Annotated in this window: 44 protein-coding genes and 1 tRNA gene (1 of these 45 cut by a window edge); 14 read left to right on the top strand and 31 right to left on the bottom strand. The window is 61.6% G+C overall.

The window, feature by feature from the left end; translation table 11 throughout:
- The 6 genes from AC2CHD_RS10295 to AC2CHD_RS10270 form a co-directional block, all read left to right on the top strand.
- A protein-coding gene (locus tag AC2CHD_RS10295; protein WP_484553595.1) for an indolepyruvate ferredoxin oxidoreductase family protein crosses the window boundary here: on the top strand, positions 1-2,856 show its 3' portion. It extends 564 nt beyond the left edge of the window; 2,856 of the gene's 3,420 nt are visible here — the last part of the coding sequence; its start codon lies off the left edge, out of view; the stop codon is at positions 2,854-2,856.
- A 384-nt stretch (positions 2,857-3,240) separates the two neighbouring features.
- Positions 3,241-4,260, top strand: a complete 1,020-nt coding sequence (locus AC2CHD_RS10290; RefSeq protein WP_484553594.1) for an ABC transporter substrate-binding protein — start codon at positions 3,241-3,243, stop codon at positions 4,258-4,260.
- 45 nt (positions 4,261-4,305) lie between these two features.
- Entirely contained in the window at positions 4,306-5,076 is a 771-nt protein-coding gene (locus AC2CHD_RS10285) for an ABC transporter ATP-binding protein (protein ID WP_484553593.1), read from the top strand.
- Positions 5,066-5,905 carry an ABC transporter permease gene (locus AC2CHD_RS10280; protein ID WP_484553592.1) on the top strand — a complete coding sequence of 280 codons (840 nt, stop codon included), beginning with the start codon at positions 5,066-5,068 and terminating at the stop codon, positions 5,903-5,905. The genes AC2CHD_RS10285 and AC2CHD_RS10280 overlap by 11 nt, the downstream gene beginning before the upstream one ends.
- Positions 5,906-6,059: 154 nt before the next feature.
- A tRNA-Phe gene (locus AC2CHD_RS10275) sits at positions 6,060-6,135 on the top strand.
- Between the two features lie 201 nt (positions 6,136-6,336).
- Positions 6,337-6,678, top strand: coding sequence for a YbaN family protein (locus tag AC2CHD_RS10270; protein ID WP_484553591.1), 342 nt, complete (start codon positions 6,337-6,339; stop codon positions 6,676-6,678).
- A 22-nt stretch (positions 6,679-6,700) separates the two neighbouring features.
- Here the strand turns inward: AC2CHD_RS10270 and AC2CHD_RS10265 are convergent, their stop codons facing one another.
- Positions 6,701-8,530, bottom strand: coding sequence for a cation:proton antiporter (locus AC2CHD_RS10265; protein ID WP_484553590.1), 1,830 nt, complete (start codon positions 8,528-8,530; stop codon positions 6,701-6,703).
- A 300-nt stretch (positions 8,531-8,830) separates the two neighbouring features.
- Here AC2CHD_RS10265 and AC2CHD_RS10260 point away from each other — a divergent pair, with 300 nt between their 5' ends.
- Entirely contained in the window at positions 8,831-9,796 is a 966-nt protein-coding gene (locus tag AC2CHD_RS10260) for a helix-turn-helix domain-containing protein (protein ID WP_484553589.1), read from the top strand.
- Positions 9,797-10,212: 416 nt separating this feature from the next.
- On the opposite strand, the gene metH is transcribed toward AC2CHD_RS10260, so the two are convergent.
- The 8 genes from metH to AC2CHD_RS10220 form a co-directional block, all read right to left on the bottom strand.
- On the bottom strand, positions 10,213-13,995 hold the full coding sequence (metH, locus tag AC2CHD_RS10255) for a methionine synthase (RefSeq protein WP_484553588.1): 3,783 nt from the start codon (positions 13,993-13,995) through the stop codon (positions 10,213-10,215).
- A gap of 134 nt (positions 13,996-14,129) precedes the next feature.
- Positions 14,130-17,174, bottom strand: a complete 3,045-nt coding sequence (locus tag AC2CHD_RS10250; protein WP_484553587.1) for an aminotransferase class III-fold pyridoxal phosphate-dependent enzyme — start codon at positions 17,172-17,174, stop codon at positions 14,130-14,132.
- Positions 17,175-17,210: 36 nt separating this feature from the next.
- Entirely contained in the window at positions 17,211-17,858 is a 648-nt protein-coding gene (locus tag AC2CHD_RS10245) for a cysteine hydrolase family protein (protein ID WP_484553586.1), read from the bottom strand.
- Positions 17,859-17,860: 2 nt separating this feature from the next.
- A complete protein-coding gene (locus AC2CHD_RS10240) occupies positions 17,861-18,643 on the bottom strand; it encodes an N-formylglutamate amidohydrolase (protein WP_484553585.1) in 783 nt (260 codons plus the stop codon).
- On the bottom strand, positions 18,640-19,533 hold the full coding sequence (locus tag AC2CHD_RS10235) for a branched-chain amino acid ABC transporter permease (protein ID WP_484553584.1): 894 nt from the start codon (positions 19,531-19,533) through the stop codon (positions 18,640-18,642). Before AC2CHD_RS10235 ends, AC2CHD_RS10240 begins: the two co-directional genes overlap by 4 nt.
- Positions 19,533-20,249, bottom strand: coding sequence for an ABC transporter ATP-binding protein (locus AC2CHD_RS10230; RefSeq protein WP_484553583.1), 717 nt, complete (start codon positions 20,247-20,249; stop codon positions 19,533-19,535). The genes AC2CHD_RS10235 and AC2CHD_RS10230 overlap by 1 nt, the downstream gene beginning before the upstream one ends.
- 9 nt (positions 20,250-20,258) lie before the next feature.
- On the bottom strand, positions 20,259-21,413 hold the full coding sequence (locus AC2CHD_RS10225) for an ABC transporter substrate-binding protein (RefSeq protein WP_484553582.1): 1,155 nt from the start codon (positions 21,411-21,413) through the stop codon (positions 20,259-20,261).
- 31 nt (positions 21,414-21,444) lie between these two features.
- Positions 21,445-23,226 carry a branched-chain amino acid ABC transporter ATP-binding protein/permease gene (locus tag AC2CHD_RS10220; RefSeq protein ID WP_484553581.1) on the bottom strand — a complete coding sequence of 594 codons (1,782 nt, stop codon included), beginning with the start codon at positions 23,224-23,226 and terminating at the stop codon, positions 21,445-21,447.
- Positions 23,227-23,343: 117 nt separating this feature from the next.
- On the opposite strand from AC2CHD_RS10220, the gene AC2CHD_RS10215 reads away from it, so the two are divergent.
- Genes AC2CHD_RS10215 through AC2CHD_RS10205 form a run of 3 tightly spaced genes read left to right on the top strand, consistent with a single transcriptional unit; the run spans position 23,344 to position 26,844 of the window.
- Positions 23,344-24,198: a MurR/RpiR family transcriptional regulator gene (locus AC2CHD_RS10215; RefSeq protein ID WP_484553580.1), complete on the top strand. Its 855-nt coding sequence runs from the start codon at positions 23,344-23,346 to the stop codon at positions 24,196-24,198.
- Positions 24,188-25,501 carry a glutamine synthetase family protein gene (locus tag AC2CHD_RS10210; RefSeq protein ID WP_484553579.1) on the top strand — a complete coding sequence of 438 codons (1,314 nt, stop codon included), beginning with the start codon at positions 24,188-24,190 and terminating at the stop codon, positions 25,499-25,501. Before AC2CHD_RS10215 ends, AC2CHD_RS10210 begins: the two co-directional genes overlap by 11 nt.
- Positions 25,502-25,527: 26 nt before the next feature.
- A complete protein-coding gene (locus tag AC2CHD_RS10205) occupies positions 25,528-26,844 on the top strand; it encodes an aspartate aminotransferase family protein (RefSeq protein WP_484553578.1) in 1,317 nt (438 codons plus the stop codon).
- A 5-nt stretch (positions 26,845-26,849) separates the two neighbouring features.
- On the opposite strand, the gene AC2CHD_RS10200 is transcribed toward AC2CHD_RS10205, so the two are convergent.
- From AC2CHD_RS10200 to AC2CHD_RS10185, 4 genes are all read right to left on the bottom strand, one after another.
- Complete coding sequence (locus AC2CHD_RS10200) at positions 26,850-27,677, bottom strand: inositol monophosphatase family protein (protein WP_484553577.1); 828 nt, start codon at positions 27,675-27,677, stop codon at positions 26,850-26,852.
- The gene (locus AC2CHD_RS10195; protein ID WP_484553576.1) at positions 27,674-28,738 is read right to left on the bottom strand and encodes an ABC transporter ATP-binding protein; all 1,065 of its coding nucleotides are present in this window, start codon (positions 28,736-28,738) and stop codon (positions 27,674-27,676) included. The genes AC2CHD_RS10200 and AC2CHD_RS10195 overlap by 4 nt, the downstream gene beginning before the upstream one ends.
- Entirely contained in the window at positions 28,735-30,966 is a 2,232-nt protein-coding gene (locus AC2CHD_RS10190) for an ABC transporter permease (protein WP_484554228.1), read from the bottom strand. Before AC2CHD_RS10190 ends, AC2CHD_RS10195 begins: the two co-directional genes overlap by 4 nt.
- A gap of 73 nt (positions 30,967-31,039) precedes the next feature.
- Entirely contained in the window at positions 31,040-32,038 is a 999-nt protein-coding gene (locus AC2CHD_RS10185; protein WP_484554227.1) for an ABC transporter substrate-binding protein, read from the bottom strand.
- Between the two features lie 183 nt (positions 32,039-32,221).
- On the opposite strand from AC2CHD_RS10185, the gene AC2CHD_RS10180 reads away from it, so the two are divergent.
- Positions 32,222-33,274 (top strand): LacI family DNA-binding transcriptional regulator, encoded by a 1,053-nt coding sequence (locus tag AC2CHD_RS10180; protein WP_484553575.1) that lies wholly within the window; start codon positions 32,222-32,224, stop codon positions 33,272-33,274.
- A gap of 9 nt (positions 33,275-33,283) precedes the next feature.
- On the opposite strand, the gene AC2CHD_RS10175 is transcribed toward AC2CHD_RS10180, so the two are convergent.
- The 4 genes from AC2CHD_RS10175 to AC2CHD_RS10160 all read right to left on the bottom strand — a co-directional run bounded on the left by AC2CHD_RS10175 (position 33,284) and on the right by AC2CHD_RS10160 (position 36,941).
- A complete protein-coding gene (locus tag AC2CHD_RS10175; RefSeq protein WP_484553574.1) occupies positions 33,284-34,042 on the bottom strand; it encodes an iron ABC transporter ATP-binding protein in 759 nt (252 codons plus the stop codon).
- Positions 34,039-34,932 carry an iron chelate uptake ABC transporter family permease subunit gene (locus tag AC2CHD_RS10170; protein WP_484554226.1) on the bottom strand — a complete coding sequence of 298 codons (894 nt, stop codon included), beginning with the start codon at positions 34,930-34,932 and terminating at the stop codon, positions 34,039-34,041. Before AC2CHD_RS10170 ends, AC2CHD_RS10175 begins: the two co-directional genes overlap by 4 nt.
- Before the next feature lie 67 nt (positions 34,933-34,999).
- Positions 35,000-36,001 carry an ABC transporter permease gene (locus AC2CHD_RS10165; protein ID WP_484553573.1) on the bottom strand — a complete coding sequence of 334 codons (1,002 nt, stop codon included), beginning with the start codon at positions 35,999-36,001 and terminating at the stop codon, positions 35,000-35,002.
- Between the two features lie 7 nt (positions 36,002-36,008).
- Positions 36,009-36,941: a siderophore ABC transporter substrate-binding protein gene (locus AC2CHD_RS10160; protein ID WP_229447970.1), complete on the bottom strand. Its 933-nt coding sequence runs from the start codon at positions 36,939-36,941 to the stop codon at positions 36,009-36,011.
- A gap of 174 nt (positions 36,942-37,115) precedes the next feature.
- On the opposite strand from AC2CHD_RS10160, the gene AC2CHD_RS10155 reads away from it, so the two are divergent.
- Positions 37,116-37,397, top strand: coding sequence for a DUF2218 domain-containing protein (locus AC2CHD_RS10155; RefSeq protein ID WP_229447972.1), 282 nt, complete (start codon positions 37,116-37,118; stop codon positions 37,395-37,397).
- Positions 37,398-37,469: 72 nt separating this feature from the next.
- On the opposite strand, the gene AC2CHD_RS10150 is transcribed toward AC2CHD_RS10155, so the two are convergent.
- The 9 genes from AC2CHD_RS10150 to AC2CHD_RS10110 all read right to left on the bottom strand — a co-directional run bounded on the left by AC2CHD_RS10150 (position 37,470) and on the right by AC2CHD_RS10110 (position 48,700).
- Positions 37,470-40,613 carry an efflux RND transporter permease subunit gene (locus AC2CHD_RS10150; RefSeq protein ID WP_484553572.1) on the bottom strand — a complete coding sequence of 1,048 codons (3,144 nt, stop codon included), beginning with the start codon at positions 40,611-40,613 and terminating at the stop codon, positions 37,470-37,472.
- 12 nt (positions 40,614-40,625) lie between these two features.
- Positions 40,626-41,717, bottom strand: coding sequence for an efflux RND transporter periplasmic adaptor subunit (locus tag AC2CHD_RS10145; RefSeq protein ID WP_484553571.1), 1,092 nt, complete (start codon positions 41,715-41,717; stop codon positions 40,626-40,628).
- A 92-nt stretch (positions 41,718-41,809) separates the two neighbouring features.
- Entirely contained in the window at positions 41,810-42,424 is a 615-nt protein-coding gene (locus AC2CHD_RS10140) for a TetR/AcrR family transcriptional regulator (RefSeq protein WP_484554225.1), read from the bottom strand.
- An 83-nt stretch (positions 42,425-42,507) separates the two neighbouring features.
- The gene (locus AC2CHD_RS10135) at positions 42,508-44,106 is read right to left on the bottom strand and encodes a GMC family oxidoreductase (RefSeq protein WP_484553570.1); all 1,599 of its coding nucleotides are present in this window, start codon (positions 44,104-44,106) and stop codon (positions 42,508-42,510) included.
- 5 nt (positions 44,107-44,111) lie between these two features.
- Positions 44,112-45,086 (bottom strand): branched-chain amino acid ABC transporter permease, encoded by a 975-nt coding sequence (locus AC2CHD_RS10130; RefSeq protein ID WP_370633319.1) that lies wholly within the window; start codon positions 45,084-45,086, stop codon positions 44,112-44,114.
- Between the two features lies 1 nt (position 45,087).
- On the bottom strand, positions 45,088-45,975 hold the full coding sequence (locus tag AC2CHD_RS10125) for a branched-chain amino acid ABC transporter permease (RefSeq protein WP_229447981.1): 888 nt from the start codon (positions 45,973-45,975) through the stop codon (positions 45,088-45,090).
- A gap of 4 nt (positions 45,976-45,979) precedes the next feature.
- A complete protein-coding gene (locus AC2CHD_RS10120; protein ID WP_484553569.1) occupies positions 45,980-46,699 on the bottom strand; it encodes an ABC transporter ATP-binding protein in 720 nt (239 codons plus the stop codon).
- Positions 46,689-47,483, bottom strand: a complete 795-nt coding sequence (locus AC2CHD_RS10115; RefSeq protein ID WP_229447983.1) for an ABC transporter ATP-binding protein — start codon at positions 47,481-47,483, stop codon at positions 46,689-46,691. Before AC2CHD_RS10115 ends, AC2CHD_RS10120 begins: the two co-directional genes overlap by 11 nt.
- A gap of 11 nt (positions 47,484-47,494) precedes the next feature.
- Complete coding sequence (locus AC2CHD_RS10110) at positions 47,495-48,700, bottom strand: ABC transporter substrate-binding protein (protein ID WP_229447984.1); 1,206 nt, start codon at positions 48,698-48,700, stop codon at positions 47,495-47,497.
- Positions 48,701-48,959: 259 nt separating this feature from the next.
- Here AC2CHD_RS10110 and AC2CHD_RS10105 point away from each other — a divergent pair, with 259 nt between their 5' ends.
- Together AC2CHD_RS10105 and AC2CHD_RS10100 are read left to right on the top strand one after the other, a co-directional pair.
- Complete coding sequence (locus AC2CHD_RS10105; RefSeq protein ID WP_229447985.1) at positions 48,960-49,871, top strand: LysR family transcriptional regulator; 912 nt, start codon at positions 48,960-48,962, stop codon at positions 49,869-49,871.
- A 147-nt stretch (positions 49,872-50,018) separates the two neighbouring features.
- Positions 50,019-50,438 carry a DUF983 domain-containing protein gene (locus tag AC2CHD_RS10100; RefSeq protein WP_484553568.1) on the top strand — a complete coding sequence of 140 codons (420 nt, stop codon included), beginning with the start codon at positions 50,019-50,021 and terminating at the stop codon, positions 50,436-50,438.
- Between the two features lie 103 nt (positions 50,439-50,541).
- Here the strand turns inward: AC2CHD_RS10100 and AC2CHD_RS10095 are convergent, their stop codons facing one another.
- The 5 genes from AC2CHD_RS10095 to AC2CHD_RS10075 form a co-directional block, all read right to left on the bottom strand.
- A complete protein-coding gene (locus AC2CHD_RS10095; RefSeq protein ID WP_484553567.1) occupies positions 50,542-52,287 on the bottom strand; it encodes a M14 family metallopeptidase in 1,746 nt (581 codons plus the stop codon).
- Positions 52,284-53,132: an ABC transporter permease gene (locus AC2CHD_RS10090; protein ID WP_065816482.1), complete on the bottom strand. Its 849-nt coding sequence runs from the start codon at positions 53,130-53,132 to the stop codon at positions 52,284-52,286. The genes AC2CHD_RS10095 and AC2CHD_RS10090 overlap by 4 nt, the downstream gene beginning before the upstream one ends.
- Before the next feature lie 14 nt (positions 53,133-53,146).
- Complete coding sequence (locus AC2CHD_RS10085) at positions 53,147-54,070, bottom strand: ABC transporter permease (protein ID WP_484553566.1); 924 nt, start codon at positions 54,068-54,070, stop codon at positions 53,147-53,149.
- A 92-nt stretch (positions 54,071-54,162) separates the two neighbouring features.
- Complete coding sequence (locus AC2CHD_RS10080) at positions 54,163-55,692, bottom strand: ABC transporter substrate-binding protein (RefSeq protein ID WP_484553565.1); 1,530 nt, start codon at positions 55,690-55,692, stop codon at positions 54,163-54,165.
- A 39-nt stretch (positions 55,693-55,731) separates the two neighbouring features.
- Positions 55,732-57,570 carry an ABC transporter ATP-binding protein gene (locus AC2CHD_RS10075; protein ID WP_484553564.1) on the bottom strand — a complete coding sequence of 613 codons (1,839 nt, stop codon included), beginning with the start codon at positions 57,568-57,570 and terminating at the stop codon, positions 55,732-55,734.
- Between the last annotated feature and the right edge of the window lie 101 nt (positions 57,571-57,671).

Genomic DNA, 57,671 nt, shown 5'->3' with positions numbered 1-57,671 from the left:
TTCGCAGAATATGGCTACGCGCTTTCGCGTTTCTCGGGCATGTGGGTCGGATTCAAGGCCATCTCGGAAACGGTGGAATCGGCGGCCTCCATCGAAATCCCCGCCCCCCGCGTGTTTGCCACACCCGATTTCACCCCGCCTCCCGGCGGGCTCCACTATCGCTGGCCGGACCTTCCCGGCCCGCAGATCGAGGAGCGCATGGAGGCGAAGAAGCACGCCGTGCTGGCGTTTGCCGAAGCCAATCCCATCGACCGCCACATCTATGACGTGAAGGATGCCCGTTTCGGCATCGTCACCACCGGCAAGGCCCATCTCGACCTCATGGAGACGCTGCGCCTTCTGGGCATCGGCGAGGCCGAGTGCCGAAAGCTTGGCATCGACATCTACAAGGTCGGCATGGTGTGGCCGCTCGCCCGCCGCGCAGCACTCGACTTCGTGAAAGACAAGCAGGAAGTCCTCGTCATCGAGGAGAAGCGCGGCATCGTCGAAAGCCAGTTCAAGGAGTATTTCTACGATTGGCCCGGCCACAAGCCGCACGCCATGGTGGGCAAGCGCGACGAGGATGGCGAACGCCTCGTGCCGTGGACCGGCGAGCTTTCGCCGCGCCTGCTTCTGCCCATCGTCGCCCGGCGGCTCGAAGGCATTTTCCCCGGCAGCGGCTTCATCGCCCGCGCTGAAAAGATCCTCGCCACACCGGCCATATCGCTCCAGGTGGAAGGCGCGACCCGCACCCCCTATTTCTGCTCCGGCTGCCCGCACAACACCTCGACCAAGGTGCCCGAGGGGTCCGAGGCGCTGGCCGGCATCGGCTGTCATTTCATGGCAAACTGGATGGACCGCAACACCACCTCGCTGATCCAGATGGGCGGCGAGGGCGTGAACTGGGCAGCCTCCTCGCTCTTTACCGGCAAGAACCACGTCTTCCAGAATCTCGGCGAAGGCACCTGGTATCACTCCGGCTCCATGGCCGTGCGGCAGGCGATTGCCGCAAAGGCCAACATCACCTTCAAGATCCTCTACAACGACGCCGTCGCCATGACCGGCGGCCAGCCGGTGGACGGCCCCGTCAGCGTTCAGGCCATCGCGCATTCCTCACGCGCCGAGGGCGTTGAACGCATCGCGCTCGTCTCCGACACGCCGGAAAAATTCCAGCCCGGCGCGCTGCCCGCCGGCACAACCATCCATCACCGCCGCGAGCTCGACGCCGTCCAGCGCGAGCTGCGCGAGGTGAAGGGTGTTTCGGTCCTCATCTACGAGCAGACCTGTGCAACCGAGAAGCGCCGCCGCCGCAAGCGCGGCCAGATGGAAGACCCGAAGAAATTCGTCGTCATCAACGACCTCGTCTGCGAGGGCTGCGGCGACTGTTCGGTGGAGTCCAACTGCCTCTCCGTCGAGCCGCTCGAAACCGAGTTCGGCACCAAGCGCAAGATCAACCAGTCGTCCTGCAACAAGGATTTTTCCTGCGTGAACGGCTTCTGCCCGAGCTTCGTCACCATCGAGGGCGCAACCCGAAAGAAGCGCTCAGGCATGGAGATCGACCTGACGCGGTTTGCCGCCGACCTCCCCGATCCCGAGCTTCCGGCGCTCGACACACCCTTCGACCTGATGATCACCGGCGTGGGCGGCACCGGCGTCGTCACCGTCGGCGCGCTCGTCACCATGGCCGCACATCTGGAGGGACGCGGTTCGAGCGTCCTTGATTTCACCGGCTTTGCGCAGAAATTCGGGCCGGTGCTCTCCTATGTCCGGCTGGCATCCTCTCCCGAAGATATCCATCAGGTCCGCATCGACCGTGGTGCAGCGGATGCGCTGATCGGCTGCGACATTGTCGTGTCGTCCTCGCCCAAGGCCTCGGCCAGCTACCGTCCCGGCATGCGCGCTGTGGTGAATCTCGCCGAGATGCCCACTGGCGACATCGTGCGCAAGCGCGATGCAAGCCTTCGCGTCGACCAGCGGCTTGCCTCCATCGAAGGCGTGACGGGCAAGGATGCGCTCGCCGCCATGGACGCCAACCGCCTGTCAGAAAAGCTCATGGGCGACACGGTGTTCGCCAATGTGATGATGCTTGGCTTCGCCTGGCAGAAGGGCCTCGTGCCCGTCTCGCTCAACGCGCTCACCCAGGCCATCGTGCTCAATGGCGTTGCCATCGAGAAGAACCACCGCGCCTTCCTCATCGGCCGTCTGGCGGCGGAAAAGCCCGATGCGCTGAAGGGCCTGCTCGATCCGAAGCCGCAGACCGACGGAACGCTCGATGAGATCGTCACCCGCCGCGAGGCGTTCCTGACCGACTATCAGAACGCGACCTATGCCGCGCGTTACCGCCGCCTCGTGGATCGCGTGCGCGATGCCGAAGCCCTGCTGGGCAATGATGCCGTCAGCCGGGCCGTTGCCCGCTCGCTCTTCAAACTGATGGCCTACAAGGATGAATACGAGGTCGCCCGCCTTCACACTGAAACAGGTTTTTCTGCCCGCATCGCAGACGAGTTCGAAGGCGACTATCGCATCGTCCATCATCTCGCCCCGCCATTCCTTGCTTCCGGAAAAGATGCGCGCGGCCGTCCGCTCAAGCGTGAGTTCGGTCCGTGGGTGCGCCTGCCGTTCCGCATGCTCGCCCGCATGAAGCGCCTGCGCGGCACCATCTTCGATCCTTTCGGCTACACCGCCGAACGACGCATGGAGCGCGAGTTGATCGATTGGTACGAAGCGCATGTGGAAAAGGCGCTTGCAAAACTCGATGCCGGCAACGCGGCAGAACTGGCCGAGATCCTTGCATTGCCGATGCAGATCCGGGGCTACGGCCCGGTCAAGGAAGAGGCGGCAGAACGCATCCGTGCCGAGATGGATGCGCGTCTTTAGGCACGCCTGAAGATCGCTCCTTCGTCATCCTTGGGCCCGACCCGAGGATCCATGCCAGAACGCCGAAGACAAAGCCCAGCCTCTCAAAGAATGCACGTCGTTTTCCACGCCTGTACCAATGTCCACCGCAACAGCATGGATCCTATCGTCTAGCCATGAGAAGCCGAGGGAGACGACGGATGCTTTCCATGGCAACCGGGGTGTCCTGCAAATACTCATGAAATGCGCTTTGCACCGGGTTTCGCCTCTCCGCGCAAACTTCCCATAAGGCTCTGATATAAAACAATTTCACAAAATCTTTTGACCTTCTTGTCGTCCCATTTGCTTGCTCCGGTCCGCCGCCTGTGCAAATAGCATTGGTCGAAGATATTTCGAGAGGTCCCCATGACTGCCATCACCCGCCGTGCGCTTGGCGCACTCGCCCTTTCCGCCGCCGTGGTCGGATTGGCACTACCGTCGCAAGCCGCCGACAAGATCAATGTCGGCATTCTGTCGCTGACATCCCATTCGCCCAGCATCATTGCCGAGGCGAAAGGCTATTTCGAAGCGCAGGATCTCGAGGTCGAGTTCGTGTCGTTCCAAGCCGCGCAGCCCATGGCGGTTGCCATCGCATCGGGTGATGTCGATTTCGGCATGACGGCCATTTCCGGTGGCCTCATCAGCCTCGCCGACAAGGGCGTGGTCAAGGTCATCGGCGGCGCCCTGCAGGAAACGCCGGATGTCGAGGGCCAGAAGATCCTCGCCTCCAAGGCCGCATTCGATGCCGGCGTGAAGACGCCCGCCGACCTGAAAGGCCGCACCTACGGCATTACCACCACCGGTTCCTCCTTCCATTACATGGCGCACAAGATCGCCGACAAGGAAGGTTTCGACCGTGCAGAAATCCAGGTGAAGCCGTTGCAGAAGGTGCCGGCTGTCATCGCGTCACTCAAAAGCGGTCAGATCGATGCATGGTCGATCGTTCCGAACATTGCCGGCGCGCTTACCAAGGGTCCGGAAGTGGTGGAGATCGGCAAAGTGTCCGATTACATCGACAATTATCAGGTCACCACGGTGTTCACCTCTACGAAGAACGCGACCGAAAAGAAGGATTTGGTCGAGCGCTTTCTCGCCGGCCTGTCCGAGGGCATCAGCGATTACAATGCGGCGCTCGTCGACAAGACCATGAGCGAGGAAGACACGACCGCAATCGTCGAGATGATCCACAAATATGTCTATTCCGACCAGCCGCTCGAAAAGGCCGATCCGCGCATTCGCGCCGGCGCGATGCGCATCAACGAAGGTGCGGCGCTGAGCATCGCCAGCGTGGAGGACCAGCTTGAGTGGTTCAAATCCGAAGGCCTCGTGCCCGAAGGCGTGACGATGGAAAAGCTGGTCGACACCAGCTTCGTGGAAACCCGCTAACAGCGAAACCGCCCCGGCCCGCCCGGGGCGGCATTCTTTGAGCCGATGCAGCTTCTTCTCGAAAACATTACCCACCATTATGGCGGCAGGACCGTCCTCGACGACATCTCGCTCACGGTGGATGATGGAGAGATCGTCTGCATCGTCGGCCCCTCGGGCTGCGGCAAGTCCACGCTTCTGCGCATTGCCGGCGGGCTGGAAAAATCCGATGAGGGTCAGGCGCTCCTTACCGGGCCCGAGCCGGAAGGCTCGCTCAATCCGCTGACCTATATCTTTCAGGATTTTGCCCTTCTTCCCTGGCGCAGTGTTGAAGGCAATGTCAGCCTTGTGCTGGAAGATCACGGCATCTCCGCAGCCGAGCGGCAGGCCATCATCGCCGATGTGCTCGCCCGCACCAATCTCTCCGACTTCGCAAAGGCGCTCCCGCGCCAACTCTCCGGCGGCATGAAACAGCGCGTGGCCATTGCCCGCGCGCTTGCCGTCAAGCCGGCCATCATGCTGATGGACGAACCGCTTTCCGCGCTCGACAGCCAGACCCGCGAACTCCTGATGGACGATCTCGTGGCGTTGTGGACCCGCGAGCGGTTTTCCGCTTGCTACGTGACGCACAATCTCAACGAGGCCGTGCGGCTTGGCCGCCGCATCATCGTTCTGTCCCGCCGTCCAGGCCGCATCCGCGACGTGGTGGAGATCGACATGCCGCTTGCCGAGCGTGCCGACCGGCTGGCGGAGCTCGAAACCCTGCAACGCCGCGTCTGGGACATCATGCGCGAGGAAGCGCGCGAAGCCGACCGGGAGATTTCCGATGTCGCATGATACCACGCGCGACGTCACTGCCGCGGGTGTTTCCGAAACAGGCAACCAGCGTCCCGTTCCATTCCGGGGCGGCGGTTTCGTTCATCGCTCGCTCGGTCCTGTCGCGCCGATTGTCTTTCTCGTCATTCTGGCGATCTGGGAGCTGGGCTCGCGTTCGGGCTTTATCAGCGCGATTGCCCTGCCAGCCCCTTCCGAGGCGTTCGGTGCGCTGGTCGATCTCTTCCAGACGGGCATGCTGTGGAAACATCTGGGCGCCAGTCTCTACCGGCTCATTGTCGGCTGGACGCTGGGCAGCCTTCTGGGCATAGCGGTCGGCCTGTTCATCGGCCTCTTCTCCCTTGCCCGCGCCGGGCTTCTGCCGCTCGTCTCCGCCCTTTTTCCGGTGCCGAAGATCGCGCTTTTACCGCTCTTCATCATCTGGTTCGGCATTGGCGAAGGCTCGAAGGTGGCGACCATCCTCTTCGGCACGTTCTTCCCCACCGTGATCGCCACCTATGGCGGGGTGGACAATGTCGACCGCAATCTCATCCGCATGGGCCAGTCCTTCGGCCTTTCGTGGCTGTCCATCGTGCGCAAGATCATCGTGCCGGGCGCGATGCCGGCCATCCTGTCGGGCTTTCGCATCTCGGCTTCGATCGCCATCGTCCTGCTTGTGGCGGCAGAGATGATCGGCGCTGAATTCGGTGTCGGGGCCTATATCCTGATGGCCGGAGCGCTTTTTGCGCTCGATCAGCTTATTGCCGGTGTGGCGCTTCTCTCGGTCATCGGCCTCATCATTGCCTGGCTGATCGGCAAGCTTGAAAAGCGACTTCTTTCATGGCGAACCTGACGCTTCGCGCGGGTTTTGAAAAAAGTCCCTGCAAATCGACCGAAGGGCGCTTGTCAGCGCAAAATCTCGTGCTATAACCCACGCGCTTCCGGCGGAGAACCAACCCCGCCACCGCCCGCAGAAATCTCTGCCCCGGCGATGCGAAGCAGGGTTTGCCCAGGTAGCTCAGTTGGTAGAGCAGCGGACTGAAAATCCGCGTGTCGGTGGTTCGATTCCGCCCCTGGGCACCACTTTTCCACTGAACAATCCGTCGATAGCGGCTTCTGGTTCGTGCAGCCACGCGATTTTCGCGCATCTTGTTCTTGCAGTGCGCTTGTTTCCATGAATACGGTCCGCGCAGGCACGAACATCCTTGCCGCAGCATCATATTGGATGGAGCTCACTCCTTGAAGATCGCGCCAGCATTCCGGAATGCAAAGCGCACCATATTGATGGCGTTGGGGCTGATAATGCTCGGACTTGCGTTTATCGGCGCTTTCGTGCCGATCATGCCGAGCACGATCTTTCTCATCCTCGCCGCATGGTTTTTCGCGCGTTCTTCACCGAAACTCGAACGCAAATTGCTTGAACACCCACGGTTCGGACCCGTTCTGCACGACTGGCGCGACCGTGGCGTTGTCCCGCGACGCGCGAAATTGTTCGCTGGAGCGGGCATGGCCGCCGGCTTCTGCCTGTTCGTCGTTCTTTACAGGCCCGGCCCGCTGCTCGCGCTGACGATTGCAACGACTATGGGTGCGGTGCTTGTTTGGATTGCGACCAGGCCTGAAGTCTGATGCGTAGCAGACCCGCCCTCGCTCATTCCTTCTCCTCCGCCGCTGCGTCGCCATTGCCCCCTGCCCGGCGTTCTTTTGCCGGTGTGAAGCTGATGATCCGATCGTCGGTCGACGGCGTCCCTGTGGCCCCGGCCGCGAAAACGAGTTTCCCCGATGGCTTCACCCACAAAAGCACGATCGCCTCTTCCGCACGGCTATTCAGATAGGCATCGTAATCGAACTCTTCGGTGAGCTTCGTGGCCTGGAAGGTCCAGCCCTGCCAATGCCGCTCACGCAGGGTGCGGAAATCCACGCCCTCCTCGGTGAGGGGGCGACCGCCAAGGGTGAAGTTGAGGGACATGCGTTTGGACTGATCCGCCCCGCGTCCGAGCTGATAGACGTGCGAACGGCCAAGTTCCGGCGCGAAATCCGTACAGACGAGTGAATTGTAGGCATCATTGTCGGTCACGGCGATCAGTGTGGAAAAGCGCTTGGGATCAATGCTGTGGTGCGCCTCTTCCGACAGGATATCGCCGTAGAAGACGGGGACCTCGGAAAGACGCGCCTCCGCGATGTGGTTCCAGTTCGGGTCCGCAATCATGACCGGGACATCCATATCGCGGAGTTTGCGAGCCAGATCGATGGCCCATCGTGGCCCTCCAGCGATCAGCAGACCAGGTTTCTCGGCGCTTTTCAGTTTCAACAGCGAGGCCAGGGGACCGAGTGTAAAGCCATGCAGCACAATTGTGGTGACGACCACGGCGAAGGTGAAAGCCACCATGCGGTTGGCATCGGCGATGCCGGCATCTGCCAGCGCCCCGCCAAAAAGGCCGGATACGGCAACAGCCACCACGCCGCGCGGCGCAATCCAGCTTGAAAGCGTACGCTCGGCAAATGTCGCACCGGATCCGGCCGTGGCAGTCATGATTGCCAGAGGGCGCACCACAAGGAGGAGCGACGCAACGAACAACGCTGCGCGCCAGTCGAGACTCTTGAAGTCTTCGACCGTGAGCGATGCCGTCAAAAGGATAAATATGCCCGAGACAAGGAAGACAGTGATGGTCTCCTTGAAACGCCGCATTTCGGCAAGGCTCGCAATACGCGTGTTTGCGAGCACGATGCCCATGACCGTGACCGTCAGAAGGCCGGCCTCCTCGAGAACGAGATTGGTCAGCGCGTAGGCCAACAGCACTGTGGCAAGCAGGATCGGCGCTTTCAGGAACTCCGGCACGACGCCGCGCACGAACGCCCAGTGAATGGCCCGCGCCGCCACATAGCCGCCAGCAACCGCGACAGCGAAGGCCGCCACCACCACATAGGCAAGGCTGCCCCCCTGGTGCTGCCCGATCAGAACCAGAATGACCTCAAAAGCGACCACTGCAAACAGTGCGCCGATCGGATCATTGACGATCGCCTCCCATTTGAGCAGCGAGGCCGGCCTTGCAGCAAGCTGCGCCTGACGCAGAAGCGGTGTGATAACAGTTGGCCCCGTCACCACCAGGATGGCACCGAGCACCACAGCCGTCGGCCATGAGAGGCCACCAATATAGTGAGCGGAAAGCGCGGTCATCACCCAGACGAGCGGACCGCCGAAAATGATGATGCGCCGCACCGCCGTGGAGGTTTCGCTGATCTCCTTGAAATTCAGCGTGAGCCCGCCCTCGAATAGAATGATTGCGACGGCGAGCGAGACGAGCGGGCGGTAAATCGTGCCGAAATCCTCCGCCGGATTCACAAATCCGGTGGCTGGACCAGCGAGAACACCGGCAAGCAGCAAAAGCACGATAGCGGGCAAACGTAGTCGCCAGGCGAGCCACTGCGCGCCCATGCCCATCACGCCGATAAGCGCGATTTTCAGTCCGATATCATGCATGAGACGTCCGTTTGTTTGAGAGGGGCGGGGAACGCAATTCCTCAGGCAGAATAGTCGCTCCCGGGCAAGCATCCAACACACCAAATGCACAGAGGAGAAAACACTCGGACACGCGGGCGGCAGCATCGTCGGGCGGCCTGCACCGCACCAGATCCGCTGCCTCCACAAAGTCGCTTACGCATTCTCTCTAAAGGTCGTATTGACAGATCGGTTCCAGCAACGAAACTTCAACCATGATCAGCAACGGGCCCGCAACTGCAATTGTGTGGAGGGCACCGACGGGTCATGGGGAGGAAAACCATGAATGGACGGGGTCTGATTTTTCATGCAGACCGGGTGCTGGCAGCGGTGGATTCGGACCATGCGGCGAAGTCTGCGCTGGTCGCCTCGTGGCAGCGCTCGTTTCGCCTGCATCGGCTTGACCCGGCTCAAACACGCGGGCCAGAGCGGATTTCAGACTTCGAACTTGCTGAGGCCCGCGCTCGGTGCGAACCGTTGATCCGCTCTGCGCAGGCTTCGCTGGACCAACTTTTCCTCGCCGTGGGTAGTTCCGGCTATTGCGTGCTCCTGGCCAATCAGAAAGGCATACCTGTCGAGCGTCGCAGCGCGGCAGGCGATGATGACACGTTTCGGCGATGGGGGCTGTGGACAGGCAATGTCTGGAGCGAGCAGGCCGAAGGGACCAACGGCATCGGGACATGTCTGGCGGAACGCCGTGCGCTGACAATACACCTCGACCAGCACTTCCATTCGCGCAACACACTCCTCTCCTGCACCACCGCACCCGTCTACGATCACGAAGGACAACTCGCGGGGGCGCTCGATGTCTCTTCATGCCGATCTGACTTGACGGAAGGGGTCATTCATCTCATTGCGACGGCTGTCGGAGACGCGGCACGGCGCATCGAGGCGGAAGCCTTTCGCCTGGCCTATCCGCAGGCGCGGATCATGCTTTTGCCCGCAGCAGACACGACAGCCCTTATTGCGGTTGATCGCCATGATCTCGTGGTCGGTGCGACACGGACCGCCCGGGCCATGCTGGATCTACCGCCCGGTCCCATTTCGAGACCAATTTTTGCACGCGACCTCTACGATGCCTCGGAACGGTCTGTTGTTCCTGCTCTGGCAGACGCAGAGCGGAGTGCATTACAGCGAACGCTTCTGAGCACCGGCGGCAATGTTTCAGAAGCAGCGCGCCAGCTTGGAATATCCCGCGCAACCATGCATCGCAAAATGGCGCGGCTGGGAATAGGTCGTGACAGCTGACAGTTTCAGAACAGACCTGTTTCAGATTTGCGACAGGTCGTGACCACAGAACGCCCAGTCCTACTGCCCCGCAGCACGGCACCAGTCTACCATCCCTGCAAAATGCACAAGAATGCGGTCTGAGATCCTGATGGCTTCCAGAGTGGGCCATGCTGAACTCAGATCACTTTGATCGCGTCTGATCGATCGTCTCGAGCCAGACGCTACAACTTGCCTCTTCTCATATTTTTGGAAGGGGCTGCCCCGGCAGGCGGGAGGCTCAGCCGCCAGCTAAAAGCCCCCGCCTGCTCCTTTTGTTTCAGAAGCGGAGCAGATCGCAGCAAGGTATGCGCGGCAGGGAAAGCACCGTCTTGCTCGCCCGCATATATGAATTGCGGCCATACGCGCGCACCAAGCTCCCCTGCCAGTAGCCGACGTTATTCAGCAGCTTCCGAATAGGACGACGGGAGGTAGTTCAGCACCGGTCCGAGCCAGCGCTCCACCTCCGCCACATCCATGCCCTTGCGTGCCGCATAATCTTCCACCTGGTCCCGCTCGACCTTGGCGACGCCGAAATAGTAGCTTTCCGGATGCGAATAATAGAGCCCTGAAACCGATGAACCCGGCCACATGGCCATGCTTTCGGTGAGCTTCACGCCCGCGGTCTTCTCCGCATCCAGAAGCTTGAAGAGCGTCATCTTCTCCGTGTGATCCGGTTGGGCAGGATAACCCGGCGCCGGGCGGATGCCTGAATAGGGCTCGGCGATCAGCTCTTCGGGTGTGAAGTTCTCGTCCCCCGCATAACCCCAGAATTCCTTGCGCACCTTCTCGTGCATACGCTCGGCAAAGGCTTCCGCGAACCGGTCGGCCAGCGCCTTCACGAGGATCGAGTTATAGTCGTCATTCGCGCGCTCGAAACGCTCGGCAATCGCCACTTCCTCGATGCCTGCCGTCACCACGAAACCACCAATCCAGTCCGGCTTGCCGCTGTCCACCGGCGCAACAAAATCCGAGAGGGCGACATTCGGCTTGTCACCGCGCTTGGTGAGCTGCTGGCGCAGCGTGAAGAAGGAGCCAAGCTCCTCTTTCCGCGTTTCGTCGGTGAAGAGGCGCACATCATCGCCCACGGCATTGGCCGGCCAGAACCCGATCACGGCGCGCGGCACGAACCATTTCTCGTCGATGATCTTTTTCAGCATGGCCTGCGCGTCGGCAAAGAGCTGCCGCGCGGCCTCGCCCTGTTTCTCGTCCTCGAGAATTTTCGGATATCGCCCCTTCATCTCCCAGGTCTGGAAGAAGGGTGTCCAGTCGATATAGCGCGCAAGCTCTTCCAGATCCCAGTTTTCGAAAACCTTCGTGCCGGTGAAGCTCGGTTTCGGCGGCGTGTACGCCGCCCAGTCAATCCTGTGCGGATTGGCGCGGGCCTTGGCGATCGGCAGGCGCTGCTTGTCACGCTCGGAGCGTTCATGCGCTTCCGTCACCTTGCGATATTCCTCGCGCAGATTTGCAACAAAACCGTCGCGCGCTTCCGGCGAAAGCAGGTTCGAGACCACGCCTACGGCACGGCTCGCATCGTTCACGTGAACCGCCTGCCCGCGCTGATAGCTCGGATGAATCTTCACTGCCGTGTGCACGCGGCTGGTCGTCGCGCCGCCGATCAAAAGCGGAATGTCGAACCCTTCACGCTCCATCTCGGCCGCCACATGCACCATCTCGTCGAGCGATGGCGTGATGAGACCGGACAGACCGATGATGTCGACCTTCTCTTCGCGGGCGGTCTCAAGGATCTTCGCCGCCGGCACCATCACGCCAAGATCGATGATCTCGTAATTGTTGCAGGCCAGAACGACGCCGACGATGTTCTTGCCGATGTCGTGCACATCGCCTTTCACCGTGGCCATCAGGATCTTGCCGGCGCTCTCGCGCTCGCCGCCGCCATTGGCACGTTTTTCTTCCTCCATATAGGGAAGAAGAACCGCCACGGCCTGCTTCATCACACGCGCCGATTTCACCACCTGCGGCAGGAACATCTTGCCCGAGCCGAACAGGTCGCCGACGACATTCATGCCAGCCATCAGCGGGCCCTCGATCACGTGGAGCGGACGCTCTGCCTTCTGCCGCGCTTCCTCGGTATCCGCTTCGATATATTCGGTGATGCCATTCACCAGCGCATGTTCCAGCCGCTTTTCGACCGGCAGCTCCCGCCAGGAGAGATCCTTTTCCTTGGCCTCGCGCCCGCCCGTGCCGCGATAGCGTTCGGCGATCTCCAGCATGCGCTCCGTCGCCGTGCCGCCGGCCTTGGGCGCGCGATTGAGCACCACATCCTCGCAAGCCTCGCGCAGCTCCGGATCAATGGCGTCATAGACGGCCAGCTGTCCGGCATTGACGATGCCCATATCCATGCCCGCCTGAATGGCGTGGTAGAGGAAAACGGCATGCATCGCCTCGCGCACGGGCTCATTGCCGCGGAACGAGAAGGAGAGGTTCGACACGCCACCCGAGATATGGACATGCGGCAGGGTCTCAACGATCTCGCGCGTCGCCTCGATGAAGTCGACGCCGTAATTGTCGTGCTCCTCGATGCCGGTCGCGACCGCGAACACATTGGGATCGAAGATAATGTCCTCCGGCGCGACGCCGGCCTTTTCCGTCAGAAGCTTGTAGGCGCGGGTGCAGATTTCGACCTTGCGGGCCTTCGTGTCGGCCTGACCGGTTTCGTCAAAGGCCATCACGACCATTGCCGCGCCATACATCCGGCACAGCCTGGCCTGTTCCAGAAACGCCTCCTCGCCTTCCTTGAGCGAGATGGAGTTGACCACGGCCTTGCCCTGAACGCATTTCAGGCCCGCTTCGATCACCTCCCATTTGGAGGAATCAATCATCACCGGCACACGCGCGATGTCCGGCTCCGCTGCCACCAGATTTAGGAACTCGATCATCGCCTTCTTCGAGTCGATCAGGCCCTCATCCATGTTGACGTCGATGATCTGCGCGCCGCCCTCCACCTGGTTGCGCGCGACATCCAGCGCAGTGGCAAAGTCGCCGGCAGTGATGAGCTTGCGGAACTTCGCCGAGCCCGTGACATTGGTGCGCTCGCCCACATTGACGAAGGGAATGTCGTCGGTGAGCGTGAAGGGCTCCAGCCCCGAAAGCCGCATCAAGGGTGGGCGCTCGGGGATTTCGCGCGGCGGATGGTTCGCCACCGCATCGCGGATCGCGGCAATATGTTCGGGCGTGGAGCCGCAGCAGCCGCCGACCACATTGATCAGCCCTTCGCGCGCGAACTCCGCGACCTGCTCGGCCATCATCTCCGGGCTTTCGTCATACTGGCCGAAGGCGTTCGGAAGACCGGCATTCGGATAGGCGCAGATCAGCGTGTCGGCCACGCCCGAAAGCTCCGCCAGATGCGGGCGCATGGCCGCAGCGCCCAGCGCGCAGTTCAGACCGATCGTAATCGGCTTTGCATGGCGCACCGAATGCCAGAAGGCCGTCGGCGTCTGGCCGGAAAGCGTGCGGCCGGAAAGATCGGTGATCGTGCCGGAGATCATCACCGGCAGGCGAATGCCACGCTCGGCGAAGATTTCCTCGCATGCGAAGATCGCCGCCTTGGCGTTGAGCGTGTCGAAAATGGTTTCGATCAGCACGATGTCCGCGCCGCCATCGAGCAGCCCGCGCAACTGCTCCCCATAAGCAATGCGCAGATCATCGAAGGTCACGGCACGATAGCCGGGATTGTTCACATCCGGCGAAATGGAGGCGGTGCGGTTGGTCGGCCCGAGTGCGCCTGCCACGAAACGGCGCACACCATCCTTTTCTTCGGCGCGCTTGGCCGCACGGCGGGCAAGTCGCGCACCGTCGCGGTTCAACTCATAGACCATGTCTTCCATGCCGTAATCGGCCTGGGCGATGGTCGTGGAGGAGAATGTGTTCGTCTCGAGAATGTCCGCACCTGCCATCGCATAGCGAAAATGCTCTTCCTCGATAGCCTTGGGCTGCGTCAGGTTGAGAAGGTCATTGTTGCCCTGCTGGTGGCAGGCGCAGCCCGTGAAGCGGTCGCCCCGGAAATGATCCTCGTCGAAGCCGAGCCCCTGGATCTGTGTGCCCATCGCGCCGTCAAGGATGAGAATGCGCTCGCGCGCGGCCTTGTGCAGCGCGGCGAAGATCTCGGAGCCATCCGGCTTTTCGCCGACGGGGCCAAACAGTTCATCGATAGACGACATAGGCGACGCTTTTCATCCTTGATACAAGAAAGGGCTGCATCACATAAAGATATCTTTATGTCAACATGCACACCCAGACCATATCACGGATCAGCCCTGCTTTCACGCAGCGTTTCGTCCGGCCCCTGAAGAACTCAACCACCCCTCACCACCGCCTCGAAACTCTCTTCCAGAACGCCCAGAAGATGGTCCGCATTGGCTTTGGAGAAGATCATCGAAGGGCGCATCTTCAGCACATTGTCATAGGGGCCTTCCGTGCCCATCAGCACACCGCGCGCCCGCGCTTCGTTGCAGATCGCGCGCGCCGTCGCCGTGGCAGGCACCTTGCTCTCGCGGTCTTCCACCAGCTCGATGCCGAGGAACAGGCCCATGCCGCGCACATCGCCGATCACGGGATAGCGATGCTGAAGCTCGATGAAGCCGGCCTTGAGATAGGCGCCGATGTCCGCTGCATTCTGCCTGAGGCTGTCACGCTCGATCGTGTCGATCACCGCCAAACCCACCGCGCAGGAGACGGGGTTGCCGCCGAACGTGTTGAAATACTCCATCCCGTTGTGGAAGGATTCCGCGATCTCCCGACGCACCACCAGCGCGCCCATCGGATGACCATTGCCGATGGGCTTGCCCACCGTGGCGATGTCGGGCACCACGCCCTGTGTTTCAAAAGCCCACCAATGGCTGCCAACGCGGCCAAAGCCCACCTGAACCTCATCAGCGATGCAGATGCCACCTGCCGCCCGCACCATGCGGTAGACCTCATCGAGATATCCCTCCGGCATGAACACCTGCCCGGCAACGCTCGGGATGGACTCGGCAATGAAAAAGCCCGGAGCCTCGCCCTTCGTCGCCATCGTGTCGATCTGCTCGGCAACGCTTGCGGCAAAGCGCTGCGCCATCTCTTCCTGCGGCCAGTCGGCCGGCGCGCGATAGGCATCCGGCAGTTCGGCCACATGCACATGCGGCTTCGGCCCCTGCCCGCCCTTGCGGCGGAATTTGTAGGGGCTGAGATCGATGAGTTCCTGCGTCGTGCCGTGATAGGACCAGTCGAGAACGATGGCGTTCTCCCGGCCCGTATGCGCCCGCATCATGCGCAGCGCCAGACTGTTTGCCTCCGAGCCCGAATTCACGAAGGCCGCAATGGAGAGCTCCTTCGGCATGGTCGCCGTCAGCCGCTCCGCATAGGCGACGATGTTGTCGTGCAGGTAGCGCGTATTGGTGTTGAGCGTCGCCGCCTGCCGCGCCAACGCCTCCACCACCGCCGGATGGCAGTGGCCCAGATGGCAGACATTGTTGAAACAGTCGAGATAGGCGCGGCCCCGGTCGTCAATGAGCCACACGCCCTCGCCCTTCACAAACTTGATCGGCTCCTCATAGGAAATCGACAGGTTCGGCAGGAGCAGCGACTGCCGCTTCTCCACGATCTCGGCCTTGGAAAGTCGGCCCGCATCCACCGCCACGAGCCCGGCGAAATCGCTGGCGTCGGGGAAAAGCTCGCCCCATGTTTCCAGATAGCGCGTCTCGCCGACGCCCAGAATATCGTCAGCGCTCATCGTCGTGTCGCAGGCGATCTGCAGATGCAGATGGGGCATCCAGCCGCCATTTTCCTTCGGCCCGCCCATATGCGCCAGGAACGCGCCGGCCTCGACCCGGTCACCCACCTTCAGCCGGTCCACCACCTCATGGGCAAGGTGCCCCCATAGCGACAGGAAGGACGGACCATTCTCCGGCGCATGCTCCAGCACCATCACCGCGCCATAGCCAAGCCGCGCCGGCTCGATGCTCACCTCGCGCACTGTGCCTCCCAGCGGCGCATAAAGGGCGGTGCCAGCCGGCAGGAAGAGGTCGAGCCCCAGATGCCGTGTGCGGCGGGTGCCGGCGATCAGACGGGATTCGAAAATATCGCTCGTATAGACACCGCGATCTTCACCCCAGGGCCCAATGCCCAGAATGCGTCTTGCGTCGCCCACCGCTTCTTCCCAGAGCGCCTGCGCCTCGTCTGGCCGCTCCTCGGCTGAGGCAATCGCGATTGCATCGCTCCGGTCGCCAAGCGGCACATGGGCAGTCGGATAGCTCGCAGCCGGTCGCGAAAGCACCGGCGCGAAATTGCGGCGATTTTTCGCCAGCCAGCTTTTCACCGCGTGTGAACCCGCCATGGCCTCAAAGCCGCAGGCGTTTCGCAGGATGGCCGTGGCAAAGCGCGGGTCCATCGCACCAAGCCGGCGCAGAAGATCCCAGGCCGGCTTTTCGCTGACAGCAAGATAGGGATTGTCGGCCACTTCAGACTGACGGCTGGCCGAGATCGTCACCGAGGTGACAAGCCGCATGGCAACGAGATCGAACAGCAGGTCCACTTCTTCTTCGAGCAAGGGGTATTGCGCATGGAACCCCGCCGCCAGCGCACCGATGGCGCCCAGCGGGTCGTCGCAGTCGAGCGCACCGTAAGCGCCGGCAATCGCCACCTCGCAGATCAGCGCGCTGTAAAGCGCATCGCCGAAATCGATCAGGCCGCAGATCTTCGTGTGGTCTTCCGGGTCGACCAGCACGTTCCAGTCATTGGCGTCATTGTGGATCACCCCACCGCGCAGGCGCGAGAGCCGTGGCAGAACATCGGCCTCAAATCTTGCGATGAAATGCTCAGCAAGCGCGCGATCGTTCGCATCGCGGATATGATCAAGCCGCGCGCGGCTGTTGCCGGCAAGGCGCAGATCCCAGTCGAGCGCCCGCACCGCACCGGGGTGCATGAAGCCGGAAAGCGCGTTGTTGAACCGGCCGAGCAGTTCGCCGAGGCTTTCCATGGCCGCCTCGCTGCGGGGCACTTCGGCAAGCGGCGTGCCCTCGATCCAGCTGACAAGCCGCAGCCGGTGCGTCGCACCGTTTGCGCCTTCAACTGAACCCAGCGCCTCGCCCTTTAGTGTGGGAAGAAGCTGCGGCACTGGCAGGTCAGGCGCGGCGGACTGGATATGCTGCAGGAGCGCCGTCTGGAAATCGCTCTCCTCCACCGGCTCAGCCGCATTGACAATCTTGAAGATGAACGCGCCTTCCGGCGTCTTCACCTTGAAATTCTGGTCCCGTTCGCTCGCCAGAGCCGAAAGCGCGCCCTCGATGCCATAGACACCTTTGAGCAGCCCTGCCGCCTCTTCCTCAGAAAAGCGCGGAACCATGTCGAGAATTGCGGTCATGTTGAACCCTCCCGCGTGCCGTTTCCGGCCAGTCATTCATGCAGCAAATCGGGAGAGTTCCGCAATCAACTCTTCCGTCGTCACCTGTCGGCAATAGCCCTTGATGGTGCGCAGTGAGTTGTCGTGGCGTTCCTGGCTGTAGGTCAGGCAGGCATCGGTCACCTGTGTCACCAGATAGCCCAGATCGCAGGCATCGCGAATGGCGCTCTCCACGCACTGATCGGTGATCAGACCGCAAATGATGAGCTGCTTCACACCCAGATTGCGCAGAATGTAGTCGATATGGGTCGACACAAAGACGGAGGAGGAAGTCTTCGGCAGCACGATCTCGTCTTCGCCCGGCGCGATCTCGTCGATCACCTTGCCGTCCCACGAGCCCTTGGGCACATTGAAGCCCGTGATCTTGTAATCGAGGCTGCGGTCGCGACCGTCGAGCGTCAGGCTTTCGATTGTGGTGTACATCACCTCCACGCCAGCCTTGCGGCAGGCCGCCTGCAGCTTCTGCATGCGCGGGATCACCTCGCCCTCAAGCCGGTCGAAATACCAGCCATATTTCTCGTTCAGCGTCTTCTCGTCGAGATCGACAAACTCCGCGCCATTCTTCTTGGCGCTGAAGTTCTGCACATCCACATAGAGGATTGCCGCCTGTGCCGGCTCAATGGGAACGTTGCGCGTGAGTTCCATGTCTATAACTCCGTTGCGAAGCGATGCACGACGGCGGTCATGAGCTTTGCCCATTCTGCCTGCCCGGCGGCATCTGAAATGAGATCGTTGCGAATTTCAATGAGGCTGTGCGGCAATCCGCTTTCTTCCCCATGACGCGGCACGAACCAGTCCGACTCATCATCGATCTGGTAGGGCTCGTTCATGCCAATAGTCAGCTCCGGCGCATTCTCCAGCACGAGTTGCCTCAGCCGCTCGGAGGTTGCTGTGTCCTTGCGGTAAAGGAAACTGATTTCCCAGGGCCGCTTTATCCCATCGCGAAGCTGCGGATTAAAACTGTGGATCGACAGGATCGCCCGGCAATGCGGCTGGCTGCGCAATTCTTTCACGGCGGCATTAAAGGGATCGAAAATCTCCCGCCTGCGCATCGCGCGCCCTTCTTGCGTCACGCCCCGGTTTCCCGGCACCGGCACGCCATCGCTGACCTCCGGCATCGCATCGGGAGCTTCGGGCGGGCGGTTGCAGTCGATCACCAGTCGGCTGTAGCTCTGCATCACTGCGGTTGCGCCGATCCTGTCAGCGAGAAGCCGGGTAACTCCGGCAGCACCGATATCCCAGCCAATATGCGCATTGAGCGCGTCAGCCTTCAACCCCAGATCGCCCAGAGCCCGGGGGACGGTTTGGCCCGCATGCTCGCAAACAAGCAGAACCGGGAAGGTGCTGTCCCCGTTGATGATCGTGACCGGATCCGGGTCGAGCGGCGACAGGAGACGCGCGCTCTCCCCGACAGATGTGTGAAGGCTCATACTTTCTCCGCCTTGAGGGCTGGCGACGGGATAAGGCCGTTCGGGCGGAAGATCAGCACGAGAACGACCAGGCAAAGGGCGATGGGATCGCGGAATTCCTGCATGCCGGACGGCAGGTAGGCGGCCAGATAGATTTCGATGAAACCCAGCAGGAAGCCTCCGGCCACGGCCCCACGCAGCGAGCCGAGCCCGCCAAGAATGGCCGCGATGAAGGCTTTGAGAACCGGCGTGAAGCCCATCAGCGGATCGACAGAGGCACGCTGGCTCACCCAGAGAACCGCCGCAACGCCAGCCAGAAAACCCGACAGCGCGAATGCACCGGCAATCACGGTGTTGGCGCGGATGCCCATGAGGCGCGCGACGGAGAAGTCTTCCGCCGCCGCCCGCATCGCGATGCCGATGCGGTGGTGCTTCATGAAGCGGTCGAGGAAGATCAGCATCACGATGGTGGTAACGATGGCGGCAATCTTGTTCACGCCGATCACAAGCCCGCCGAAACGCACGCTTTCCGACAGGATTTCCGGCACCAGAACGGCCTGCGAGCGGGCGGAAATGAAGTTCTGGAACAGAACCTGCAGGATCATCGAGACCGCGAAACTGGTTACCAGCATGGTCGCGCCGGAGGCATTTCTGACCGGTCTGAAGGCAATGCGTTCCATGGCGATCGCGGCCACAACCGCAGCCGCAATGGCAAGCAGTATGGAGAAGGCGAAAGGAACGCCGGCAAGGCCGCAGGCCATCAGGATATAGCCGGCAATCGTCATGAGTTCGCCATGGGCGAAGTTGATCAGCCCCATGGTGGAAAAGACCATGGCAAGGCCCAGCGCCAGCAGCGCATAGGTGCCGCCCAGTGCAAACGCATTGACGGTTTGCTGTAGAAACAGATCCATTAATCGGCCCCCAGATAGGCAGCTTGCAGCGTGTCGGAATTGCGCAGTTCGGCGGCCGTGCCGGAAGCTGCGATGCGGCCGCTGGCCATCACGTATCCGCGATCCGCAACCTCGAGCGCCATCGAGACATTCTGCTCGACAACCACCATGGTCACCCCCTGCTTGCGCAACACGGTGATCAGCTCGAAAACCTGCTCGACGATCTTCGGCGCGAGCCCCAGCGACGGTTCGTCGAGCAGGAGAAGGCGCGGATTGCTCATCAACGCGCGGCCAACGGCCAGCATCTGCTGCTGGCCGCCCGAAAGCGTCCCAGCAAACTGCTCACGGCGTTCCCGCAGGATCGGAAACAGATCGAACACCCGATCAAAGGCCGTTTTCACCTTGGCCTTGTCCTGCATCGAGTATGCACCCATGAGTAGGTTTTCCTGCACGCTGAGCGTGCCGAAGACGCGCCGCCCCTCGGGCGACAGCGTCATGCCAAGGGAGGCGAAACGTTCCGGCGCGCTGCCGGTCACGTCCTGTCCTTTGAAGGTGATCCTGCCTGCGCTGGCCGGTGCCAGACCGACCAGCGCATTGAGCGTCGAGGACTTGCCCGCACCATTGGCGCCCAGAAGCGCGATGATTTCGCCTTCACGCACCTCCAGGTCGACACCGCGCACCGCCTGCACGGCACCGTATTGAACCTGAAGCGACTGGACTGTCAGTAGCGCAGACACGTCATGACCTCACTGAACGCGGGGTTCGGGGATGAGCGAGGCGTCAGGCGTCGGCTGACCGATCAGCTCGCGGCCGCCATCCTTCACGCGGATCAGGCTCACCTCGCGCAGCGGCATTCCATCCGTACCCTTGTAGGTGATCATGCTCGTCGCGCCCTGGACGTTCTCCAGATTGGCGATCGCGTCGCGCAGCGTCTGCGCATCGGTGGAACCGTCCGCCGCGATCACCGCCGCCTCGATGACCTTGATGAGGTCGTAGCCAACGGCGTTGAACACGGTTTCCGGCGCCTTGCCGTTCACCTCTTCAAACTTCTTGTTGAAGGCTTCGAGCGGGCTGCCCTCGGTCGGGTGACCTGCCGTGGTGAAGACAAGTCCTTCAGCCACAGCACCCAGCGAGAAGGTGGTCGGGCTGTCGATACCGTCGGAACCGATGATCTGGCTTTCCACACCGGCTGCGCGCAGCGCCTTCAACATGGAGGGGAAATCCGGCTCATAGGTCGAGGTCATGATCACGTCGGGCTGCGGGTCCAACGCCGCAATGCGCGTGGCAATGGCGGAGAAATCCTGCTGGCCGATCGTGTGCGTGTCCTCGCCCAGCATCTTGCCGCCAAGCTTCTCGAAAACTTCCGCGAAGTAGAGCGGCATCGTCGTGTACTGCGTGTCGGGCGAATAGATGATATAGGCGCTGCGGTGGCCCTCGTCATAGGCCCATTTGGCCGAGACGGTGGCCTGCACATTGTCGCCGGGGAAGTTGGCGAACATGTAGTCGCCGCCGATCTGCGGCAGGGTGGGCGAAGAGGCGCAGGTGGAAATGGCCGGGATCTGCGCTTCGGTCACAACGCCGATTGCCGCCAGCGCCGGGTCGGCATCGCAGGGCAGCACGATCACGGAAACGCCCTCATCCACCAGTTCCTGGGTGGCGATGGAGGTCTGCGCCGCGTCGGAACGCACGTCCTTTTCCAAAAGCTCGATCTTGATCTTGCCGTCGATGCCGCCGGCCTCGTTGATTTCGTCCACGGCGATGTGGATGCCGTCGATCACGGGCGTGTCGAAGGGAGCGAGCGCGCCGGTCTGTGCGGTAGCAACGCCAACGCGCAGCGTTTCAGCCGCAGCCGGAAACGCCATCGCACTTGCGAGAAGCGTGGATATGAGCAGTTTGTTCATGTCAGTTCCCTCTTTCTTGTTTGTTGGTTTGTCAGGCGGCCTTGCCCGGCCCGAGATATGCCTCGATGACCGCCGGGTTCTCCCGGATGGCAGCCGGAGCGCCATCCGCGATAAGCTTTCCTTCGTTCAGCACGACAATGCGGTCGCACAATTCGTTGATCAGCTTCAGATCGTGGTCGACGAGCACCACGCCGAGCCCCAGATCGGCCGAGAGCACTTTCAGCCGTTCGATCAGATCGTCGGTCTCCTCGCGGTTCATGCCGGCGGCCGGTTCGTCGAGCAGCAGAAGCGTCGGTTCGCAGGCGAGTGCGCGCGCGATCTCCACCCGGCGCTGCTCACCATAAGACAGCGTGCCCGCATCCTCGCCGGCGCGCTCCTCGATGCCGAGGCGGGCGAGTGCCGCACCGGCCCGCTCCTCCGCATTCTTCCCGCCATGGGTGGAAAGGGCCGCCGCCAGAACGTTCTGATAGACGGTCAGCGTCGGGAACAGACGGATGTTCTGGAATGTGCGGGCGATGCCTGCGTCGGCGATCTTCTCCGATGCCACGCCGGTGAGCGATTTCGAACCCAGCACCACATCGCCTTCGGTCGGCTTCAGCACGCCGGAAATGATGTTCAGAAGCGTTGTTTTTCCCGAACCGTTCGGCCCGATGAGGCCCAGGATCTCGCCCGGATTGACGGAGATGGTCACATCGTCCACCGCGCGCAGACCGCCAAACTGCATCGACACATGCTCGACCTTCAGACGGTCGTCGCTCGTGCGCTTGCCAAGCGCCTCGGCCCTGCCGCGCTTCGGCCTGAACGGGAAGACACGCTCTTCCCATTCCTTCAACCCCATCACGCCCTCCGACATGCGGAACATGGCAAACAGGATGAGCAGGCCAATACCGATCTGCGTCGTGCCAAACACCGCCGGCAGCTCGAAACCGCCAATGGAAAGACCGCTTTCAAAGCGGCGCAGGATTTCGGTGATCACCGTGATCAGGATCGTGCCGGAGATGGCGCCCGTCACCGTCGTCATGCCGCCGACGATGAGCATCGCCAGAAGCAGGAATGTGTCGTGGAAATAGAACTTCTTGGGGCTGAACGCGCCCAGAAAATGGGCGATCAGCGCACCCGAGAGCGCCATGATGGCAGCGCTGAGAACCCATGAGACAAGACGCTCACGCTGCACGTTGATGCCTACGGCCTTGGCCGCAATGGCGTTCTCGCGGCCCGCCCTCAAACGCAGGCCGGAAAGCGAATCGCGATACCAGCGCGCCGCGATCAGCGCGATCACGCAGGCCACCGCAGCGATGATCAGCGTCGTGTCTCGTGGCACACCGAAAAAGGACTGCGCGCCGCGCGTCACGTCGCGCCAGCCGATGATCACGCCATGCACGATCACCAGAAGCCCGAGCGTCGCAATGGAGGCGGCCGACCCTTCCAGCCTGCCGATGGCAATGCCGATCAGAAGCGCAATCGCCGCCGTCACCAGAACCGCGACGATGATGGCCGGGATGAGCGAGAGCTCAGTGGACGCAAGCCAGTCCGGCAGCCCGCGCAGCGTCGCCATTTTCAGCCCCGCCGGCAGTGTCAGAAGGCCCGACACATAGGCGCCGATGCCCATGAAGGCCACATGGCCGAAACTCAGGATACCGCTATTGCCGCTATAGACGCCGATGCCTGTCACCGCGATCAGCGAAATGAAGAAAACCGTCAGCACGCGCTCGGCAGCAGCACCGAAAAGACCGGCAACGACAACCCCCGCCACCGCCAGAACGATAATGGCGAGAGCGGCTGCAATGAAATGCTGGCGCGATGACGTGAACATGAATTCCCCTTTTGCTCCCCTCCTCTAGCTTTGATATTATTTTTTCATAGTCAACCAGAAATTTTCATATTGACTTATGATTTTCAAAGTCGTCTGTTTTGCAGGGAGGGGATTTCGATGCAAGTCAGACAAAGGCTGGAGAACCTGTCGAGCGAGCTCACGGCGACCGAGCGGAAGCTGTGCACCGCGCTGTTGCTCGACTATCCCTATGCGGGTCTCGACACGATCCAGGATCTCGCGAAGAAAACCGGCACGTCATCGCCGTCCATCTCGCGTTTCGTCACCAAGCTCGGGTTTCAGGGCTATCAGGATTTCCAGCGTCATCTGATCGACGAAATACGGCAGTCGAACCGCTCTCCGCTTGATCTTCATGTGGGCGACCGCGCCATTCAGGGAGACTATCTGGAAGATTTCGTCTCTCGAGCCGTCAACCTTATCTCGGCCTCGGCGTCCGCCATTACCAGCGCTCAGTTCGAGCGTGTCTGCGACCTTCTGGGCGATGAGAAACGCAACGTCTATCTGATCGGTGGCCGCATAAGCGACGCCATCGCGCTCTATGTCTCGCGCCATCTGCGCCAGGTGCGCAGCGGCGTCTTCCATCTCCCGGCGGACCCGGAAATCTGGCCCGAATACATGCTGCGCATGCGCTCGAAAGACGTGCTGTTCATGGTGGATTACCGCCGCTATCAGCGCAATCTGGCCGAGCTTGCCCGCCGCGCCAGGGCGCAGAGCGGCGTCCAGATCGTTGTCCTGACCGACAAGTGGATGTCGCCCGCCGCCAACCACGCCAATGAGGTCTTCGCCACCCCCATCGAAAGCGGCACCGTCTGGGACAGCTATTCCGGCGCCATGGTGCTGATGGAGGCGATGCTGACCCGCATTGCCGAAACCAACTGGGACAAAACCCGAAAACGCATCGAAGCCTGGGACTCGCTCCGCTTCGATCATGGAGCACGCGACGATGATCAGTAATCCCTTGATGTTTGCCGCCACTTCGGACTTTTCCGGCGTGACGCGCGGCAAGGCCTTTCCGTTGAAGGAAATGGAAAAGCGCTTCCGCCAGGGTGTCGGCTGGACGCCTACCAATGTGCAGATCACCTGTTTCGACACGATTGCCGAAAGCCCGTTCGGCTCCTTCGGCGACCTGATCCTCGTGCCGGATGCCGACACCGCCGTCACGCTCGATCTCGAAGATGGCGGCCCCGTCGAGCGTTTCGTGCTCGGCGATATCCTCCATCTCGACGGCGATCCGTGGAGCTGCTGCACCCGCTCCATTCTGAAAACCGCGCTGAAGCGGCTGGAAGATGTCTCGGGCCTGCACCTCGTCGCCGCCTTCGAGCACGAATTCCAGTCCCGCAATCCCGCGCAAGGGCCGGGCGAAGCCTTCGGCCTTGCGAGCTTCGGCAAGCACCGCGCGTTCGGTGAGACGGTCATGGCCGCGCTTGAGGTGGCCGGTGTGAAGCCGGACACCTTCCTGAAGGAATACGGCTCCGATCAGTTCGAGGTCACCAACGGGCCCGATCTCGGCGTCACCGCCGCCGATACTGCCGTCAAGGTGCGTGCGGTCACAAAGCTTGTCGGCGAGCGCATGGGCGAGCCCGTCACCTTCGTGCCAATCCGCGATCCTGCCGGCGTCGGCAATGGCGTTCATGTGCATATGAGCTTCGTCGACGAAAACGGCAAACCCGCCACCTACGACCCCGACGCCCCCTGGGGTATGGCAGAAAAAACCGGCGCCTTCATCGCCGGCATCCTCAAATACATGGACAGCATCGTCGCGCTGACGGCACCGTCCGCCATCTCCTACACACGGCTCACGCCGCACCGCTGGAGCGCGGCCTTCAACAATCTGGGCTATCACGACCGCGAGGCCGCCGTGCGCATCTGTCCGGTGACGAGCGCCAGTGCTGAAAGTGCAGCAAAACAGTATAATTTCGAGTATCGGGCAGCCGATGCAACGGCCTCCCCCTATCTGGTTCTGGCAGCGCTCGCCCATGCCGGCGCGCAGGGCATCGAGGAGGGGCTCGCAGCACCACAGGTGACGGAAGAAGACCTTTCCGAACTACCCACCGCAACACTCGCCGAGCGCGGCTTGGTACGTCTGCCCCAGTCGCTCGGTGAAGCGCTGGATCGCCTCGAACAGAACCCGCGCGTGGCTGAATGGATCGGTTCGGAGGCGCTCGACGTCTACCTGAAGCACAAGCGCGGCGAGCTCGCCCAGACCGCCGACCTCAGCGAGGCGGAACGCTGCACGCGCTACGAAGCCGTCTACTGATCAACCGTCCAGGGGGGAGAACCAGCATGACCGGTCTCTACGAACGCGAAAGCCGCAGCGTTTCCACGCTCGCTCATCTGCGCTTCTTTCCGCAGGCGGTGACGGGCGGCAAGGGATCGATGCTGCGTGGCGATGATGGGCGCGATTTGCTCGACTTCGCCGCCTCCTGGGGGGCGGCCAGCCTCGGCCACGGGCACCCCGCGCTTGCCGAGGCCGTCAACCGCGCGCTGACCGATCAGGCCGGGGCCAGCTACCTCTCCACCGCCAATGAGCCCAGCGTTCAGCTTGCCGAGAAACTTCTTTCTCTGGTGCCAAAGCGCGCCGCCGGCCGTGTCTGGTTCGGCCATTCCGGCTCGGACGCGAACGAAACCGTCGCCCGTGCCGTTGTTGCGGCCACCGGCCGCCCGCGCATCATTTCCTTCAAGGGGGCCTATCACGGCGGCACGGTCGGGTCCGTTGCTATTTCCGGGCACCCCGCACAGGATGGTATCGAAAAGGCTTCCGGCCTCAGCCTTGTCCCCTATCCGGATTCCTATGCTTCGGGTAGCCCGGAAGCCGCATCGAAGGCAGCGCTCGCCCATGTCGAAGAGCTCTTCGCCACCTCCGTCTCACCGCAAGACGTGGCGGCCTTCTTCATCGAGCCGATCCAGTCGGATGGCGGAATGCTTGTGCCGCCGCCCGGCTATTTCAGAGAGATCGAGCGGCTCTGCCGCAAGCATGGCATTCTGCTTGTCTGCGACGAGGTGAAGGTGGGTCTCGCCCGCACCGGACGCCTTCACGCGTTCGAACACAGCGGCATCGAGCCCGACATCGTCGTGTTCGGCAAGGGGCTTGGCGGCGGGCTGCCCATTTCGGCGGTCGTCGGCCCCGAAAGCATCATGAACCACGCCTCGACCTTTTCCTTCCAGACCCTGCACGGCAATCCGGTCTGCGCGTCGGCGGGCCTCGCCGTGCTTGAAACCATCGAGCGCGAGAATCTGGACGCCAACGCCGCAAAGGTCGGCGACACGATGCTTTTGGCGCTGCGCGCGCTTCAGGAAAGACACCCCCTCATTGGCCATGTGCGCGGCCATGGGCTTGCCATCGGCGTCGAGCTTGTCAGCGACCGCGAAGCCCGCACGCCCGCCATCGAGCAGACGGCGCTCACCGTCTACCGCGCCTTTCAGCTCGGGCTCGTCATCTACTATGTGGGCCTCAATTCCAACGTGCTGGAATTCACCCCGCCCCTGACAATGAGCGAGGGCGAAGCCCTTCGCGGGATCGCCATTCTCGATCAGGCCTTAAGCGATGTGGAAGCCGGCAAGGTGGACCCGCAATTGCTGGAGCGCTTTGCCGGCTGGTAAGTGCGTCAGCTCTGGGCGATGGCCGAAATCCGCTCCAGTTCGGCATAGCTGCCGCCGGTGGCTGCAAGCACACGCGCCGGTGCGTGGAAGCCATCACGCGGGAATGGCAGAACCGTGCCGCCGGCCTCGCTGACAAGGCAGTAACCTGCCATGCAATCCCAAGCATTCATGCTCGGCTCCGCATAGCCGACCAACCGGCCCGCGGCCACATAGGCGAGCATCAACGCACCCGAACCGTTGCGGATGAACGTTCCGCCGATCCTAAAAAGGTTTTCCACAATGCGCGCGGCGGCGGCAGGTTCGACGCGATCATTGGAGCCAAGCCCCACCACGCCGTTGCGAAGATTGAGCTGGTCCGCAACGCGGATCGGCTTTCCGTTCAGCGTTGCCCCACCGCCACGGCGGGCGCTGTAACACTCGTCGAAGCAGGGCGCGACAATGACACCGAGCACCGGCTCGCCATCAATCGCGGCACCCACGGAAACACACCAGTTCGGCATGCCGTTCAGAAAGGCACTGGTGCCGTCGATCGGATCGATCACCCAGGTCAGACCGCTTGTGCCTTCGGTCAGCCCGTATTCCTCGCCAAGCACGCCGTCCGAGCCAAAATGCTTTGCGATCTCGGCGCGGATCAGCTCTTCGACCTTCTTGTCGGCCTCGGAAACCAGATCCTGCGGGTTGCGCTTGGTCTCGATGACCAGCTCATCGCGCCGTGTGAAATAGTCGAGGGCGGCTGCCCCCGCAGCCTTTGCCATGGTTTCGGCAAAACCCAGCCGTTCGGCAAGGTCGGTTTCGGAAAGGGACACGCGGTTCTCCTGAATGGTCGTTGTCATGCGGTTATCAAGGCTATGCCGCGATCGCGGAAGCCGATGGAAACATCGGTCGCCGGCGGCAGCGGGTCGGTCGTCGCATTGTCGACGACGAAGATCGTTCCGGTATCGAGTTCCACCTCATATTCGACATGGTCGCCGAGATAGGCCGAGCTCTGGATCCGGCCCGGCAGGCTGGCATCCCCACCCGCTTCAAGGCGGATGGCGTTTGCCCGCACGGCCAGTTTTGCCGGCCCGGGACGTGCCGCCTTGCGTGTCGGCAGCGTGTGTCGCAGGCCGCCCACCTGCACCGTCGCGCGGCCCTCTGCAATGTCCAGCACCTCGCAGGCGAGCACATTGGCCTCGCCCATGAAGTCGGCAATGAATTCGGAGGCAGGCTCCTCATAAAGTTCGCGCGGCGGACCTTCCTGCGCAACCAGTCCGCTTTCCATCACCACAATCCGGTCGGAAACGGCCAGCGCCTCTTGCTGATCATGCGTCACATAGACGGCGGTGAAGCCGAGCCGCTGCTGCAGCTCGCGGATTTCGGTGCGGACACGGCGGCGCAACCTTGCGTCGAGATTGGACAAGGGCTCATCGAGCAACAGCACCTGCGGTTCCAGCACCAGCGCGCGGGCAACGGCGACGCGCTGCTGCTGCCCGCCGGAAAGCTCCGCCGGCAGGCGCGTGCCATATCCTTCGAGGCCGACCAGCGCCAGGCCCGCATGCGCATTCTCCCGCGCCTCGGCCTTCGACTGGCCTCCAGCCTCCAGCCCATAGGCCACATTGTCGAGCACGCTCATATGCGGGAACAGCGCATAGGACTGAAACACCATGGCCACATCGCGCTCATTGGCCGGCAGGCGCGTGACATCATGGCCGCCGATCTCGATCGTGCCCGCACTTGGCGTCTCCAGCCCGGCCAGCATGCGCAATGTGGTGGTCTTGCCGCAGCCCGAGGGGCCCAGGAGCGTTACCAGCGTGCCTGGCTCAATCTCCAGATCGAGATCGTGAATCGCCGTGAACGAACCGAAATCTTTGCGCACATTGCGAAAACGGACGGAACCACGTTGCGAATTGCTCATGCCTTTGCCTCCAGACTGGATTGGGCGCGTTTCTTCGCAGCCGGGCGACTGACTGCGTTTTCCCGCCTTAGCCGGCGTTCGCCAACCAGAAGCTGGAACCCGCCTATCACGGTGATCATGACAAGGATGAGAACCGAGGAATATGCGATGGCGATGCCGTATTCGCCGTTCTCCACCAGCCCCACGATATAGGCCGTTGCCATGTTGTACTTCGCGCTGACCAGGAAAATGACGGCGCTGATCGAGGTAATGGCCCGCACGAAGGAATAGACCAGTGCCGCCATGATCGCAGGGCGTAGAAGCGGCAGTATCACCCGTCGGATCGTGCGCGGGCTCCCTGCCCCCAGCGTGATCGAAGCCTCGTCGAGGCTCTTGTCGAGTTGGCTCATCGCCGCCACACCACCGCGCACGCCCACCGGCATGTTGCGGAACACGAAGCAGGCAATCAGGATCAGCGCCGTGCCTGTCATTTCGATGGGGGGCAGGTTGAAGGCCATGATGTAGCTGATCCCGATAACCGTTCCGGGGATGGCAAAGCTCATCATCAGCGCGAACTCGAAGGCGTTCCGGCCAAAGAAATTCTGCCGGACAATGAGATAAGCGGTCAACAGCCCCACCGCCGCCGTCAACGGCGCTGCGATCAGCGCGATTTCCATCGTGGTCCAGAAACTGTCCCAGGCCACGCCGGTCCATGCCAGCGCACCCTCGCGCCATTCGACCGAGAAGCCGCGCGCATAATGTTCGAGCGTCAGCGTGTGATCGAGGCCCCAGGTGGTGACGAAGCCGCCAAAGATGATCATGCCATAGACCGCAAGCGTGAAGATGATCCACGGCACCACGACCGCATAAAGAAGTGCGGCGAGCGGTCCCGGCAAGGCGGCGTGTTTGCCTGAATCTCCCTTGCCCGTCACCGTTGCGAAATTGCGCCCTGCAAGCCAGACCCGCTGCAAGAGGAAGGCGGAAAGCGTGAATGTCAGAAGAATGATCGCGAGCACTGCCGCGCGCGACGGATCGGTCTGCGCGCCGACAACCGCAAAGAATATCTCCGTCGACAGAACCCCGTGGCTTCCGCCCAGCACCAGCGGATTGCCGAAATCCGCCATGCTTTCGATGAAGCCGATCAGAAAGGCGTTGGCAAGCCCCGGTGCCATCAGCGGCAGAGAGACCTTGCGGAAGGTGCGCCAGCGCCCTGCCCGCAGGGTCTGCGAGGCCTCTTCCATGGATGGGCTCACGCCTTCCACCACAGCGATGAGAACGAGGAAGGAAATGGGCGTGAAGGAAAGCACCTGCGCGATCCAGATGCCGGTCAGGCCATAAAGCCAGCGGCCGAGCTCTATCCCCGTCAGCGCCTCGATCCACCCGGTCACGAGCCCGGAGCGGCCAAGCATCATGGTCAGCGCAAGGCCGATGACGAAGGGCGGCGTGATGATGGGCAGAATGGTGAGAAGCCTGAGGCTCTTCTTTGCCGGAAAGCCCGTTCGGGTTGCCACCAGCGCGAAGGCGAGGCCAAGCAGCGTCGAGGCGCTTGCCGTCATCACCGCCAGAAAGAGCGTCCGCCAGGCCACGCCGCACCGCGCCCCGCCGATCACACAGTCCAGACTCCAGATGGCCGGATCCTGAATGTTGCGGATGAAACCGTCCGGATTGAAGGAGCCGTCGAAATCCTGGAAAGAGCCGACAAGCATGGAGATGATCGGATAGAAGACGAAAACGCCCACAAGTGCGATCAGCAGGAGGATGGAACCGACCGTGAAGGCGTCGCCCTTCATGGCGCCCCGTTCTGCCAGCCCAAAGGCGATGAGAGCCAAGAAACCCAGGGAGACAATGACCGCGCCCGCGCCAAAGGCTGGTTGCCCCGGATCGAGGGGGCCGAACAGCGTTTCGTTCACGCTCCATGCCCAGCCCCACAGCGTGATCGCGAGCCCCTGCAGGACCATGAAGCCGACACCAATTGCACCGATCAGCGCAAGGCGCCGGCCGCGTGGCTTTCCGGCGGGCATCGCAACCCGTGTGGCAATGCCTGCCGCGAACAGGATGAAAGCGATCAGGAGCCAGATCCGACCCAGAAAGAGTTGCAGCAGACCGGGATAGAGATCCGGCTCGCCTGCCATCTCCCCCACCCATTGCAGGGAGAAGAACCCGCCCTCAACCCGATACCAGGGCAGAAGACAAATGGCGGCAAGGCCAAGCCCGAACGTCACGTCGAGCCGACGGTTTTCGCGCGTCATCATGTGCAGTCCTGTCCGTGAGGGGCGCCTCGGGTTTCACCCCCGATGAAACCCGAGGCTTGGAAGCGCCGGATCAGTTGGCAATGGCACCAATCTCACGATCCCAACGCTCAAGCAGCGCCTTGCGCTTCTCCGAGCTGCCATAGGTCACGAAGTCGTAATCGATCAGCTTCACCTCATCGAGGCTCGGCGATTCTTCGGGAACCTCCGCCGAGGCATTGGACGGAATCTGAAACGACTTGGCATCCTTCAGCAGCGACTGCACATCCGCCTTCAGAACCCAGTCATACCAGGTCTTGGCGGCTTCCTCGTTGCGGGCGCGATTCACGATCGACATGGAGCCGATTTCGTAACCCGTTCCCTCGCAGGGCGCGACCACACCGATGGGAAAGCCCTCGACCGCCTGGGCGACCGCATCATGCATGAAGACGATACCGATCCCGGTTTCACCGCGGGCCGCAGCTTTTACCGGCGCAGAGCCCGACTTGGTGTATTGCGAGACATTGTCGTTCATCTTCTTGAGGAACTCGAATGCCTCGTCTTCGCCCATAAGCTGGACGAGCGTCGCAAGGGCCGTGTAGGCCGTGCCCGAAGAGTTCGGGTTCGCCACCTGGATCTCGCCCTTGAGCGCCGGGTTCAAGAGATCGGCCCAGCATTTGGGCGGCTCGATGCCCTTGCTGGCCAGAAATTCCTTGTTGTAGCCCCAGCCAAGCGCACCGGAATAAACGCCCACCGTCTTGAAGTCGGCGCTTTCGGCCTGCTTCACCGCCCAGGGCAGCAGCTCATCCAGCATGGGCGACTTATATGACATGGTCAGCCCGTCGGCCGCTGCCTGAAGATGCGGATCGCCGGTGCCTCCCCACCAGATATCCGTCTTCGGATTGCGCGCTTCCGCGCGAACCTTTGCATAGGCCTCACCAGACGAAAGGCGCACCATGGAAACGTCAATATCGTGCTCGGCCTCGAATTTTTCGACGAGCAGCTCACAGATGACCACATCGGCGGAGCAGATCAGGTTCAGCTCGTCCGCATTTGCCACGGCCTGGGTCGCCAGAACCGAGCCGGCCGCCATCGCAGCCACTGCCAGATAATTCTTCTTCATGAAACCCTCCCTCGGTGCTTATCGGATTTATTTTGCACACGTGTGCAATGTTCTTCCGACTTGAAGGAGCTGTCAATGGCGGTGATATAAAAATTTCATAATGCACGGCAATTTGATACTAACGTTCTGATTGAACAGCTGTGCAATCCGTTTATGATCCGAGCAACAAACACACCGTCAGGAGCAAACGTGTCGGCTCGAAAGGCTTCCGTCAGCGCCAAGGATGTTGCGGCCCGGGCCGGTGTTTCCCGCGCAGCCGTTTCACGCACCTTCACGCCTGGTGCGAGCGTTTCAGAGGAGACGCGCAGCAAGGTCATCGCTGCCGCCGAGGCGCTCGGGTATCAGGTCAATCACCTTGCCAGAGGCCTCATAAGCCAAAAAACAGGGATCGTCGCCGTGGTAGGGGCGGATCTGGCCACACCCTACCGATCCGAGTTGCTTCGCGCCGTGACCGAACGCCTGCAGGCCGTTGGCCGGGTCGCCATCCTCATCAACACGGATCGTTCGGACAGAAGCGTGGACATGGCCCTGCAACAGGCGATCCGCTACCGCGCGGAGGCAGCGATCGTTCTGTCCGGCATGCCCGACAAATCCATCAGCGACCTTTGCCATCGCAACGGGCTTCGCCTCGTGCTGATCAACCGTGACGATGCGCATTCACGCTCCATCCAGATACGCCTCAACGACGCCGATGCAGCCCGGCTCGCGCTCACCTCGTTTCTCAGAGCCGGTTGCCGAACGCTGGCCCTCGCGACATCCAATGCCGGCACCCCCAGTCTCGTCGCACGCGAGGAAGGTTTTTTTGCTGAAGCACACCGACGCGGACTGCCCGTGACCTGCGAGCGTTTCGGCCCCACCGGATATGAGAGCGGTCTGGCACTGGGCGAACGCCTGCTCGTGCTGCCGGAGAGGCCAGACGCCATTTTCTGCACAACGGACCTGATCGCCTGCGGCGTGATGGACGCCGCCCGTCATCGTTTTTCTCTCAAGATCCCGGACGATCTCTCCGTGATCGGCTTTGACGATATTCCACAGGCCAGTTGGGACAGCTATCAGCTCACCACCTTCCGGCAACCGATAGAGGAAATTGCCTCGTCCGCCGTGGACTGGCTGGCCGAGGAGGACGGAGACGGCGAAGCGCGCGTCATCCATCTGACAGCACCGATGTCCTGGAGAAAATCTGTCCGTGGCAGCAATGGGAAATAGCGCCCGTTCTCAGAGATAGTGCAGACCCAGCCGGTGCCCATCCACCTCGCGCACCTTCACGACCGTGTCGTAGATGTCCTTGAGCATCGTCTCCTGCATGAGATCCACCGCCCCTCCCTCAAGCATCACCCGCCCATCCCGCATCGCCACCACATGGTCGGCATAGATGGAAGCAAAGTTGATGTCGTGGATCACCACGGTGATGGATTTGGCGAGCTCGTCAGCAGTGCGCCGCAACAGCTTCATCATCGCCGCTGCATGTTTCATATCGAGGCTGTTGAGTGGCTCGTCGAGCAGCACGTATTTCGAATCCTGCGCCAGAACCATGGCCACGAAGGCGCGCTGGCGCTGACCGCCCGAAAGCTCGTCCAGGAACCGGGTCCGTAAGTCATCAAGCCCCAGATAGGCGATCGCCTCGTCGACATGCCGCTTGTCCTCGACGGTGGGACGGCCACCCGAATGCGGAAACCGCCCGAACGCGACCAACTCGTTTACGGTCAGTCGCATACCGACCTGATTGTTCTGTTTCAGGATCGCCAGCCGCTTGGCGAGGACGGCGCCCGGCGTTGCCTGTACGTCGAGGCCATCGACCAGGACCCGGCCCGATGTCGGCGCAATCAGCCGGGCCATCATGGAGAGGAGCGTCGATTTCCCGGCTCCGTTCGGGCCGACGATCGCGGTGATGCCACTTTCCGGCAGCGTCAGGCTGACATTGTCGACCACCGCCGCCTCATCATAGCGTTTGGTGAGATTGTGGATTTCGATCATCGGTTCAAATTCCGGTAGAGTAGCAGCATGAAGGCGAGGCCGCCGGTAAACTCGATGATGACGCTCAACGCAGTGTCGAAACCGAACACGCGCTCCATCACCGTTTGCCCCCCCACCAGCGCGATGATGGCGATCAGGGTCGCCGCCGGCAGCGTGTATTTATGCCGATCCGTGGCCACCGCCTGATAGGCAAGGCTTGCCACCAGAAGCCCGAAGAACGTAACCGGCCCGACCAGCGCAGTCGAAACGGAAACTAGAACGGCGATCACGGCGAACAGCATCATCACCACACGCTGGTAATCGATGCCCAGATTGACCGCCGTATCACGTCCCAGCATCAAAACATCGAGCTTCGCCAGCAGCCGGCGGCTCACCCAGGCCGTCACCAGCACAACCACCGAAGAGACCGCCAGCAACTGCGTATCAATGGTGTTGAAGCTGGCGAACAACATGTCCTGCAGGGCGATGAACTCATTGGGGTCGAGAATGCGCTGCATCATGTGCGAGAGGCTGCGGAAGAACACGCCGAACACCAGGCCCGCCAGCACCACAAGATGCAGGCTGCGCCGTCGTGAGAGAAACAGCCAGTAAAACAGCGCCATCGACAGCGCCACCATCAGCACCATCTCCAGAACGAAACGGAGGCGCATATCGATCGTCGCCAGATCCCGTGTCCCGAGAAAAAAAACGAGTGCGGTCTGGAGCGCTACATAGAGCGAATCGAAACCCATCACCGCCGGGGTCAGGATCCGGTTCTGCGTGATGGTCTGAAACAACACCGTCGCCGTCGCGACCGCATAGGCAACCAGCACGAGACCCAGAAGCTTTCCACCGCGAAACGGCAGCACGAAGTCCCAGTTGCCTTTGGCCCCGATGGTCATGAAGGCCATCATCGCCGCGATTGCAGCCAATCCGAGACCAGCAAGCGCCAGGCGAGGCCTCTGCCATGAAGGAGCTTTAGCCAAAACGCGCTCGCCGACGAAGAAGGAGGAACAGGAAAACACCGGAGCCGAGGACACCCGCAACGGTGCCAACCGGGATTTCATAGGGAAAGCGCACCAGACGGCCGATAATGTCGCATGCGAGAAGGAACCCTGCCGCTGAAACAGCAACCCATGGCAGGGCGCGGCGCAGATTATCGCCCACTGCCAGACTAACGAGATTGGCAACGATGAGCCCCAGAAACGGCACCGTGCCCGCCGTTACCACCGCGGCGGCCGAAACCATCGAAACGATCGCCAGGCCCAACGCAACTATGCGCCCGTAATTGAGACCGAGATTGCGGGTAAAGCTCTCGCCCAGCCCTGCCACGGTGAACCGGTCTGCCGCCAGATAGGACAAGACTGCGAGCCCCCCGGCGATGAAAAGCAGTTCATAACGCCCGCGCAGCACACCGGAGAAATCGCCATTGGTCCATGTCGCGAGTGATTGAAGCAAGTCGTAGCGGTAGGCAAAGAAGGTCGTAACTGCATTGATGACACCGCCGAACATCAACCCCAGAAGCGGCACGACCAGGCTGGAACCGGTCGGAATTTTCGAGACGAGCCGCAGAAACAGGAAGGTGGTTCCCAGCGCAAAGCTCGAAGCCACAACCATCTTGTAGAAGATTGGCAGGCCCGGCGCGAGCAATGCCACCACCAGCAGACCAAGACTTGCAGCTTCAACCGTGCCGGTGGTCGTGGGCTCCACAAAGCGGTTGCGAAACAGCATCTGCATGATGAGTGCGGCAACGCCCATGGACATGCCCGAAAGCAGCAGCGCCACCGTGCGCGGTATGCGGCTCACGAGAAGAAGCTGGATGGCCTGCGCGCCGCCATCACCGCGAACGAGGTCGCCCAGCGGCATGTCCGCTACACCGATGAACAGGCTGATGGCAGCCAGAGCAAACACGCATCCCACCGCCAGCATCAGACCGGCGGCAGGGCGAACTCGAACGAACATGCTGGCGACGGCTTGCATGGTGCGGTCAGTCGGCTGCGCTCAGCGCCTTGGTGATCGCGTCAACTTCTGCCTGAAGGGCCGTCATGCCACCGCCAACGAGATACCAGCGAGCCGCGTCGGCATAGTAGATATTGCCTTCCTTTGCGGCGGTGGTTGCGGCAACGAGTTCGTTGTCGAGCGTCTGCTTCGCCGACTGGCCGTCATTTCCAACCGCCGAATCGCGGTCAACCACGAAAAGCCAGTCCGGATTTGTCTTGAGGATGAATTCAAACGAAACAGCTTCGCCGTGCGTGGCCGCCTCCACATCCGCGACGGCGGGCGCAATACCGAGATCGTCGTGCAGCCAGCCGAAACGCGAGCCCGGGCCATAAGCCGAAACCTTGCCGCCATTGGTGAGAATGATCAGGCCTTTTCCGGCCCCCTTCGCGGTCTCCTGCAAAGTGGCAACCGACGTTTCGAGCTTGTCGATCAACGCCTCCGCCGCATCTTCCTTGTCGAAAATCATGCCCAGTTTACGCGCATTCTCCTGAGCACCTTTCAGAAAATTGTTCGGCTCAATTGTCAGATCGATTGTCGGCGCGATCTTTGACAACGCCTCGTATTGCGGAGCGGACCGGCCTGCCACGATAATCAGATCCGGGCTCGCCGCATTCACTGTTTCAAAGTCCGGCTCGAAGAGAGAGCCGATCTTTGCGTATCCGTCGGCTTCATATTTGGACAGATAATCGGGGATCAGTGCGCTCGGTACGCCCGCCACCTCGACGCCCAGGGCATCGAGCGTGTCCAGCGCGGCGAGATCGAATGTCAGCACTTTCTTGGGCGTGTCAGGTAAAATGGTCTCGCCTTGAGCATGTTGGACAGCGATCTCCCCAGCATTGGCATAGCCCGGCAGGAAAGCCGCAAGCGCAATGGCGGAAGCCAGGAAACGTCCGGCCAGTGACGGTAAATTTGCAATCATCGACACGCTCCAAATGTCCAGGAAATTGCAAGGAGGCGTCTGCCGTTCAGGGCTCGACCGGCCGACAACACCCTTGTCAGCATGTCGGTTAGCAAATATGATTATTGTAATCAACTTATCTGTATGGACAATCGACCAAACAGTTTCGACAATCCTTTTCCGGAGACATTTCTCATGCTGCAATCCAAGGCCGTCGTCACGACGGAAAACGCGTCGAAATATCTGCAGCAGCTTTGCAAGCACTTTGCTCACAAGGTAAGCGTCGACTTCGACCCATCGCGCGGCAAGGTGGATTTCCCGTTTGGTGACTGCGTCATGCGTGCAGACGAAGCAGCGCTGACCATCGAGTGCAGCGCCAAAACGGACGAGGAGCTGGCCCGTGCCCAGAGCGTGATTGACGATCACCTCTCGCGCTTTGCCTGGCGCGAAAAGCCGGAGATTGCCTGGCAAGCCTGAGGGATCAGGCGCTTGATTGGCGGAAAACCTGAAAGGCGGCGGAACGCGAGCAATGAATTCCGCCGCCTTTCGTCACTCGGCTGCCTGAGGCAGCGCGAGTTGTTCATTGTCCTGAAGGGAAACGCCAACGCTGCTCTGCTGTTCCTCACCCGGTCGCCGGACCCGGTAGAACGCGGCATAGAGCGCAGGCACGAACAGGATGGTCAGCACCGTCGCTGCGGTGAGCCCGCCCATAATGGCAAACGCCATCGGTCCCCAGAACACATTGCTTGAGAGTGGCACCATGGCCAGAATGGCGGCAAGTGCGGTCAGCACCACGGGCCGTGTGCGGCGAACCGTTGCCTCGATAATCGCCGTCCATTCGGGCAACCCGTCTTCAAGGTCAGCCTTGATCTGATCCACCAGGATCACCGTGTTGCGCATGATCATGCCGGCGAGTGCGATCAGCCCGAGCAGGGCCACGAAGCCGAAGGGCTGGTTGAAGATCAGAAGCCCGAACGCAGCACCTATGAGACCGAGCGGGGCGGTGGCAAAAACCAGGGCGAGCCGCGAGAAGCTCTGGAGCTGGATCATCAGGATCGTCAGCATGGCCAGAACCATGACAGGGAACACCTCGAACAGAGCTGCATTTGCCTTGGCGCTCTCCTCAATGGAGCCGCCCATTTCGATGCGATAGCCCACCGGCAGGTTTTCCATCAGCGGCTGAAGCGTCGGCCATATCTGCGAGGAAACATCCGGCGGCTGTACGCCCGCGGGGACATCGGCGCGGACCGTAATCAGCATGTCGCGGTTCTGCCGCCACAGGATCGGTTCTTCATGGCCGTAGACCACCCTGGCCACCTGCGACAGCGGAACCGGAGCCCCGCCGCGCGTGGCGATCGTCAGGTCGCCCAGATGCTCGATGTCGAGCCTTTCGCTCTCCACCGCGCGCGCCACCACATCCACCTGCTCGATGCCGTCGCGGACGGAAGTCACCGTCAGGCCTGAGAGCAGGGTCTGCAGCGTGCGGCCGATATCCTGCGGTGTCAGGCCGAGCGCGCGTGCGCGGTCCTGATCGACTTCGAGCCGGATGGATTTTGCCTGTTCGTTCCAGTCCAGATTGGGATCAAGCGCATTGGGGTTTTGCGCCATCACATCACGCACCTCATAGGCGATGCGGCGCACCTCCAACGGATCCGGACCGATCACGCGGAACTGAACAGGGAAGCCCACGGGCGGGCCGAACACGAGTTCCGTGACACGCACGCGCGCTTCAGGCAGGCCGCCCTCGTCGATATAGGTCTGAAGCCGTTCCTTGACCCGGTCGCGGGCCGCTGCATCTTCGGTGTACATCACGATGATCGCGTAATTCGGCTTCGGCAGTTCCGGGTTGGAAGCGAGGAACCAGCGCGGGGCACCAGCACCTGTATAGGTGGAGTAGGTCAGCACCTCTTCGTCAGCCGCGACCACCTCTTCCATTGCCCGGGCCGAAGCCTCGGTGGCCTTGATCGGCGCGCCTTCCGGCAGGCGGATTTCCACCATCAGTTCGGGGCGGGGCGAGGTCGGGAAAAACTGCTGCTGCACGAAGCCGAAGGCATAGATGGAGACCGCAAAGAGCCCGATCACTGCCGCAATCACCACCCAGCGCCAGGAGACACACCATTCCACGATCCGGCGCAGCGCGTTGTAGAGGCGCGTGTCGTAGATATCGTGGTGTTGTCCGCCCTCAGCCACGGCAGCGCCGTGCTTGTGAAAATCGGGCAGGAGCTTGACGCCGATATAGGGCGTGAAGATCACCGCCACGAACCACGACGCCACCAGTGCGATGCCGACAACCCAGAAAATACCGCCGGCATATTCGCCCGCCGTCGACTGCGCGAAACCGACCGGCAGAAAGCCCGCCGCCGTCACCAGCGTTCCCGTCAGCATGGGAAAGGCCGTGGAGGTCCAGGCGAAGGTCGCCGCTTTCAGCCGGTCATAGCCCTGCTCCATCTTCACCACCATCATTTCGACGGCGATGATCGCATCATCCACCATAAGACCCAGCGCGATGATGAGCGCGCCGAGCGTGATGCGCTCCAGGCTCATGCCCAGAATGTCGAGCACGATCATCACGATGGCCAGCACCAGCGGCACCGCCAGCGCCACCACGATGCCCGTGCGCCAGCCGAGCGACAGGAAGCTCACCGCCAGCACCACGGCCAGCGCTTCCAGAAACACCTTGATGAACTCGCCGACAGAGTCCTGCACGACTTCCGGCTGGTTGGAGATCATGTCGAGTTCCAGACCGACCGGAAGATCGGCCTTGATCACGCTCATGGCCTGATCGAGATTTTCGCCCAGCGTGAGAATGTTCGCGCCTTCGGCCATGACCACGCCTATGGCGAGCGCCTGCTGTCCCTTATGGCGTGCAGTGAAGTTGGGCGGATCTTCATAGCCGCGCCGCACATCCGCGATATCGCCAAGGCGGAACACGGTGCCGTTTACGGCAACAGGCACCGAAGCCACGGCTTCCACGCCCTTCAGCGCTCCCTCCACGCGCAAAAACACCCGGTCGGATGCCGTCTCGATCTCGCCCGAAGGTGTCACCGCGTTCTGAGCCGCGATGGAATTGAAGATCACCTGAGGGTCGATGCCCAGAGTGGCAAGCTTGGAATGGGAAAACTCGACATAGATGCGCTCGTCCTGAGCGCCGTAAAAGCGCACCTTCTCCACATCCGGCACGCGCAGAAGCCGCTGGCGGATGTCTTCGGCCGCGTCCTTCAGATCGCGCATCGTCGCGCCGTCGCCGGTCAGCATGTAGAGCGCGCTGTCCACATCGCCGAATTCGTCATTGAAGAAAGGACCGATCACACCCTGCGGCAGCGAGGCGCGAATGTCGCCGACACGCTTGCGGATCTGATACCAGATGTCGGCCACCTCGCCCGGCGGCGTCGTGTCCTCCAGCTGCACCTGCATGAAGGTGGAGCCGGGTTTGGAATAGGTGCGCACCTTGTCGAAATAGGGCACTTCCTGCAGCGTCTTCTCGATCGGATCGGCGACCTGTCGCTGCACCTCCTCAGCCGTGGCGCCCGGCCAGATGGCATTCACCACCATGACCTTGATCGTAAAGCTCGGATCCTCCGCACGGCCAAGCCGCGCATAGGAATAGGCCCCGCCAAGCGAGAGAACGATGATCAGGAAGAGAACAAGCGTCTGGTGGGTGACGGCCCACTGCGAAAGGTTGAATCGCTGCATGATGGCCCCCGGTCAGTCGGCGCTGGCGGACTGGATTTCGGCGAGCCTCACGCGCTCGCCCTCCTGCAATTTCTGGACACCGAGCGTGACGATCTTCTCGCCCTCCTCGAGCCCCTCTGCAATGATCGCATTGCGCGACTGATAGGCCTCGACGACGACCGGCCGGCGTTTGAGTTCGTTCGAGGGGGGATCGACTACGAACACGACCGGGCCCCGGCCATCGTCGAGAACCGCCGTCATCGGTATGCGAGCGACCGGTGACGGATCTCCTTTGGTGAGTGAAACGGTGGCGGTCATGCCGAGCCGGACACTTTCGTCCGCCTCCGGCACGGAAAAGCGTACAGGATAGGTCCGGCTGGTGCCGTTGGCCTCCGGCGCAATCTCGCGCACCTTCGCGGCATAGATCCCGCCGCCGGCCCACAGCGACACTTCGGCGGTGGAGCCTTCCAGATCGGCGAGCCGGCTCTCGGGGATCGAAACCTCGACCTCCTTTTCATCCAGCCGCGCCACGCTCACCACCATCTGACCGGGCGAAACCACCTGGCCCGCCTCCACCCCCACGGCACTCACCACGCCGTCGAAGGATGCCGTCAGTTCGGCATAGCCCATCTGGTTTTCGGCAAGGGCAACCGCGCGCTCGGCCTGCTCGAAGCGCGAGCGCGTTTCGTCGACGGCCAGCGCCTGAGCATCGAGCGCTGCCTGAGTCACATGCCCGCGTTTGAAGAGTTTGCGCGCCCGTTCCAGATCGGTTTCAGCCTTTGTGAGGCTTGCGCGCGCTGCTGTAAGTGCCGCCCGCTGCTGCTCAAGCTGGAGGTTGAGATCGGCAGGATCGAGCTGCGCCAGAACCTCTCCGGCCTTGACCGGGTCCCCCACATCCACGCGCCGTTCAGCCACCTTGCCGCCGACGCGAAAGGCCTCGGCCACTTCGGTGCGCGGCACGATCGTGCCCGTGTAAGTGCGTGTTTCGGCGAGCGGAGAAAGCCGCACCGTCGCCACCCGCACGACCGGGTCGGGACGCTCAGCCACCTCCTCTTCCTGGCAGGCCGCCAGCGCGAGCGCCATGGCGCCCAGAAGAACAACCCGTTTCATCATTGTCAGCGGCATGGCAGCCCACCTTGTAAATACTATTAACTGATGATTCTCAATATTATTCACTATTTAGGCGCACGAAATGGCGTCCACGTCCCCGCGTCGACCTATGTCCGCTTGCCCAGTGCTTTCAGGATAAAACGCAACTGCTCGCGCAGCCCCTGCTCGGTGTCTTCACCGTGCTGTATGCAATGTTCGATCAACAGAGGATGGAAGAATGGCACAAACGCTGTTTTCACGCAGCGCGCCGCCTCTGCCGGGTCCTCAACTTCAAACTCTCCGGCCTCGACACCCTCGCGGATGATTCCCTCGATAATCGTGGTGACACGCTCGATATGCGCCTTGATGATCGCCCAGTTTTCCTGCATCGCCACCGCGACCATCTCATGCGTCCGCTTTTCCTTGATCAGCGTGACCTTGTGATGCTCGTGGATCGCCATCAGAAGCCGCGACAGCTTCTCGGGTGCCGGTGCATTGGTCCGCGCGATGGAAAAGGCGATTTCCGCCACTTCCTCGACAATCCGTCCGCAAATACACTCGTTGATCGCCCCTTTGGAGGGAAAGAACCGGTAGACATTGGCCGGACTCATGCCCACTTCCGCTGCGATATCGGCAACGGACGTCTTCTGATAACCGATACTGCGGAAGAAATTTTCGGCCACTTCCAGAATGCGGCCACGGGTCTCTTCCGGATCGGTGCGTGTGCGGGCGGTCTGTTTCATCATCTTAATCCTGACGATTTTCAATAATCGTCAGCCTTCATCGAGTCAACAGGCAATTACCCAGGCCATACCACAGTCCTCTCCTATCGCGCATCCTCGAGGATCATCGACGCCGCCTTTTCCGCGATCATCAGCGTCGGTGAGTTCGTATTGCCCGAAACAATGGCAGGCATCACCGACGCATCGGCAATCCGCAAGCCTTTCAGACCGCGCATTCGAAGCCGTGGATCAACCACCGCCTCCTCATCCGCCCCCATCCGGCAGGTGCCGACGGGATGGAAGATCGTGGTGCCGATCTGCCCTGCCGCCTCAACGAGTTCTTCCTCGCTCCGGTAGTCCGGACCCGGCTTGAATTCTTCGGGCCGATAGCGCTGCAGGGCCGGCTGAGCGACGATACGGCGCGTCAAACGGATCGCATCGACAGCGACCTGCCGGTCGCTCTCGGTGGAAAGATAATTGGGCCGGATCGCCGGCTGCGCCCGAAAATCCTTCGAGGTGAGATGCACCGAGCCACGGCTGTCTGGCCGCAGGTTGCACACACTCGCCGTAAACGCCGGGAACGGATGGACCGGGTCGCCGAACTTGTCGAGCGAGAGAGGCTGCACATGATATTGCAGATTGGCCGTTTCGCGCGTTTCATCGGAGCGTGTGAAAAGGCCAAGCTGGCTTGGCGCCATCGACATGGGGCCCGACCGTTTCAGAAGATATTCCAGTGCAATCGCCGCCTTTCCGGTCAGCCGGCTTGCCTGTTCGTTGAGCGTACGAATGCCCGAAACCTTGTAGGCGCAGCGCAATTGCAGATGATCCTGCAGGTTTTCGCCCACCGAACTCTGCTCGAAGACCACGGGAATGCCGGCTGCCTGCAACACCTCCCCGCGCCCGATGCCCGACAGTTCGAGAATGTGCGGCGAGCCGATTGCGCCCGCCGACAGAACAACCTCGGCACGGCAATGTGCCTCGCGCGCCACCCCGTTCTGCTCATAGGCGACACCCGTGACGCGCCCCTCTTCCACGATAAGCCGGCGCACATGCGCGCCGGTCTCAACCCGCAGGTTCTGCCTGTGCCGCACGGGCTTCAGGAAGGCTTTCGAGGCATTCCAGCGTATGCCGCCGCGCTGGTTCACCCGGAAATAGGAAGAGCCCTCATTGTCACCCCGATTGAAATCGTCGACCTTCGGGATGCCGAGCGCTTCGGCCGCATCCTGAAACGCATCCAGAATGTCCCAGCGCACGCGCGCCTCTTCCACGCGCCACTCGCCGCCGGCGCCATGCATGTCGTCCGCGCCCCGGTAATAGTCCTCCGGCTTCTTGAAGAAGGGCAAGACGTCATCCCAGGCCCAGCCCGTGCAGCCCATCTGCCGCCAGCGGTCGTAATCGCGCGCCTGCCCGCGCATGTAGATCATGCCGTTGATGGAGGAGCAGCCGCCCAGCACCTTGCCGCGCGGATAGGCCAGCGAGCGCCCCCCCAGCCCGGCCTCGCTTTCGGTGGTAAAGCACCAGTCGGTGCGTGGGTTGGAGATGCAGTAGAGATAACCGACCGGAATATGCACCCAGGCGTAGTTATCCTTGCCACCCGCCTCCAGAAGCAGCACCGAGACCTTCGGGTCGGCGGAAAGGCGGTTGGCCAGAAGGCAACCCGCCGTCCCCGCGCCGACGACAATATAGTCGAATGTCTCTGTCATGGCGGTCAGCGCGCATCGTCCTCCCCGCGCGAAAACCGCGCGAGGATTTCACCGACAATGCCGCGACGGAACAGGAGCACGCAGATCATAAAGATCGCGCCGGTGATCACCGTCACCGGAAATTCCGACGTGGCAAGATAGTTTTGAAGCGTCACCACCAGACCGGCACCGACAATCGGCCCGAGCATGGTGCCGATGCCGCCCAGAAGCGTCATCAGGATCACCTCGCCCGACATCTGCCAGGTGACATCTGTCAGCGTTGCGAACTGGAACACCAGCGCCTTCATCGCGCCTGCCAGCCCCGCCAGCGTGGCCGACATCACAAAGGCGGCAAGCTTGTAGCGTGCCACGCTGTAGCCGAGCGAGGTCGCGCGGTTTTCATTCTCGCGGATCGATTTCAGGATCATGCCGAAAGGCGAATGCACGATGCGCCAGACGGCAAAGACGCCGATCAGGAAACCGCCCAGCACGAAAAAATACATGTTGAGCGGCACGCTCAAATCGATGAAGCCGAAGAGATGCCCGCGCGGCACGCCCTGAATGCCGTCCTCGCCCTTGGTGAAGGGAGCCTGCACGCAGAAGAAATAGAACATCTGCGCCAGGGCCAGCGTGATCATGGCAAAGTAGATGCCCTGCCGGCGGATGGCGAAAAAGCCGATAATCAGCCCCAGCACCGCCGCGCCGAACACGCCGAGAAGCACGCCGAATTCCGGCGTCCAGCCCCATTCCTTCACCGCATGGGCCGTGAAATAGGCTGCCCCGCCAAAGAAGGCCGCATGGCCAAAGGAAAGCAGGCCCGTATAACCAAGCAGAAGGTTGAATGCCGCCGCAAAGAGCGCAAAGCACAGCATCTTCATCAAAAAGACGGGATAGAGGAAGAAGGGCGCTGCAATCAGCGCGGCAATGCCCAGCCCCACAAGAAACCATTCGGTGCGGGCGCGGGTCTGCCGATCGATGCCTGTGGTTGTCATGTCAGCCATGTCACGCATCCTTCCCGAACAGGCCGGCCGGCCGCACCAGAAGCACGATCGCCATGATCACGAAGATCACGATGTTTGAGGCTTCCGGATAAAACACCTTGGTCAGCCCTTCTGCGAGGCCGAGCATGTAGCCGGTCACGATGGCGCCCAGGATGGAGCCCATGCCGCCCACAACGACAACCGCAAACACCACGATGATCAGGTTCGACCCCATCAGCGGGCTCACCTGATAGACCGGCGCGGCCATGATGCCGGCAAGACCGGCAAGTGCGGAGCCGATGCCATAGGTCAAAGTCAGAAGCAGCGGAACGTTGACGCCGAAGGCCTGAACAAGGGTCGGGTTTTCCGTCGCCGCACGCAGATAGGCGCCCAGCTTGGTCTTCTCGATCAGGAGCCATGTGCCGATGCAGATGATGAGTGAGGCAACCACCACCCAGCCGCGATAGTTCGGCAGGAACATGAAGCCCAGATTGGTGCCACCGGAAAGCTGCGGCGGCGGTGTGTAGGATTGCCCCGAAACGCCATAGAAATAACGGAACGCCCCTTCCAGAACCAGCGCCAGCCCGAAGGTGAAAAGCAGGCCATAGAGTGGATCCACATTGTAGAGCCGCGACAGGGCAACCTTCTCGATCGCCATGCCGCTCAGCCCCACCAGCAGAGGCACGAGGATCAGCGCCGGCCAATAGCCGATGCCCAGATGCGCCAGAAGCAGATAGCCGACAAAGGCTCCCAGCATGTACTGTGCGCCATGAGCAAAATTGATCACCCGCAACAGGCCGAAGATGATGGCGAGGCCGAGGCTCAGCATCGCGTAGAACGAGCCATTGATGAGACCGACCAACAATTGGCCGAGAAAGGCCTGGATCGGGATTCCGAAGATCATGGTCATGTCATCAAACTCCAATCACCTCGTGCAATTCCTCCATGCGCTGTTCCAGCTCGGATGCCGGGAAGCTCGCCGTTATCTGGCCGTGCTCCATCAGGTAGAAGCGGTCGGCGACGCGGCTTGCAAATCGGAAATTTTGCTCAACCAGCAGGATCGTCATGCCGCGCGCCTTTAGCGTTGCTAGCACCTCGCCGATGCGCTCCACGATCACCGGGGCGAGCCCCTCGGTCGGCTCGTCAAGCAAGAGCAGCTTCACACCGGTGCGCAGCATGCGGGCAATGGCCAGCATCTGTTGTTCGCCGCCGGAAAGCTTCGTGCCCTGGCTGTTGCGCCGCTCCTTCAGATTGGGGAACAGCTCGAAGATTTCATCAATGCTCATGCCCCCGTCAGAGACGACAGGCGGCAGAAGCAGGTTTTCATCCACCGAGAGCGTGGCGAAGATGCCGCGCTCCTCGGGCACGAAGCCGAGCCCCGCATGCGCCGTGCGGTGCAGCGGCGTGTTCATCAAATCCTGACCGGCAAAGTCGATCACGCCCTTGCGCTTGCGGATAATGCCCATGATCGCGCGCAGCGTCGTCGTCTTGCCGACGCCATTGCGGCCGAGCAGCGTGACCGTTTCGCCCTCCGCCACGTCGAGGTTCACACCATGAAGTGCGTGGCTCTCGCCATACCAGGCATGCAGATCGCGGACGGAAAGAAGCGGCTTTTTGCCGTGCTCATGCGTCATGGGCCGTCCCCATATAGGCCACCTTCACCTGTTCGTCCTGGCTCACGGTCGCGTAGTCGCCGGCGGCAATGATCTCGCCACGCTGGAGCACCGTGATCCAGTCGCAGAGATCGGCAACGACCTTGAGATTGTGCTCGACCATGAGAACCGCCCTATCCTTCGCTACATCGCGAATGATATCGGCAACCGTCTCCACATCCTCATGGCCCATGCCCGCCATTGGCTCGTCGAGCAGAAGAACCTTGGGATCGAGCGCCAGCGTGGTGGCAATTTCCAGAACGCGCTTGCGGCCATAGGAGAGATCGCCGGCCATCCTGTGGCGTTCGTTCTGGAGCCCGACCGTCTCCAGCAATTGTTCCGCGCGGGGCGTCAGTAGGTCGAGGCTGCCCAGCGAGCGCCAGAACTGATAGCCAAGCCCGCCGGGACGCTGCAGCGCGACCCGCACATTGTCGAGCACGCTCAGATGCGGGAAAATCGCCGAGATCTGGAACGACCGCACCAGCCCCATCCGCGCCACCTTGGCCGGCGGCGTGTTGGTGATGTCGCGCCCCATGAGCTCGATGCGTCCCGCACTGGGTGCCAGAAACTTGGTCAGAAGATTGAAAACCGTCGTCTTGCCGGCCCCGTTCGGGCCGATCAGCGCATGAATTTTCGCATGGTGCACGTCGAGATCGACATTCTTGACGGCAACGAACCCGGCAAAATCGCGCCGCAGACCGCGGGCGGTAAGCACCACCCGCGGCTCTGCATCATTGGCGGCGCCGGAAACCGGCGCTTCTGTCATGACAGCCCCCGTCACTGGCTAACCAGAGAGCAGCCGCTTTCAGACGGTTTGATGTAGGCTTCCTCGCCCGGAATGGTGGCAAGGACGTTGTAATAGTCCCACGGTTCCTTGCTGTCGGCGGGTGCCTTCACTTCCATCAGATACATGTCGTTCAGGAGGCGTCCATTGGCGCCAACCGTCGCGTCACGCGCGAAGAGGTCGTTGACCTTCATTTCGTGCAGTTTTGCAGCGACAGCTTCCGTTTCGTCCGTACCGGCTTCCTTGATGGCTTTGAGGTACTGCATCACGGCAGAATAGGTACCAGCCTGGATCATGTTGGGCATACGCTCGGTGCGTTCGTAATAACGGCGGGCGAACTCGCGCGATTCATCATCGCGATCCCAGTAGAAGCCTTCCGTCAGCGTCAGCCCCTGCGCGGCTTCAAGGCCAAGACCATGAACCTCGGCCAGCGTGAACAGAAGGGCTGCCAGGCGCTGCCCGCCAGCCACGATGCCGAATTCGGCGGCCTGCTTGATCGCGTTTGCGGTGTCGAGACCGGCATTGGCCAGGCCAATCACCTTCGCGCCCGAGGCCTGCGCCTGAAGCAGGAAGGAGGAGAAGTCGGTGGTGGCAAGCGGATGCCGCACGGCGCCCAGGATTTCACCGCCCTTGGATTTTGCGAAATTGCCGGTCTGCTCTTCGAGCGAATAGCCGAAGGCATAGTCCGCGGTCAGGAAGAACCAGGTGTCGCCACCCTGCTCCACCAATGCGCCGCCGGTGCCAACCGCCAGCGCATGCGTATCATACGCCCAGTGGAAACCATAGGGCGAGCACTGCGCGCCGGTCAGTTCGGTGGTCGCCGCGCCGGTGACCATGTTGATCTTCTTCTTCTCTTTTGAGATGCCCTGCACGGCCAGCGCCACCGACGAGGTGGTCAGCTCCATGATCGCATCCACCGCTTCCGTGTCATACCACTGGCGGGCGATGTTGGAGGCGATATCGGGCTTGTTCTGATGGTCGGCGGTGATGACCTCGATGGGCTTCTCCAGAACCGTGCCGCCGAAATCCTCCACCGCCATCAACGCGGCTTCATAGGACCATTTTCCGCCGAAATCGGCATAGACGCCCGACTGGTCGTTCAGGATGCCGATCTTCACCTTCTCATCGGAAACCTGTGCCATTGCGGGCATGGCGGTGGCCGTCATGAGGGCCATGGATGCAAGCGCAAGAACTTTCATAATCGATCTTTCCTCCCAAAACGGTGAACCCTGGCCAGCACGAGACGCGTGGCAGCGGCTATCCAGATCCGCAAGGCGCGTTCGTGCTCCTCCGCACGCCACCCTGCAGGAAAATCGGCATGATCAATCTGGATGGTGAAGCCGGTGCGAACCGGGCCTCCCTTCCCTCATGCACGACCATGCCTATAGTCATAGCATTGACCTTTCCGCACACAACTCTCTATTTTTGCACAAACACGGTGCAAAAACGTACAGATTGATGCGACCATTTTCCTGGGACGACCTTCAATACTTCCTGGCTGTCGCGCGGACAGGCCAGCTCTCGGCGGCGGCGCGTAAGCTCCGGACCAATCACGCCACGGTTTCCCGCCGCATCGACCGGCTGGAACAGGCGCTGGGGACGCGTCTTTTCGAGCGCAATCCGCGCGGATATCTCCTGACGGCGGCCGGCGAGAAAATGGTGGAGCGGGCCGAGGTGATCGAACGCGAGGCCTCGCAGGTTCAAAGCGAGCTTGCCGGCGATGCAACCTCCGTCAGCGGTGTCGTGCGCATCAGCACGCTGGAAGGGTTCGGCAATTTCTTCCTCGCCGACCGCCTGCCCGATCTCGCGCGGTCCCTGCCCAGCCTGTCGATCGAACTTCTCATCATTCAGCAGATCGTCTCACTGTCACGCCGCGAGGCGGACATGTCAGTGACGCTATCGACAAACCGGGCGGGGTCCCACCACTATGAGAAGATCACCATGTATCGCCTGTTTCTCTATGGCACCCGCGATTATCTGGAGAAGCATCCTCCGGTGCGCCGCAAATCCGATTTGGCGTCCCACCGCATCATCGGCTACATCGAAGACATGATCTTCACGCCCGGGCTCGACTACCATCGGGAGATCCTGCCGGGTGCCCGCGCCTTCTATCAGAGCTCCAGCATTCACGCCCAACTCGCCGCGACGCGAAAAGGGCTGGGGCTGTGCGTGATGCCGAACTTCATGGCGCGACACTATCCCGATCTTGTTCCCGTCATTCCGAAGGAGATTCACCTTGAACGCTACTACTGGTGCATCGCCCATCAGGACGTCGCCCACACGCCCCGAATCCGAATGCTGACCGACTTCATCAAGACGGAAGCGGAGGCCGCGAAGGACGATTTTCACGGCCAACAGCTTTTGGCGTAAAAGCAAGGCGTTTTACCGAAAACGGCAGCGTTTTACTGCGAATTCCGGAATTCCGGGACTTTTCGGGAATTTTGTCGCAAGCTGAATTGTCACATGGCCATGCGGTCTTCATTCGATGAGACTGCGCCCCGAAATGGAGAGGCCGCGATGAAGAACGCCCAATACACGCCCACCGACAACCCGATGCTGACCGGGGCCCTTGGCCGCTGCCCGCAATGCCAGCGGGGCCACATCTTCAAAGGCTATCTCCAGCTTGCGGAGAGCTGCGAAGTCTGCGGGCTCGACTATTCTTTCGCCGATCCGGCAGACGGCCCGGCGTTCTTTGCGATGACCATTGCCGCCGTTCCCGCGCTTGCCTTCGGCGTCTGGTTCCAGATGGCATTCGAACTGCCGCTTTGGGTCCATGTTTTCACGACCGTGCCGCTGACGATCCTGAGCTGTATGGCGCTTCTGCGCCCGCTCAAGGGCTGGCTTGTCTGCTCGCAGTATTTTCACAAGGCCGAGGAAGGCTCCATCGACCACGCCTGGCACAGCGAGGCGGCGAAAAACAAGGGCGATCAGGCCTAGATCGCCATGCGTCCATCCGGACGCACAAAGGACGATCTAGGTAGTCTATAGTTGGAGCATCGGAATAATCCGAAAACCGGATTCCACTTTTCGGTCCGATGCTCTAAACCGTCAGGCTCTCCGCCATCATTTCCTGAAGCGCATCATAGGCGGCGAGCACCGTTTGGGTCTGCGCTTCATGGGCGAGCCGAAACGCGTCGCCATAGATCGTCTCGTCCGGATATTCGGTGATGAGCGTCATCGGCGCGTCGTGGCGGTCGACCTCCGTGATGGTGATCGGGAACCCGTTCAACACCTCGAACTGAAGTGCACCGGCGTGGATCTCGTACAGCCGGATCTGCGCCGCGTTGAAGGCGACGAGGCCCGGAACCTTTGCAAGTTCAGCCGTCACCTTTTCGATGAGACGGCGCGTGCGCTCGGCCCAGCCGGGCTTGTGACGGGCGACCAGGAAAAAGCCCTTCGGCACGGTCCACATCTCGAATCCGCGCGGAATGTAGCCCGTCAGCGGCCGTGTCCATTCATGCGAGGGGTAGCCGTGCAGATTGACGTGGAGCACGGCCTTGGTGCGTGAATAGGCTTCGCGGCGAATGGCTTTTTCATAAAGCGGTTCAGCCTCACGATATTCCAGATCGTCGCCGAGCGCGGTGTAACGGGCGGCGTGGTGCATATGGTGCGGCTGGCTCTGGCACAGCGCATAATGCAGCGCATAACCGTCCGGGTTTTCCAGCGGCGAAACCGTGAAATGCGCGCCCTCGCGCTCAGAGAGCAGCGAAGCACCGCGCAGGGCGCCGGCAACGCCGGAGATCTCGTTGGGATGCTGCCCGCCGCTCAGCATGATCGGATGATCGGTTCCGCGCACATAGCGCGCCGGTACCGGGCGGCCGGAACGCGATGAAACCTCGAACGCCTCGCCGCCGATCTCTTCAAGCGTCTCGTTGACCATCGAGACGGAGAACGGCCCCTCCGCCTCGTGCAGCGGCTGCGCCGGCCAAAAGGCGGGTTCGGTGGTGAGCAGCCAAGTCTCGACCTTGACGGTGATCGCGCCTTCGCCTGCCGCTATCACCGGAATGATCTGACCGGGCTGGAGCCCGCGCGAACCGAGCTTGCGGCCCGACTTCTTCTGGAAGAGTTCAAGCAGCGAGAAATAGAAATCCTCGTGCAGCGCTTCATGCAGACTGATCGCTTCCTCGCCGACCGGGAGGCGCGTGTCTGCGCCGGGCATGGACACAGCAATGTGCAGCGCTTCGAAAAAAGGCTCGTCTTCACCCCATGGATGGGCATCGATGGCGGCCATCGTTTCGTGGAACAGGCGCTCGAAATCGGTTGCGAGCGCTTCGTCAACAATGCGGCCATCCGGGTGACGCACGCGCAGCCAGCCACAGGGCGAGAGAAGCTTTTCACCAATGTGATCTTCGGCAAGCCGGTTGGGCGCGAAGACCGCATGGCGTGAAACGGCGCCATCCGCCGCCGTGATCTCGACACCATATTCGAGCGGGCCATCGACCGGAGCGGGGGTGAAGCTGATTTCGGCCTCGCCCACCATGCCTGCCAGAGGATAGGCTTCCAGAAGGAAACGCTGCTCGGGTGCAGCAGCGCTCACTGGATAGGTGACGGCGATGCGCGGCGCGGCGGGCGCGTCTTCCAGAAAGAAGTGAACCAGCGGCTTGTAAGCGCTGTGCAGCCGCGCCGTGACGCCCGCTGCCGCAAAGCGCTTTTCGGCCGCGCGGCGCGCCGCCTCATCCTCGAAAAGCCACGCTTCCAGCTCGCCACCGCGCCATGCCTCAATGGCGTATTCGGCAACCAGACGGTCGAGCGTGCGGTCGAAGGTCTTTTCGAAGATCGAGGTCATGTTTCTGTGCGTCCTGTTGGATCGAGAAGATCGCGCAGCCAGTCGCCAAGCAGGTTCAGGCCGAGCACGGTGAAGAGAATTGCAAGTCCCGGAAAGACGCTGACCCACCATGCGTTCTGCAGATAGGTGCGGCCATCGGCCAGCATGCCGCCCCAGCTCGGAATGGTCGGATCGACGCCGAGGCCGAGGAAGGTGAGCGAGCTTTCGAGAAGGATATTGGTGGCGACGTTGAGCGTCATCAGAACGATGACCGGGCCTGCGAGGTTCGGCAGAAGGTGCTGGAACAGGATCTTGAAATCCGGCACGCCGATGGCCTTGGCCGCGTGGATGAACTCACGGTCGTTGAGCGACAGGACGGAGCCGCGCACAAGGCGGGCATACTGAACCCATTGCGACACGATGAGCAGGATGATCGTGTTGGTGATGCCGCCACCCACAATGGCGATGAAGGTGATGGCAAGCAGGATGAAGGGAAGCGCCAGCTGCACGTCGGCAAAGCGCATGACGAGCATGTCCCAGAAGCCGCGATAATAGCCCGAGATCAACCCCATCACGACACCGACCACCACGGCGCCGGCAACGGAGGTGAAGCCCACCAGAAGCGAGATCTTGCCGCCGGTTATCACACGCGCCAGCACATCTCGACCCAGCGGATCGGTGCCCAGAATGTGCGCCCAGTCGGTGAACGGTTTTGTGAGACGTGCCGTCAGATTGATCTGCTCGCCGCCATCGGGAAAGAGCAGCGGTGAAAGCAGGACCAGAAGCGTCATCGTTCCGGCAAGTAGAATGCCGAGAATGAACTCGATGTTCTTGAAGTGACGCAAACGCGAAACAGCCTGTGCCATGATTGCGTCCTTTCCTATCGGTTTCGGATGCGCGGATCGACCAGCCCATAGGCGATGTCGACCAAAAGGTTGACGCCGATGATGAGCAACGAAAGCACGGTGATGACCGCCTGCAGGACCGGATAGTCACGTCCCGCCACCGCATCGAAGGCAAGCGTGCCGAGGCCCGGCCAGTTGAACACCCGCTCGATCACCACGATGCCACCCAGAAGACCGCCGAACTGGAGGCCGAAATAGGTGATCAGCGGAATGGCGCAGTTTCTGAGCGCGTGCTTGTAGAGCACCTTGGTCTCGCTCAGGCCCTTGGCGCGGGCGACCTGGATGTACTGCGAGCGCAGCGTCTCGAGCATGGCCGTGCGCACCAGGCGCACATTGGTGGCGGTGAGAATGACACCCATGGTGACCGCCGGCATGATGAAGCTGGCAAACCCGCTCATGCCTGATGGCGGCAGCCATTGCAGCATGATCGAGAACACCAGAACGAGCATGATGGCGAGCCAGAAATTCGGGAAGGAAAGCCCGACCAGAGACAGGATGCGGATCACCTGATCTGTGGTCTTGCCCTTGTTGACCGCCGCGTGGATGCCAAGCGGAATGGAAATCGCGATGGAGACCAGCATGGAGGAGAAGGCCAGTGCCAGCGTGGCCGGCAAAGCCTTGGAAATGAGCAGGGAGACCGAGGTTCCACCAAGGAAGCTGCGGCCGAAATCGCCGACAAAAAGCCCTTTGATGAAATCCCAGTACTGGGCGATGAATGGCTCGTTGAGGCCGAGCGCCTGACGGATATTCGCCAGATCTTCTTCCGTGACGCTGCCCGCACCCTGGGAGAGCATGAGTGCAGGATCACCGGTCAGCCGGATGGCGAACGACACCGTGAGGGTGACGACGAAAACGACGAACACCGCCTGCAGGATGCGTTTGAGAAGAAAACTGGCCACCAGAGCCTCCGGGATAGGTTCTGCGCGCTCGCGCAAAGTTCACGGGCTCGGGGGCGGCACGGGCCGCCCCCAACTTTCATGTCCTGGGAGGACTATTCGACTTCAACCTCGTTGAGGCGCATGCGGCTGTCCGGCGGCGCGATGAAGTTCTTCACCCGCTTGTTGACGCCATAGAGCGCATTGAGGTTGTAGAGCGGCATTTCAAGAGCGCGGTCGGCTGCGTAGGCTGCGATTTCCTGCAGCACTTTCTCGCGCGCGTCGACGTCAATCATCGGGCGCTGCGATTCCAGAAGCGCATCGAGCTCCTTGTCGCTGTCATACGGGTTCCAGCGCTCGCCCGTGTGGTACATCAGGTAAGCGGTGTTGTCGTAGTCGAGCGTCCAACCGCCCCAGCTCTGCTGGAACATCTCGCCGGTCTTGCCCTGCGGGATGATGTCGTTGAGCAGGACATTGGTCTCATACGGTTTGATGGTGGCGTTGAGGCCGACCATCTGCAGGTAGCTGGCGACCGCCTGGGTGACTTCACCGAAGGTGGCGTCATTACCGCGAATGTCGATCTGGACCGGTGCGCCGGCAGCAACGCCCGCTTCCTTCAAAAGCTCCTTGGCCTTTGCCTGATCGAAGGGCAGCGGCTCCATTTCCGGGTCATAGCCGAAGGACAGTTCCGACTGGAAGGATGCGATCTGCTTGGCCTGACCGCCGAGAACGGCGTCGATGATGGCCTTGCGATCCACGGCCATGATCATCGCCTTGCGCACGCGCTCATCCGCGGTGATGCCGTTGCCGGTGTTGAAGCGCAGGGCATAGACCGTCGGGCTGGTGACGGAAACGATTTCGAGCTTGTCGTCAGCCTCGATGGTGGGAACCATGGAGATCGGGATGGTCGGCGGAATGACGATGTCGACACGGCCGGCCTGCAGCTCGGCAACGGCGGTGGCCGGCTCCGAGATAAAGCGGTACTCGACGGCGTCGAGCTTCGGTGCGCCGCCCCAGTGATCAGCGAAGGCTTCAAGCTTCACGCCGACCTTCGGCTCGTAGGAGGTCATCTTGAACGGGCCGGTGCCAACGGGGTTTGCGTTGACGAAGTCTTCCTCGTTCTCGGTGACATATTTCGGCGGCACGATCATCGCGCCATAACCGGCGAGCTTGGTGATCAGCACCGGATCGGGCTGGGTCAGAACCAGATCCACCGTGAAATCGTCAACGATCTCGACCTTTTCGATCACGGCATAATTGGAGCGCTGCGGGCCCTTCTTGCCTTCTTCGCCAAGCAGGCGGTCGAAGGTGAATTTTACGGCCTCGGCGTTGAAATCCTCGCCATTGTGGAACTTGACGCCTTCACGCAGCTTGAAACGGATGCGCTTGCCCTCATCGAGCACTTCCCACTCGGTGGCGAGACCGGGGACGATCTTCGTATCGGGACCGCGGTAGACCAGGCCATCATAGATGTTGGTGGCGACGGACGACCAGTTCACCAGGAAGGTATCGATCGGGTCCCAGCTGCCAGGATCCTGCGGGGAAGAGATGGTGAGCGTGCCTGCGGCCTGCGCCGGCATGACGCCGAACGGCAGAGCCGCCAGCACGGCGGCGAGTAATGCGCCGCGTGTTTTACCGAATGTCATGGAAAGTCCTCCGTTTCTTTTGCGTTTGTGTTCCAGTGTTCAGCCCGTGGCGTCGCGCGCCACCAGATGGTCGGGCGCAATCTCCACCAGAGGTTTGATTTCCGGCTCGTCGCCCACCCGGCGAACCGGGCTTGGGATTTCACCTTCGAGCATGGGCCGGTCGGGCCGCTTTGTCGGGTCGGCGATGGGAACGGCCGAGAGCAGTTTCTTCGTGTAGGGATGCGTGGCGCGCTCGAACACGGCCTCGCGCGAACCCGCCTCCACGATCTGCCCCAGATAGAGCACGGCGACGCGGTGGCTGACCTTTTCGACCACGGCCATGTCGTGGCTGATGAAGAGATAGGACAGGCCTTCGTCAGCCTGCAGCTCCATCAAGAGATTGATGATCTGCGCCTGCACCGACACGTCGAGCGCGGACAGCGCCTCATCGGCGATGATGAGCTTGGGCCGCGAGGCGAGCGCACGGGCGATGCAGATGCGCTGGCGTTGACCACCGGAAAACTCATGCGGATAGCGGCGGGCATGCTCGGCCTTGAGGCCGACGCGCTCAAGCAGCTCGTCAACACGCTTCTGCCGCGCGGCGGCTCCTTCAATCAGGCCATGTGTGACGATGGGCTCGGCGATGGAGAAGCCGACGGTGCGGCGCGGATCAAGCGAGGCAAACGGGTCCTGGAAAACATACTGCACCTTCTGGCGCAGGCTGTGCCGCTCCGCCGACGACATGGCGGAAATCGCCTTGCCCTCGAAGAAGATCTCGCCGCCGGTGGCCGCCTGCAACTGCTGGATCGTGCGGCCGATGGTGGACTTGCCGGAGCCGGATTCGCCGACCAGCGAAAGGGTTTCGCCCGGCCAGATGTCGAGGCTGACCTTTTCCACCGCGTGAACGCGGTGGGTGACACCGCCGAAGAAGCCCTTCTTGATGTCGAAACGGGTTTCGAGGTTTTTGAGGCTCAGGATCGGGGGCTGATCGTAGCGGGCGGTGTCCTGCAGATGCTCCTCGCCCACGAGGCGCGGCGTTTCGCCGTCCATGACAGCAACCGGCAGGCGCTTGGGATATTTCTCGCCGGCCATGGAGCCGAGCGTGGGAACGGCGGACAGAAGGGTCTGGGTGTAAGCATGCTTTGGGCTGGCGAAAACCTGTTCGACCGGGCCTTCCTCGACCTTCTGGCCGCGCCACATGACCACCACATCATCAGCCACTTCGGCCACCACGCCCATGTCATGCGTGATGAAGATGACGGCCATGCCGAGCTTTTCCTGCAGGTCGCGGATGATCGAGAGGATCTGCGCCTGAATGGTGACGTCGAGCGCGGTGGTGGGCTCGTCGGCGATGAGGAGTTTGGGCTTGCAGGCAAGCGCCATGGCGATCATCACGCGCTGGCGCATGCCGCCGGAAAGCTGGTGCGGATAGCGTGAAAGCAGTGCGCGGGCATCCGGCAGGCGCACCATTTCGAGCAAATCGCCGGCCTGACGCAGCGCCTCTTTCTTCGAGACGCCTTCGTGCAGCATCAGCACTTCGGCGATCTGGTCGCCGATGGTGAAGACCGGATTGAGCGAGGTCATCGGCTCCTGAAAGATCATGGCGATGTCCTTGCCACGAACCTTGCGCATTGTGTCGACCGACGCCTTTGCCAGATCGATCGGGCCATTGCCGCCATTAAACAGGATCTCGCCACTGGCGATGGTGCCGTTCATGTGGTCGATCAGCCGCATGATGGAGAGCGAGGTGACCGATTTGCCGGAACCGGATTCGCCCACAATGGCCAGCGTGCGGCCGGGCGCGACCCGGAAGCTCAGATCGTCCACGACCCGGTTCGAGCCGAAGGCGACGGCCAGCGAACGAATGTCCAGTAACGTGTCCTGACCGAGCTGCGGCATAGAAACTCCCATCTGAAGGACAGGCCGATTTGCCCCATTGAACCCGGTGGCGTCTGGCCCTAGTCTTTAGACCAAGAGCGAAGGTAGACGCTTGGTTTCCG

This window comes from Nitratireductor sp. ATLC21 (genome assembly GCF_057196525.1).
This window is presented reverse-complemented; position numbering and strand designations above follow the sequence as displayed.

Bases quoted from the DNA above. Each gene is read 5' to 3' on its own strand.
- AC2CHD_RS10290 (WP_484553594.1), top strand. From the start codon at position 3,241: ATGACTGCCATCACCCGCCGTGCGCTTGGCGCACTCGCCCTTTCCGCC.
- AC2CHD_RS10285 (WP_484553593.1), top strand. From the start codon at position 4,306: ATGCAGCTTCTTCTCGAAAACATTACCCACCATTATGGCGGCAGGACC.
- AC2CHD_RS10280 (WP_484553592.1), top strand. From the start codon at position 5,066: ATGTCGCATGATACCACGCGCGACGTCACTGCCGCGGGTGTTTCCGAA.
- AC2CHD_RS10270 (WP_484553591.1), top strand. From the start codon at position 6,337: ATGGCGTTGGGGCTGATAATGCTCGGACTTGCGTTTATCGGCGCTTTC.
- AC2CHD_RS10265 (WP_484553590.1), bottom strand. From the start codon at position 8,530: ATGCATGATATCGGACTGAAAATCGCGCTTATCGGCGTGATGGGCATG.
- AC2CHD_RS10260 (WP_484553589.1), top strand. From the start codon at position 8,831: ATGAATGGACGGGGTCTGATTTTTCATGCAGACCGGGTGCTGGCAGCG.
- metH (WP_484553588.1), bottom strand. From the start codon at position 13,995: ATGTCGTCTATCGATGAACTGTTTGGCCCCGTCGGCGAAAAGCCGGAT.
- AC2CHD_RS10250 (WP_484553587.1), bottom strand. From the start codon at position 17,174: ATGACCGCAATTCTCGACATGGTTCCGCGCTTTTCTGAGGAAGAGGCG.
- AC2CHD_RS10245 (WP_484553586.1), bottom strand. From the start codon at position 17,858: ATGGAACTCACGCGCAACGTTCCCATTGAGCCGGCACAGGCGGCAATC.
- AC2CHD_RS10240 (WP_484553585.1), bottom strand. From the start codon at position 18,643: ATGAGCCTTCACACATCTGTCGGGGAGAGCGCGCGTCTCCTGTCGCCG.
- AC2CHD_RS10235 (WP_484553584.1), bottom strand. From the start codon at position 19,533: ATGGATCTGTTTCTACAGCAAACCGTCAATGCGTTTGCACTGGGCGGC.
- AC2CHD_RS10225 (WP_484553582.1), bottom strand. From the start codon at position 21,413: ATGAACAAACTGCTCATATCCACGCTTCTCGCAAGTGCGATGGCGTTT.
- AC2CHD_RS10220 (WP_484553581.1), bottom strand. From the start codon at position 23,226: ATGTTCACGTCATCGCGCCAGCATTTCATTGCAGCCGCTCTCGCCATT.
- AC2CHD_RS10215 (WP_484553580.1), top strand. From the start codon at position 23,344: ATGCAAGTCAGACAAAGGCTGGAGAACCTGTCGAGCGAGCTCACGGCG.
- AC2CHD_RS10210 (WP_484553579.1), top strand. From the start codon at position 24,188: ATGATCAGTAATCCCTTGATGTTTGCCGCCACTTCGGACTTTTCCGGC.
- AC2CHD_RS10205 (WP_484553578.1), top strand. From the start codon at position 25,528: ATGACCGGTCTCTACGAACGCGAAAGCCGCAGCGTTTCCACGCTCGCT.
- AC2CHD_RS10200 (WP_484553577.1), bottom strand. From the start codon at position 27,677: ATGACAACGACCATTCAGGAGAACCGCGTGTCCCTTTCCGAAACCGAC.
- AC2CHD_RS10195 (WP_484553576.1), bottom strand. From the start codon at position 28,738: ATGAGCAATTCGCAACGTGGTTCCGTCCGTTTTCGCAATGTGCGCAAA.
- AC2CHD_RS10190 (WP_484554228.1), bottom strand. From the start codon at position 30,966: ATGACGCGCGAAAACCGTCGGCTCGACGTGACGTTCGGGCTTGGCCTT.
- AC2CHD_RS10185 (WP_484554227.1), bottom strand. From the start codon at position 32,038: ATGGCGGCCGGCTCGGTTCTGGCGACCCAGGCCGTGGCAAATGCGGAC.
- AC2CHD_RS10180 (WP_484553575.1), top strand. From the start codon at position 32,222: ATGATCCGAGCAACAAACACACCGTCAGGAGCAAACGTGTCGGCTCGA.
- AC2CHD_RS10175 (WP_484553574.1), bottom strand. From the start codon at position 34,042: ATGATCGAAATCCACAATCTCACCAAACGCTATGATGAGGCGGCGGTG.
- AC2CHD_RS10170 (WP_484554226.1), bottom strand. From the start codon at position 34,932: ATGGCCTTCATGACCATCGGGGCCAAAGGCAACTGGGACTTCGTGCTG.
- AC2CHD_RS10165 (WP_484553573.1), bottom strand. From the start codon at position 36,001: ATGCAAGCCGTCGCCAGCATGTTCGTTCGAGTTCGCCCTGCCGCCGGT.
- AC2CHD_RS10160 (WP_229447970.1), bottom strand. From the start codon at position 36,941: ATGATTGCAAATTTACCGTCACTGGCCGGACGTTTCCTGGCTTCCGCC.
- AC2CHD_RS10155 (WP_229447972.1), top strand. From the start codon at position 37,116: ATGCTGCAATCCAAGGCCGTCGTCACGACGGAAAACGCGTCGAAATAT.
- AC2CHD_RS10150 (WP_484553572.1), bottom strand. From the start codon at position 40,613: ATGCAGCGATTCAACCTTTCGCAGTGGGCCGTCACCCACCAGACGCTT.
- AC2CHD_RS10145 (WP_484553571.1), bottom strand. From the start codon at position 41,717: ATGCCGCTGACAATGATGAAACGGGTTGTTCTTCTGGGCGCCATGGCG.
- AC2CHD_RS10140 (WP_484554225.1), bottom strand. From the start codon at position 42,424: ATGAAACAGACCGCCCGCACACGCACCGATCCGGAAGAGACCCGTGGC.
- AC2CHD_RS10135 (WP_484553570.1), bottom strand. From the start codon at position 44,106: ATGACAGAGACATTCGACTATATTGTCGTCGGCGCGGGGACGGCGGGT.
- AC2CHD_RS10130 (WP_370633319.1), bottom strand. From the start codon at position 45,086: ATGGCTGACATGACAACCACAGGCATCGATCGGCAGACCCGCGCCCGC.
- AC2CHD_RS10125 (WP_229447981.1), bottom strand. From the start codon at position 45,975: ATGACCATGATCTTCGGAATCCCGATCCAGGCCTTTCTCGGCCAATTG.
- AC2CHD_RS10120 (WP_484553569.1), bottom strand. From the start codon at position 46,699: ATGACGCATGAGCACGGCAAAAAGCCGCTTCTTTCCGTCCGCGATCTG.
- AC2CHD_RS10115 (WP_229447983.1), bottom strand. From the start codon at position 47,483: ATGACAGAAGCGCCGGTTTCCGGCGCCGCCAATGATGCAGAGCCGCGG.
- AC2CHD_RS10110 (WP_229447984.1), bottom strand. From the start codon at position 48,700: ATGAAAGTTCTTGCGCTTGCATCCATGGCCCTCATGACGGCCACCGCC.
- AC2CHD_RS10105 (WP_229447985.1), top strand. From the start codon at position 48,960: ATGCGACCATTTTCCTGGGACGACCTTCAATACTTCCTGGCTGTCGCG.
- AC2CHD_RS10100 (WP_484553568.1), top strand. From the start codon at position 50,019: ATGAAGAACGCCCAATACACGCCCACCGACAACCCGATGCTGACCGGG.
- AC2CHD_RS10095 (WP_484553567.1), bottom strand. From the start codon at position 52,287: ATGACCTCGATCTTCGAAAAGACCTTCGACCGCACGCTCGACCGTCTG.
- AC2CHD_RS10090 (WP_065816482.1), bottom strand. From the start codon at position 53,132: ATGGCACAGGCTGTTTCGCGTTTGCGTCACTTCAAGAACATCGAGTTC.
- AC2CHD_RS10080 (WP_484553565.1), bottom strand. From the start codon at position 55,692: ATGACATTCGGTAAAACACGCGGCGCATTACTCGCCGCCGTGCTGGCG.
- AC2CHD_RS10075 (WP_484553564.1), bottom strand. From the start codon at position 57,570: ATGCCGCAGCTCGGTCAGGACACGTTACTGGACATTCGTTCGCTGGCC.